General features: G+C 60.1%; 54 protein-coding genes (1 of these 54 only partly in view). 19 read left to right on the forward strand and 35 right to left on the reverse strand.

Annotated elements, in window-relative coordinates; genetic code table 11:
- The first annotated feature begins 283 nt into the window (after positions 1-283).
- Both DK871_RS16780 and DK871_RS16785 read left to right on the forward strand, forming a co-directional pair.
- The gene (locus tag DK871_RS16780; protein ID WP_161905857.1) at positions 284-1660 is read left to right on the forward strand and encodes a cystathionine beta-synthase; all 1377 of its coding nucleotides are present in this window, start codon (positions 284-286) and stop codon (positions 1658-1660) included.
- Entirely contained in the window at positions 1657-2823 is a 1167-nt protein-coding gene (locus tag DK871_RS16785) for a cystathionine gamma-synthase (protein WP_161905859.1), read from the forward strand. The genes DK871_RS16780 and DK871_RS16785 overlap by 4 nt, the downstream gene beginning before the upstream one ends.
- A gap of 137 nt (positions 2824-2960) precedes the next feature.
- Here DK871_RS16785 and DK871_RS16790 read toward each other — a convergent pair whose 3' ends face one another.
- Entirely contained in the window at positions 2961-5159 is a 2199-nt protein-coding gene (locus tag DK871_RS16790; RefSeq protein ID WP_161905860.1) for an OsmC domain/YcaO domain-containing protein, read from the reverse strand.
- 163 nt (positions 5160-5322) lie between these two features.
- Here DK871_RS16790 and DK871_RS16795 point away from each other — a divergent pair, with 163 nt between their 5' ends.
- Positions 5323-5883 carry a cysteine hydrolase family protein gene (locus DK871_RS16795; protein ID WP_161905862.1) on the forward strand — a complete coding sequence of 187 codons (561 nt, stop codon included), beginning with the start codon at positions 5323-5325 and terminating at the stop codon, positions 5881-5883.
- A gap of 14 nt (positions 5884-5897) precedes the next feature.
- Positions 5898-6941 (forward strand): FAD-binding oxidoreductase, encoded by a 1044-nt coding sequence (locus tag DK871_RS16800; RefSeq protein WP_161905864.1) that lies wholly within the window; start codon positions 5898-5900, stop codon positions 6939-6941.
- Positions 6942-6947: 6 nt separating this feature from the next.
- On the opposite strand, the gene DK871_RS16805 is transcribed toward DK871_RS16800, so the two are convergent.
- Genes DK871_RS16805 through DK871_RS16815 form a run of 3 tightly spaced genes read right to left on the reverse strand, consistent with a single transcriptional unit; the run spans position 6948 to position 8417 of the window.
- Entirely contained in the window at positions 6948-7397 is a 450-nt protein-coding gene (locus tag DK871_RS16805) for an NUDIX hydrolase (RefSeq protein ID WP_161905866.1), read from the reverse strand.
- Complete coding sequence (locus DK871_RS16810) at positions 7390-8187, reverse strand: nucleotidyltransferase domain-containing protein (RefSeq protein WP_161905867.1); 798 nt, start codon at positions 8185-8187, stop codon at positions 7390-7392. The genes DK871_RS16805 and DK871_RS16810 overlap by 8 nt, the downstream gene beginning before the upstream one ends.
- Positions 8184-8417, reverse strand: a complete 234-nt coding sequence (locus tag DK871_RS16815; RefSeq protein WP_161905868.1) for an AAA family ATPase — start codon at positions 8415-8417, stop codon at positions 8184-8186. Before DK871_RS16815 ends, DK871_RS16810 begins: the two co-directional genes overlap by 4 nt.
- 713 nt (positions 8418-9130) lie before the next feature.
- Here DK871_RS16815 and DK871_RS16820 point away from each other — a divergent pair.
- Complete coding sequence (locus tag DK871_RS16820; RefSeq protein WP_161905870.1) at positions 9131-9556, forward strand: DUF2231 domain-containing protein; 426 nt, start codon at positions 9131-9133, stop codon at positions 9554-9556.
- Positions 9553-10845 carry a sorbosone dehydrogenase family protein gene (locus tag DK871_RS16825; RefSeq protein WP_161905872.1) on the forward strand — a complete coding sequence of 431 codons (1293 nt, stop codon included), beginning with the start codon at positions 9553-9555 and terminating at the stop codon, positions 10843-10845. Before DK871_RS16820 ends, DK871_RS16825 begins: the two co-directional genes overlap by 4 nt.
- Positions 10846-11108: 263 nt before the next feature.
- Here the strand turns inward: DK871_RS16825 and DK871_RS16830 are convergent, their stop codons facing one another.
- The 4 genes from DK871_RS16830 to DK871_RS16845 form a co-directional block, all read right to left on the reverse strand.
- Positions 11109-12563 (reverse strand): efflux transporter outer membrane subunit, encoded by a 1455-nt coding sequence (locus tag DK871_RS16830; protein WP_161905873.1) that lies wholly within the window; start codon positions 12561-12563, stop codon positions 11109-11111.
- A complete protein-coding gene (locus DK871_RS16835) occupies positions 12560-15736 on the reverse strand; it encodes an efflux RND transporter permease subunit (RefSeq protein ID WP_161905875.1) in 3177 nt (1058 codons plus the stop codon). The genes DK871_RS16830 and DK871_RS16835 overlap by 4 nt, the downstream gene beginning before the upstream one ends.
- Complete coding sequence (locus tag DK871_RS16840; protein ID WP_161905877.1) at positions 15733-16899, reverse strand: efflux RND transporter periplasmic adaptor subunit; 1167 nt, start codon at positions 16897-16899, stop codon at positions 15733-15735. Before DK871_RS16840 ends, DK871_RS16835 begins: the two co-directional genes overlap by 4 nt.
- A gap of 309 nt (positions 16900-17208) precedes the next feature.
- Positions 17209-17646, reverse strand: coding sequence for a DUF3995 domain-containing protein (locus DK871_RS16845; protein ID WP_014718756.1), 438 nt, complete (start codon positions 17644-17646; stop codon positions 17209-17211).
- Between the two features lie 93 nt (positions 17647-17739).
- On the opposite strand from DK871_RS16845, the gene DK871_RS16850 reads away from it, so the two are divergent.
- A complete protein-coding gene (locus DK871_RS16850) occupies positions 17740-18129 on the forward strand; it encodes a DUF2946 domain-containing protein (RefSeq protein ID WP_044274076.1) in 390 nt (129 codons plus the stop codon).
- A gap of 91 nt (positions 18130-18220) precedes the next feature.
- Positions 18221-20347 (forward strand): TonB-dependent siderophore receptor, encoded by a 2127-nt coding sequence (locus DK871_RS16855; RefSeq protein WP_161905879.1) that lies wholly within the window; start codon positions 18221-18223, stop codon positions 20345-20347.
- A gap of 138 nt (positions 20348-20485) precedes the next feature.
- Here DK871_RS16855 and DK871_RS16860 read toward each other — a convergent pair whose 3' ends face one another.
- A complete protein-coding gene (locus DK871_RS16860; RefSeq protein WP_161905881.1) occupies positions 20486-21493 on the reverse strand; it encodes an ABC transporter substrate-binding protein in 1008 nt (335 codons plus the stop codon).
- Positions 21494-21624: 131 nt separating this feature from the next.
- Complete coding sequence (locus DK871_RS16865; RefSeq protein WP_044274081.1) at positions 21625-22074, reverse strand: hypothetical protein; 450 nt, start codon at positions 22072-22074, stop codon at positions 21625-21627.
- Positions 22075-22471: 397 nt separating this feature from the next.
- On the opposite strand from DK871_RS16865, the gene DK871_RS28645 reads away from it, so the two are divergent.
- From DK871_RS28645 to DK871_RS16875, 3 genes are all read left to right on the forward strand, one after another.
- On the forward strand, positions 22472-22747 hold the full coding sequence (locus tag DK871_RS28645) for a hypothetical protein (RefSeq protein ID WP_178116060.1): 276 nt from the start codon (positions 22472-22474) through the stop codon (positions 22745-22747).
- A gap of 110 nt (positions 22748-22857) precedes the next feature.
- Entirely contained in the window at positions 22858-23088 is a 231-nt protein-coding gene (locus DK871_RS16870; RefSeq protein ID WP_161905883.1) for a hypothetical protein, read from the forward strand.
- Positions 23089-23156: 68 nt separating this feature from the next.
- Positions 23157-23399, forward strand: a complete 243-nt coding sequence (locus DK871_RS16875; RefSeq protein ID WP_161905884.1) for a DUF2789 domain-containing protein — start codon at positions 23157-23159, stop codon at positions 23397-23399.
- Here DK871_RS16875 and DK871_RS16880 read toward each other — a convergent pair whose 3' ends face one another.
- The 13 genes from DK871_RS16880 to iolC all read right to left on the reverse strand — a co-directional run bounded on the left by DK871_RS16880 (position 23400) and on the right by iolC (position 37374).
- Positions 23400-23603: a hypothetical protein gene (locus tag DK871_RS16880; protein WP_032897012.1), complete on the reverse strand. Its 204-nt coding sequence runs from the start codon at positions 23601-23603 to the stop codon at positions 23400-23402.
- Positions 23604-23761: 158 nt separating this feature from the next.
- Positions 23762-24166 (reverse strand): TraR/DksA C4-type zinc finger protein, encoded by a 405-nt coding sequence (locus DK871_RS16885; protein ID WP_003191666.1) that lies wholly within the window; start codon positions 24164-24166, stop codon positions 23762-23764.
- 409 nt (positions 24167-24575) lie between these two features.
- The gene (locus DK871_RS16890; protein WP_003191668.1) at positions 24576-25598 is read right to left on the reverse strand and encodes an ABC transporter permease; all 1023 of its coding nucleotides are present in this window, start codon (positions 25596-25598) and stop codon (positions 24576-24578) included.
- Between the two features lie 26 nt (positions 25599-25624).
- Positions 25625-27178: a sugar ABC transporter ATP-binding protein gene (locus tag DK871_RS16895; protein WP_161905886.1), complete on the reverse strand. Its 1554-nt coding sequence runs from the start codon at positions 27176-27178 to the stop codon at positions 25625-25627.
- Positions 27179-27242: 64 nt separating this feature from the next.
- The gene (locus tag DK871_RS16900; protein WP_161905888.1) at positions 27243-28178 is read right to left on the reverse strand and encodes a sugar ABC transporter substrate-binding protein; all 936 of its coding nucleotides are present in this window, start codon (positions 28176-28178) and stop codon (positions 27243-27245) included.
- Positions 28179-28227: 49 nt separating this feature from the next.
- Entirely contained in the window at positions 28228-28404 is a 177-nt protein-coding gene (locus DK871_RS28650) for a hypothetical protein (RefSeq protein WP_003191673.1), read from the reverse strand.
- A 126-nt stretch (positions 28405-28530) separates the two neighbouring features.
- Positions 28531-29559 (reverse strand): Gfo/Idh/MocA family oxidoreductase, encoded by a 1029-nt coding sequence (locus tag DK871_RS16905; RefSeq protein ID WP_161905890.1) that lies wholly within the window; start codon positions 29557-29559, stop codon positions 28531-28533.
- Between the two features lie 150 nt (positions 29560-29709).
- The gene (locus DK871_RS16910; RefSeq protein WP_161905892.1) at positions 29710-30720 is read right to left on the reverse strand and encodes a Gfo/Idh/MocA family protein; all 1011 of its coding nucleotides are present in this window, start codon (positions 30718-30720) and stop codon (positions 29710-29712) included.
- Positions 30721-30739: 19 nt separating this feature from the next.
- Complete coding sequence (iolD, locus tag DK871_RS16915; RefSeq protein ID WP_161905893.1) at positions 30740-32671, reverse strand: 3D-(3,5/4)-trihydroxycyclohexane-1,2-dione acylhydrolase (decyclizing); 1932 nt, start codon at positions 32669-32671, stop codon at positions 30740-30742.
- An 88-nt stretch (positions 32672-32759) separates the two neighbouring features.
- A complete protein-coding gene (locus DK871_RS16920) occupies positions 32760-33581 on the reverse strand; it encodes a TIM barrel protein (RefSeq protein ID WP_161905895.1) in 822 nt (273 codons plus the stop codon).
- 26 nt (positions 33582-33607) lie between these two features.
- Positions 33608-34396: a 5-deoxy-glucuronate isomerase gene (gene iolB / locus DK871_RS16925; RefSeq protein WP_161905897.1), complete on the reverse strand. Its 789-nt coding sequence runs from the start codon at positions 34394-34396 to the stop codon at positions 33608-33610.
- 3 nt (positions 34397-34399) lie between these two features.
- Positions 34400-35287, reverse strand: coding sequence for a myo-inosose-2 dehydratase (iolE, locus tag DK871_RS16930; RefSeq protein ID WP_161905899.1), 888 nt, complete (start codon positions 35285-35287; stop codon positions 34400-34402).
- Between the two features lie 149 nt (positions 35288-35436).
- Positions 35437-37374 (reverse strand): 5-dehydro-2-deoxygluconokinase, encoded by a 1938-nt coding sequence (gene iolC / locus DK871_RS16935; RefSeq protein WP_161905901.1) that lies wholly within the window; start codon positions 37372-37374, stop codon positions 35437-35439.
- Between the two features lie 284 nt (positions 37375-37658).
- Between iolC and DK871_RS16940 the strand changes: the two genes are divergently transcribed.
- Complete coding sequence (locus DK871_RS16940; protein ID WP_161905903.1) at positions 37659-38567, forward strand: MurR/RpiR family transcriptional regulator; 909 nt, start codon at positions 37659-37661, stop codon at positions 38565-38567.
- A 199-nt stretch (positions 38568-38766) separates the two neighbouring features.
- Here DK871_RS16940 and DK871_RS16945 read toward each other — a convergent pair whose 3' ends face one another.
- Positions 38767-39672 (reverse strand): hypothetical protein, encoded by a 906-nt coding sequence (locus tag DK871_RS16945; RefSeq protein ID WP_161905905.1) that lies wholly within the window; start codon positions 39670-39672, stop codon positions 38767-38769.
- A 375-nt stretch (positions 39673-40047) separates the two neighbouring features.
- On the opposite strand from DK871_RS16945, the gene DK871_RS16950 reads away from it, so the two are divergent.
- Complete coding sequence (locus tag DK871_RS16950) at positions 40048-40731, forward strand: response regulator transcription factor (RefSeq protein WP_003191687.1); 684 nt, start codon at positions 40048-40050, stop codon at positions 40729-40731.
- Positions 40709-42100 (forward strand): HAMP domain-containing sensor histidine kinase, encoded by a 1392-nt coding sequence (locus DK871_RS16955; RefSeq protein WP_161905907.1) that lies wholly within the window; start codon positions 40709-40711, stop codon positions 42098-42100. Before DK871_RS16950 ends, DK871_RS16955 begins: the two co-directional genes overlap by 23 nt.
- Before the next feature lie 134 nt (positions 42101-42234).
- Here the strand turns inward: DK871_RS16955 and DK871_RS16960 are convergent, their stop codons facing one another.
- Positions 42235-43836: a murein L,D-transpeptidase gene (locus tag DK871_RS16960; protein ID WP_161905909.1), complete on the reverse strand. Its 1602-nt coding sequence runs from the start codon at positions 43834-43836 to the stop codon at positions 42235-42237.
- A 39-nt stretch (positions 43837-43875) separates the two neighbouring features.
- Between DK871_RS16960 and DK871_RS16965 the strand changes: the two genes are divergently transcribed.
- The gene (locus DK871_RS16965; protein WP_161905911.1) at positions 43876-44604 is read left to right on the forward strand and encodes a murein L,D-transpeptidase catalytic domain family protein; all 729 of its coding nucleotides are present in this window, start codon (positions 43876-43878) and stop codon (positions 44602-44604) included.
- A gap of 30 nt (positions 44605-44634) precedes the next feature.
- The gene (locus tag DK871_RS16970; protein WP_044274105.1) at positions 44635-45381 is read left to right on the forward strand and encodes a creatininase family protein; all 747 of its coding nucleotides are present in this window, start codon (positions 44635-44637) and stop codon (positions 45379-45381) included.
- Between the two features lie 156 nt (positions 45382-45537).
- Here DK871_RS16970 and DK871_RS16975 read toward each other — a convergent pair whose 3' ends face one another.
- Together DK871_RS16975 and DK871_RS16980 are read right to left on the reverse strand one after the other, a co-directional pair.
- On the reverse strand, positions 45538-45879 hold the full coding sequence (locus DK871_RS16975) for a hypothetical protein (protein WP_161905913.1): 342 nt from the start codon (positions 45877-45879) through the stop codon (positions 45538-45540).
- Between the two features lie 45 nt (positions 45880-45924).
- Entirely contained in the window at positions 45925-46569 is a 645-nt protein-coding gene (locus tag DK871_RS16980) for an ATPase (protein ID WP_161905915.1), read from the reverse strand.
- A 138-nt stretch (positions 46570-46707) separates the two neighbouring features.
- Between DK871_RS16980 and DK871_RS16985 the strand changes: the two genes are divergently transcribed.
- Positions 46708-46995, forward strand: coding sequence for a hypothetical protein (locus DK871_RS16985; protein WP_161905917.1), 288 nt, complete (start codon positions 46708-46710; stop codon positions 46993-46995).
- Here the strand turns inward: DK871_RS16985 and yfcF are convergent.
- Positions 46954-47586, reverse strand: coding sequence for a glutathione transferase (gene yfcF, locus DK871_RS16990; RefSeq protein WP_161905919.1), 633 nt, complete (start codon positions 47584-47586; stop codon positions 46954-46956). The two genes, DK871_RS16985 and yfcF, sit on opposite strands and share 42 nt — an antisense overlap.
- Before the next feature lie 146 nt (positions 47587-47732).
- Here yfcF and DK871_RS16995 point away from each other — a divergent pair, with 146 nt between their 5' ends.
- Positions 47733-49172, forward strand: coding sequence for a lipase family protein (locus DK871_RS16995; RefSeq protein WP_161905920.1), 1440 nt, complete (start codon positions 47733-47735; stop codon positions 49170-49172).
- A 23-nt stretch (positions 49173-49195) separates the two neighbouring features.
- Here the strand turns inward: DK871_RS16995 and DK871_RS17000 are convergent, their stop codons facing one another.
- The 6 genes from DK871_RS17000 to DK871_RS17025 form a co-directional block, all read right to left on the reverse strand.
- Positions 49196-50119: an ornithine cyclodeaminase family protein gene (locus tag DK871_RS17000; protein ID WP_161905921.1), complete on the reverse strand. Its 924-nt coding sequence runs from the start codon at positions 50117-50119 to the stop codon at positions 49196-49198.
- 23 nt (positions 50120-50142) lie between these two features.
- Entirely contained in the window at positions 50143-50658 is a 516-nt protein-coding gene (locus DK871_RS17005; RefSeq protein WP_161905923.1) for a MaoC family dehydratase, read from the reverse strand.
- Positions 50655-51521, reverse strand: coding sequence for a CoA ester lyase (locus DK871_RS17010; protein WP_161905925.1), 867 nt, complete (start codon positions 51519-51521; stop codon positions 50655-50657). The genes DK871_RS17005 and DK871_RS17010 overlap by 4 nt, the downstream gene beginning before the upstream one ends.
- A gap of 1 nt (position 51522) precedes the next feature.
- On the reverse strand, positions 51523-52641 hold the full coding sequence (locus tag DK871_RS17015; RefSeq protein WP_161905927.1) for an MFS transporter: 1119 nt from the start codon (positions 52639-52641) through the stop codon (positions 51523-51525).
- Positions 52642-52723: 82 nt separating this feature from the next.
- Positions 52724-53908, reverse strand: coding sequence for an aminotransferase class I/II-fold pyridoxal phosphate-dependent enzyme (locus DK871_RS17020; RefSeq protein WP_161905929.1), 1185 nt, complete (start codon positions 53906-53908; stop codon positions 52724-52726).
- Between the two features lie 236 nt (positions 53909-54144).
- Entirely contained in the window at positions 54145-54687 is a 543-nt protein-coding gene (locus tag DK871_RS17025; protein WP_161905931.1) for a DUF924 family protein, read from the reverse strand.
- Between the two features lie 62 nt (positions 54688-54749).
- Here DK871_RS17025 and DK871_RS17030 point away from each other — a divergent pair, with 62 nt between their 5' ends.
- Positions 54750-55904 (forward strand): DUF1624 domain-containing protein, encoded by a 1155-nt coding sequence (locus tag DK871_RS17030; RefSeq protein WP_161905933.1) that lies wholly within the window; start codon positions 54750-54752, stop codon positions 55902-55904.
- Positions 55905-56032: 128 nt separating this feature from the next.
- On the opposite strand, the gene metE is transcribed toward DK871_RS17030, so the two are convergent.
- On the reverse strand, positions 56033-56823 hold the 3' end of the coding sequence (gene metE, locus DK871_RS17035) for a 5-methyltetrahydropteroyltriglutamate--homocysteine S-methyltransferase (protein ID WP_161905935.1). It continues 1498 nt past the right edge of the window; only the last 791 of its 2289 coding nucleotides appear in the window; its start codon lies off the right edge, out of view; it ends in the stop codon at positions 56033-56035.

Below are 56823 nucleotides of genomic sequence, written 5' to 3' on the forward strand. Positions count from 1 at the left end.
TATGTACACAATCCAACTGTGTTGACTGCCAGGCCGCCTTCGCAGGCAAGCCAGCTCCCACATTTGGATCGCGGGGCGTCAGCTAGATAAGCGTTGGCTTTCAGGCCGCTTTCGCGAGCAAACCCGCTCCCGCAGTTTGATTGCGCGCCTTCCCCCCATGCGGCAAAAAAAGTCATCCAACGGACGCCCGGTTGCGGCACCGTCAATACCGGCCTATGTTCCAAGCCATACTGCGCTTTTTGCTGTCCCCCGCCCTACGCCCATCCCGTAACCAGGAGACGACATGCCCACGCCTTCACGCCCTGCCGTACTTGAGCTGATCGGCAACACTCCGCTGGTCAAGGTCAGCCGCTTCGATACCGGCCCCTGCACGCTGTTTCTCAAGCTTGAATCGCAAAACCCCGGCGGTTCCATCAAGGATCGCATCGGCCTGGCGATGATCGACGCCGCTGAGCGCGACGGTCGTTTGCGCCCTGGCGGTACCATCATTGAAGCCACCGCCGGCAATACCGGCCTGGGCCTGGCGCTGGTGGGCCGGGCCAAGGGTTACCGGGTGGTGTTGGTGGTGCCCGACAAGATGTCCACGGAAAAGGTGCTGCACCTCAAGGCCATGGGCGCCGAGGTGCATATCACCCGTTCCGATGTGGGCAAGGGCCACCCCGAGTATTACCAGGACGTGGCAGCACGTTTGGCCAAGGATATTCCAGGCTCGTTCTTCGCCGACCAGTTCAATAACCCGGCCAACCCCTTGGCCCACGAGACCAGCACCGCGCCGGAGATCTGGGCGCAGACCCAGCACGATGTGGACGCGATTGTGGTGGGCGTTGGCTCGGCCGGCACCCTCACCGGTTTGACGCGTTTCTTCAAGCGCGTGCAACCCGAACTGGCCATGGTGCTGGCCGACCCGGTCGGTTCGGTGATGGCCGAATACAGCCGCAGCGGCAAGTTGGAAACCCCTGGTTCCTGGGCGGTGGAAGGCATTGGCGAGGACTTCATCCCCTCGATCGCCGACCTGTCCAGCGTGCGCCACGCCTACTCCATCAGCGATGCAGACAGCTTCGATCACGCCCGCCAATTGCTCAAGGCCGAAGGCATCCTCGGCGGCTCATCCACCGGCACCCTGCTCGCCGCTGCCCTGCGCTACTGCCGCGAGCAAACCGAGCCCAAGCGCGTGGTGACCTTTGTCTGCGACACCGGTACGCGCTATCTGTCCAAGGTTTACAACGACCAGTGGATGAACGACGCCGGCCTGCTGCAGTACAAGCACTACGGCGACCTGCGCGACCTGATCGCACGCCGCTTCGAAGACGGCCGGGTGATCAGCGTGAGCCCCGACGACACCCTGCTCACCGCCTTCCAGCGCATGCGCCTGGCGGACGTGTCGCAACTGCCGGTGCTGGTCGATGGCCAGACCCTGGTGGGCGTGATCGACGAGTCCGACATCCTGCTGGGCCTGCACCACGACGCCGCGGATTTTTCCATGACCGTCGCCAGCGCCATGACCAACACCCTGCACACCCTGGCCCCCAGCGCCAGCCTGGCCGAACTGCAGGCCGAGCTGGATCGCGGCTTGGTCGCCATCATTGCCGACGCCTCAGGCTTTCACGGCCTGATCACCCGCGTCGACCTGCTTAACCACCTACGGAGATCCCTTGCATGAGCCAGCCCGATAAAAGCGCGTTTGCCACCCGTGTGATCCACGCCGGGCAGTCACCCGACCCGACCACGGGCGCGCTGATGCCGCCGATCTACGCCAACTCCACCTACCTGCAAGACAGCCCCGGCGTGCACAAGGGCTTTGACTATGGTCGCTCCCACAACCCCACTCGCTTTGCCCTGGAGCGCTGCGTGGCCGACCTTGAAGGCGGCAGCCAGGCGTTTGCGTTTGCCTCGGGGCTGGCGGCGATCTCCACTGTGTTGGAGCTGCTGGATGCCGGCGCGCATATCGTCTCGGGCAATGACCTGTACGGCGGCACCTTCCGGCTGTTCGACAAGGTGCGCCAGCGCAGTGCCGGGCACCGCTTCAGCTATGTCGACCTCAGCGACTTGTCGGCCTTTGAAGCGTCATTGCAGGACGACACGCGCATGGTCTGGGTCGAAACCCCAAGCAACCCGCTGCTGAGCCTGACCGACCTGCGCGCCGTGGCCCGCATCTGCCGTGCTCGCGGGATTATCTGCGTGGCCGACAACACCTTTGCCAGCCCCTGGATCCAGCGCCCGCTGGAGCTGGGCTTCGACATCGTGGTGCATTCCACCACCAAATACCTCAACGGGCATTCTGATGTGATCGGTGGTATCGCTGTGGTTGGCGACAACGCTGAATTGGCCGAACGCCTGGGCTTCCTGCAAAACTCCATTGGCGCCATCGCCGGGCCGTTCGATGCCTTCCTGACCCTGCGCGGGGTAAAAACCCTGGCGCTGCGCATGGAGCGCCATTGCAGCAATGCCCTGGACCTGGCCACTTGGCTGGAACAACAGCCGCAAGTGTCACGGGTTCACTACCCGGGCTTGGAGTCCCACCCACAGCACGACCTGGCGAAACAGCAGATGCGCGGGTTTGGCGGGATGATTTCAGTGGACTTGAACAGCGACCTCGCCGGCGCGACACGCTTTCTGGAAAACGTGAAGATCTTCGCCCTGGCCGAAAGCCTGGGAGGCGTGGAAAGCCTGATCGAACACCCGGCAATCATGACCCATGCCAGCATCCCGGCGGCGACGCGCGCGCAATTGGGGATTGGCGACGGGCTGGTGCGGCTGTCGGTGGGGGTTGAAGATGTGGAGGATTTGCGCGCCGACCTGGCGCAGGCCTTGGGCCACATCTAACTCAACTTTTCAGGATGGCCTTATGTGGGAGCTGGCTTGCCTGCGATGCAGACACCTCGGTGTGTCTGTTACACCGCAGTGATGCTATCGCAGGCAAGCCAGCTCCCACACAAGCCCGGTCCCACAACGAATTTGTATCAGCCTTGGGTGATGTTGGCCCGCGCTGCATGCAGCTTCTTGTAGCTATCGATCAAGCGCAAATGCCGGTCCAGGCCTTCCAGCTTCATGCTGGTCGGCGTCAGCCCGTAAAAGCGCACGCTGCCCTCGACCGAACCAATCACCGCGTCCATGCGCTCATTACCGAACATACGACGGAAGTTGGCCTCGTAGTCAGCCAGTTCCAAGTCGTCATCCAACTCCATCTCCAGCACCGCGTTCATCGCCTGGTAGAACAACCCACGCTCAACCGTGTTGTCGTTGTACTGCAGGAACATCTCCACGCACTCCTTGGCCTCTTCATACTGCTGCAAGGCCAGGAAGATCAGCAGCTTGAGCTCCAGGATGGTCAGTTGGCCCCACGCCGTGTTGTCATCGAACTCAATGCCAATCAACGTGGTGATATCGGTGTAGTCGTCCAGCTCGCTTTCTATCAGGCGCTCGACCAACGCCTGCAACTCTTCCTCGTTGAGGCGGTGCAGGTTGAGGATGTCTTCGCGGAAAAACAGCGCCTTGTTGGTGTTGTCCCAGATCAGGTCGTCCACCGGGTAGATTTCCGAGTAATCCGGCACCAGGATCCGGCAGGCGGTAGCGCCCAGGTGCTCATACACCGCCATGTACGACTCTTTGCCCATGCCTTCGAGGATGCCGAACAGCGTGGCGGCTTCCTGGGCGTTGGAGTCTTCGCCCTGGCCGGAGAAGTCCCACTCGACGAATTCATAATCGGACTGAGCACTGAAGAAGCGCCACGACACTACGCCGCTGGAATCGATAAAGTGCTCGACGAAGTTGTTCGGCTCGGTGACCGCCTGACCTTCGAAGGTCGGCTGCGGCAGGTCGTTCAAGCCTTCGAAGCTGCGGCCTTGCAGCAGCTCGGTGAGGCTGCGTTCCAGCGCCACTTCCAGGCTGGGGTGCGCGCCGAACGAAGCGAACACGCCGCCGGTACGCGGGTTCATCAAGGTCACGCACATCACCGGGAATTCACCGCCCAGGGACGCATCCTTGACCAGCACCGGAAAGCCCTGGGCTTCCAGGCCTTCGATGCCCGCCAGGATGCCCGGGTACTTGGCCAGCACGTCGGCGGGTACGTCCGGCAGGGCAAATTCGCCTTCGATGATTTCGCGCTTCACCGCCCGCTCGAAAATCTCCGACAGGCACTGCACCTGGGCTTCGGCCAAGGTGTTGCCCGCGCTCATGCCGTTGCTCAGGTAGAGGTTTTCGATCAGGTTGGACGGGAAATACACCACCTCACCATCGGACTGACGCACGAACGGTAGCGAGACAATGCCCCGGGCCTCGTTGCCGGAGTTGGTGTCGAACAGGTGCGAACCGCGCAGCTCGCCCTCGCGGTTGTAGACTTTCAGGCAATAGGCATCGAGGATTTCACTCGGCAGCTCATCGTTGGGGCCCGGCTGGAACCAACGCTCGTCCGGGTAATGCACGAACGGCGCGTTGGCCAGGTCCTCGCCCCAGAACTGGTCGTTGTAGAAGAAGTTGCAGTTCAGACGTTCGATGAACTCGCCCAGCGCCGACGCCAGCGCGCCCTCTTTTGTCGCGCCCTTGCCGTTGGTAAAGCACATCGGCGAATGCGCATCGCGGATATGCAGCGACCACACGTTGGGCACGATATTGCGCCACGACGCGATCTCGATCTTCATGCCCAGGCCGGCGAGAATCGCCGACATGTTGGCGATGGTCTGCTCCAGTGGCAGGTCCTTGCCGGCAATGTACGTGCCCGCTGCGGACGTGGCGTTGGGCATCAACAGCGCCTGGGCATCGGCGTCGAGGTTGTCGACTTCCTCAATCACGAATTCCGGCCCGGCCTGCACCACTTTCTTCACGGTGCAACGGTCGATGGAACGCAGAATGCCCTGGCGGTCCTTGTCGGAAATGTCTGCGGGCAATTCGACCTGGATCTTGAAAATCTGGTTGTAGCGGTTTTCCGGGTCGACGATGTTGTTCTGCGACAGGCGAATATTCTCGGTGGGAATATTGCGCGTCTGGCAGTACAACTTCACAAAATACGCCGCACACAACGCCGACGAAGCCAGGAAGTAGTCGAATGGCCCCGGTGCCGAACCATCGCCCTTGTAGCGGATGGGCTGGTCGGCAATGACCGTGAAGTCATCGAACTTGGCTTCAAGCCGAAGGTTGTCGAGAAAGTTGACCTTAATTTCCATGCGGGCACACCAGAATAACGAGCTAAACAAATTGGCCGCCATTATGAAGCGTTTCGCCGGGAAGTCTCAGGGTTTTGCGTATCGGCTGCCGATCGGTGCTAACGTCCAACCTGTGGGCCGCGTTGCGCCAGTTAGATAATGTTCACCTCTGCCAGGACAGGCCATGAAACCGATAGCGACGAACGCCGCACTGTTGATCATCGATATGCAAAAAGGCATGGCCGATCCCACCCTTGGGCGACGCAACAACCCAGACGCCGAGCTGCGCATACAGCAATTGCTCAACGCCTGGCGCCAGGCGCAACGGCCCATCATCCATGTGCGGCATATTTCCCGCTCTGGCGCTTCGGTGTTCCGGCCAGGCCAGCCCGGCTGTGAGTTCCAGGATGCGCTGCACCCCCTGGCCCACGAGCATGTGGTGGAAAAAAACGTACCGGATGCATTCAGCGCCACGGGCCTGGAGCGCTGGCTGCACCTGCGCTCGATCCAACAGTTGGTGATCGTCGGCGTCATCACCAACAATTCAGTGGAATCCACCGCACGCTCGGGAGGCAACCTGGGGTTCGACGTGATCGTGGCGGCGGATGCGTGTTTTACCTTCGATCAAACCGACTTGTCGGGGCGGCTGTGGGCTGCTGAAGATGTACACGCGCTGTCGCTCAGTAATTTGGCGATGGACTATGCCAGGGTGTTTAACACCGGGGAAATCCTGGGCAATCACTGACAAGGAAGACAGATATGACTCAGGGCAAACGTATTGTGGTCATTGGCGCCGGTATCGTGGGAGCTTCACTGGCCTACCACCTGGCCAGCAAGGGCGCGAATGTGACGGTGGTCGATGCTGGCGACGTTGCGTCCGGGGTCACGGCCACGTCATTCGCCTGGCTCAACACCACCCACGACGCGCCTGACCCCATTGCCTCTTTGCGCGGTGCAACTATCCACGAATATCATCGCTTGGAACAGGAACTGCCCAGCGTGAACGTTCGTTGGACAGGCGCCCTGTGTTACGGCACGAACACCCAACCGGCGATGGCTTTACGGGTCACCCGCGAGCGTATTCGCGAACTTGAACCGCAGTTGAAAAACCCGCCCGAGCACGCGCAGTTCAAAGCCGAAGAAGGCGCGTTGGATGCGGTACACACCACCCAGGCGTTAATAACGGGGGCCCAGGCCCACGGCGCCAAGCTGCTGACGCATACGCCGGTGCTGGGTTTCAAGACTCAGGGCTCACAGGTCACCGGCGTTGAAACCCGCCTAGGCGTCATCAATGCTGACGTAGTGGTGCTCGCAGCCGGAACGGGCACCCCAGCGCTAACGAAGCTGCTGGGTTTTCCTTTGCCGATTGACGCCTCCCCCGCGATCTTTATCCGCTACAGCGCCCCGTCCGGCATTGTTCGCACGCTTATTTCCAATGCGGCAATGGAGGTGCGCGAAAGTGCCGAAGGCACCTGGCTGGCGGCGGAAGACTACCTGAGCGATGCCCCGCACAACCAACCGGCCGCCATTGCCCAGCGCACCGCCCGCGCCATTGCCGATGAGCTCGAAGGGGTCACGTCTATCGAGCCACAATTGGCCTGCGTCGGGCTCAGGCCCATACCGGCAGATGGCATTCCCATCATTGGCGAGTTGCCAGGCCTGAGCAGTGTGTATGTCTGCGCGATGCATCCTGGGGTAACGCTGGCGGCCATCGTCGGGCGGCTGGCCAGTGAGGAGATCATGGATGACAGGGCCTGCCCCGCCCTGGCCGCTTGCAGGCCCCAGCGATTCTTTCCCCGCTAGGAGCGCCTAAAACACCCCGGCATCCTCCAGCATTTGCGGCAACGCCTGCGGCCATACCGTATCGCTCGTTGCGCGCAGCGCCTGTGCCGACCACCAGCGATGGTCCGCCATCACCTGCGCCTCCTGCTCCGTCCACTCGGCCCTGGATAACGCCTCGCTGGGCGCATGCACCACGAAATACCGCTCAACCGCCAGCACCGTTTCGCCGCAGGGTAGCATCAAGGTCACGTTGCGCTCTGCTACACATTCCCCGACGCTGCTCACCGTGATCCCGGTCTCTTCGCGCAACTCACGAATCGCGGCGCTGTGAAAGGTCTCCCCGGCCTCAACGCCACCGCCCGGCGTGGCCCAGTAATCCTGGCCGGCCAAGGCGCCTTCTTTGTGCACGAAGCGAAACAGCAACACTTGCTGTGCAGGGTTTATGACCAGTAATCGTGCGGCTTTGCGTTCACGCATCAGATTGATTCCTTTCTATGACTGCCGAATTCATCCAGCTCAAAAACGCCCGCAGGCGTGTCGTAAATGCCTCGCCCTCGGCGCTCGGGTTGCGTGCCTCAAACAGGAAGTAGGCGATTTGCACGCGCATGGTCGGGTAATACTGAACGAACAGCCCGACGTAGTCTTCCAGGGTTTGCGGCCAGTTTTGCGCATCTTCCGCTCGCAGGGTGTGGGTAGCGCGGATCAAGGCCCGCGATGCTTCCCGCTGCAGGCGATAGCGTGTGCGTTCAGTGCTGGCTTGTTCGATGCGCACCAGATACGCCGTAAGCACCTGTTCAAAATCGCCGTTGACCGCCAGGGCGATGGCGCGGGACGGGCGAAACGGTTCGAAGTGCAGTGACAGGTCTTCACCCCAGATACAGCGACAATGATGTTTGAGCCAAAAGCCCCAACCGTTTCGGTTTTCGGGCGCCAACACTTGGGCGCAGTGGCCGATGTCGAAGTCGATCTTGGTGACTTGGGGATGCCGTTGCTCCAAGGCGAGCCGGGCCGACTCCAATTGTTCAAGCACGGGCGCATCCGGTGGTTCGACCAGTATCAGGGAAAGGTCAAGATCAGAAACGCCGATCTCACCTTCACCCCGTGCGATGCTGCCATACAGGTAAATCCCGTGCAGCCCCAGCGCAGGCTGGGACAGGGTGGCGCAGATGTCCGCCAGCAGGGGCTGGAACTCGGGTTGTATAGGCCCATCGGAGACGTTGAGGATATAGCCGTCGGCATCAATGCCTGCAGGTTTTTGGGTGTTCACGGGCGGTGCACCTCAATCACCAGACCTTCCTCTTCACTCGGCACACTGAAATGGCGAGTGATCAGGTCGAACTCGGCATCGGTGGCGGCAAAATCGTGGTCACCCCGGGCGTTGCGCGCGTGCAGGCGGTCTTCGCTGAGCACAATGGCCCCATGCTCGGCAGCCAGGGTTTTGGCGAGTGTGGACTTACCGGATGCGATCTTGCCGCAGAGCAGATGCAGAGTGGGCATAACGCGATTCCTCATGTCGGGCCAGGAAGGATGAGTCATCTAGCCGCTGTGGTAAACAGATGCAGGCATAGGTATCTACATAACTTTGTGGGCTGTAGCAGCAGACGCTAACCACGATGCGAAGCGAGCCGCTCTTGATCTGCTTTTGATCTTAGGCGCCCCGTCAAACCACGCTGGCCGGAATTCGACAGGGATTTGGGGGGTATGCCGGTTTAGCCGCCCCGCGCCATGGATGGCGCGTGGCGGCGGCCCCCCAAATCACTGGCGGATTACGGGCACACCGAGCCTAAGCGAGGTGCCGAGTGGTGGGGCAAGAGCGCTTTGCTTACTTTCGCCTGGGCCGGCATTCCGGCTTTTCGAAAGTGAGCCGCCGTCAGGGCGGAACCCTAAGTGGCCGTTACCGAAGGAATGGATATGTACACAGTCCAACTGTGTTGACTGTCAGGCCGCCTTCGCAGGCAAGCCAGCTCCCACATTGGGATCGTGGGGGGTCAGGTAGATAGCCGTCGGCTGTCAGGCCGTCACGGGAGCAAGCTCCCTCGCCACAGGTCAACATTGTGTAGATACCCATGCATATGCAGGAGAACGCCGGATCGAAACACACCTCGACACGCCCTCCCAGTGAACTTTCTTACAAGTGCCATGCTCCTTTCCTATGCGAAGTCAGCGCACCCTGAGTCCAGGGTGCAGAACGATAAGGAGCCGCCACCACCATGACTACCCTCCCCACTTACCCCGTCGTCAGGCCCGGGCCGTTGCACGGAACTTTGCTTGCCGGCACCGTGCCGTTGTTTCTCGGAGCCTTGCTCAGTGATATCGCCTACGGCCAGACCTACCAGATTCAATGGGCCAATTTCGCCTCCTGGCTGATCGCAGGAGCCTTGGTGTTCTGTGGTTTTGCCCTGCTGTTTGCGCTGGTCAACCTGGTACGCGCCGAACACAAGGGCGGGCGCCCGGTGGCGTACTTCCTGTTGTTGCTGGGCACTTGGGTGCTTGGACTGGTGAACGCCTTCCAGCATGCCAAGGATGCCTACGCCATGATGCCCACCGGCTTGGTGCTGTCGGCGATCGTCACCGTGCTGGCGATTGTTGCCACCTGGATCGGCTTGACCAACTTGCGCTCAGGAGCTGCCCGATGAAACCACTCAACACACTGACCCTGCTCAGCGCCGCCCTGTTGCTGAGTGCCTGTGGCGGCGAAGGTGACAAGATCCAGGCGCGCGGCCCTGACCCCAAACTGCCCGAGCAACAAAGCAGCCTGTTGCCGAGCATGAAGATTGCCGAGCCTACGCCGTGGGGCGATCAAAAGCCCAAGGTGCCCGAAGGCTACAGCGTGACCGCCATTGCCACTGACCTGGCGATCCCGCGCCAGACCCTGGTACTGCCCAACGGCGATATCCTGGTGGCCGAAGGCCGTGGCGGCAGCGCGGCCAAGCTCAAGCCCAAGGACGTGATCGCCAGTGTGATCAAGGCCCAGGGCAACACCCAGGTCAAAGGCGGCAACCGCCTTACGCTGCTGCGTGACGCTGACGGTGACGGCACCTATGAACTCAAGACGGTATTCGCCGATAACCTCAACGCCCCTTACGGCCTGGCATTCGCCGACGGCAAGCTGTATGTGGCCAACCAGGATGCACTGGTGCGTTTTGACTACGCCGACGGCCAGACCAAGGCCAGCGCGCCGCCCGTCAAAGTCACCGACCTGCCGGCGCAGATCAACCATCACTGGACCAAGTCGTTGGCCGTGAGTGAGGACGGGCGTCAGCTGTATGTGGGCATCGGTTCCAACAGCAACATCACCGAACGCGGCATGGAAGTGGAGATCGACCGCGCAATGGTCTGGCAGATCGATGCCGCCACCGGCGCGCATAAGCCCTACGCTACGGGCCTGCGCAATCCGACGGCGCTGACCATCCAACCGGGCTCCGGGCAACTGTGGACGGTGGTCAACGAGCGCGATGAACTGGGCCCCGACCTGGTGCCGGACTACCTGACCTCGGTGCGCGAAGGTGCCTTCTACGGCTGGCCCTACAGCTACTGGGGCCAGAACGTCGACCCGCGCGCACAACCGCAGAACCCGGCCAAGGTGGCTGCGGCGATCAAGCCCGATTACAGCCTGGGCTCCCACGTGGCCGCGCTGGGCGTGGATTTCTCCATCCCCGCCCTGGGTGAAAAATTCGCTGACGGCGTGTTTGTCGGCGAGCACGGCAGTTGGAACCGTGACAACCCAGTGGGCTACAAAGTCATCTTCGTACCGTTCAGCAACGGCAAACCGGCGGGCGAGCCCATCGACTTTGCCACCGGCTTTCGCGGCGACGACGGCAAAACCCGTGGCCGCCCGGTTGGGGTGACCGTGGACCCCAAAGGCGCGCTGATCATTGCTGACGACTTGGCCAATACTGTGTGGCGAGTCACACGTAACCAATAATCGAGGAACTACGCAACGGGGTAGTGAGACTGATGTATAGGCGGCCTGATCCAACATGCTGTTCGGCGGTCAGGCTGACATTGGGCGCACACAAGGTCTGTGCCAGGCGCAGATTTTGTGGGCGATGCATGGCCAATGTGGGAGCTGGCTTGCCTGCGAAAGCGGTGGTTCAGTTAAAGATTCTGTCACTGACATACCGCCTTCGCGAGCAAGCCCCCTCACACAGGCCCACCGTCGTATGATCGCTGTGTGATACCTAGCCGTTACCGCAACACAGCAGCAGCCCCGCTACACGCCTGCCCCGCCCGCTCGCAGATCTCCCAGCCGCCCCCCAGCGCCTTATAGATCCCCACCACCGCCAAGCGCTGTTCCGTGCGCGCCGCGGTCAACGCGCGGCGGCTGGTAAAGTCGGCACGTTCGGCCTCAAGCACATCCAGGTACACGCCCTCGCCTTGCGCAAACCGCTCACGCGCAAAGTTGGCGGCCTCACGATTGGCCGCCGCCTCCAGCAGCCGCAAGCCCAGGGTGTTGCCGGCCGTGCGGTTGGCCTGGAACGCATCATCGGTTTCCTGCAGGGCCCGCAACACGGTCTGGTCATAAGCAATCAAGGCCGCCTGGGTGCGCGCCTCGCTGGCGGCAATCCGCGCGCGCATGCGGCCGGTGTCCAGCAGCGACCAGCGAATCACCGGCGCGATAAAGTTCGACTGCATGCCCGCATCGCCCAGGGCGCTGAGGCTTCCGGCCAGCAAACCGATGGAGCCCTGCACCTGAATGTCCGGATACAAGCCAGCGGTTTCCACGCCGATCTGCGCGGTCGCGGCCGCCAGCGTGCGTTCGGCCGCGGCAATATCGGCGCGGCGCGCCAGCAAGCCGGCCGGGTCTCCCACCTGCAGCGTGCGCAGGTTCAAGGTTTCACGCCCAGGCCGGGCCTGCGGTGGCTTGAACCCTTGAGGCGCTTGCCCCAGCAGCACCGCCAGCGCATTGGTTGCCCTGGCGCGACGTCGCTCCAGGTCAGGCGCTACCGCTTCCACATTGCGCAACAAGGCCTCGGCGCGCAGCCGGTCGAATTCGGTGGCGGCGCCGACGCTGACCATCTGCCCCACCAGGCCCAGGCTGTCGCGCTGGCTCTGGCTGATATCCGCAACCACGGCCTGTTCGGCTTCGATGCCTTGCAGGTCAAACCAAGTCGCCGCGACAGTCGCCGCGACGCTCGCTTGCACGTTGCGCAATAACGCCTGACGCGACCCCGCCTGGGCCTGGGCCGCCTCCACCGAGCGACGCACGCGGCCAAACAAGTCGATTTCCCAGGCCGCATCCACCGCCGCGCGGGTGGTTTCAATGGAGCGCTGCTCGCCGAACGGGGTCTCTACCTCGCTGCGCTTGCGGTGCTCGTAGCCCAGGGCGGCGCCGCCGCTGGGCAGAAAGCCTTGGCGGCTTTCACGCAGCAGCGCCTTGGCTTCGTCCAGGCGTGCGGCGGCGATGCCGATGTCGTGGTTGGCCGCCAGTGCCTGCTGGATCAATTGGCTCAGTGCGGGCTCATCGAACACCTGCCACCACTGCACCTCCACCTCGCCCGGACCAAGCCCGGCGATGGGCGCGCCAAAGCTCGTCGCCCGTTGCGCAGCGGGCAGCACCGGCGCGGAATAGTCCGGCCCTACCGAACCGCAACCGGCCAGCAGGGTCAACGACAACAGAAAAGCTGGATACGCCTGTTTCATGATGCGCTCTCCTTTAGCTGCACCTTCGGGCTCGCCCCCTGGCGCTGCACGCGCAGCGCCAGGCTGCGCATCACCACATAGAACACCGGCGTGAGGAACAGACCGAACAGCGTCACGCCCAACATCCCGGCAAACACCGCAACCCCCATGGCATGGCGCATCTCGGCGCCTGCCCCACTGGCAAACACCAGCGGCACCACGCCGGCAATAAACGCCAGGGACGTCATCAGGATCGGACGCAGGCGCAATTGACACGCATGGATCACCGCTTCCAAGGGGCTGGCGCCTTCAGCTTCGAGGCTGCGGGCAAACTCGACGATCAGGATGGCGTTCTTCGCCGCCAGGCCCACCAACACCACCAACCCGATCTGCACGAACACGTTGTTGTCGCCATCCACCAGCCACACGCCGAGGATTGCGCTGAGCAGGCACATGGGCACGATCAGCAACACCGCCAACGGCAGCAGCCAACTGTTGTACTGCGCGGCGAGGATCAAATACGCCAGCAACACACACAGCGGGAAAATAAACAGCGCCGATGACCCGGCAAGTTTTTGCTGGTAGGTCAGGTCTGTCCATTCATAGGTCACGCCCTCGGGCAGTACCTCCTGGGCCAAGCGTTCCATAAGCGCAACCGCCTGCCCCGAGCTGACCCCTGGCATTGCGCCGCCAGAGATATCCGCCGACGGATAGCCGTTGTAGTGAATCACCCGGTCAGGCCCGGAGCTCGGCGTGACCGTGACGAACGCTGACAACGGCAGCATGTCCCCAGCGGCGTTGCGCACCTGCAGACGGCCGATGGCTTCGGCCTGCATGCGGTGGTCTGCATCGGCCTGTGCCGTGACTTTGTAGGTGCGGCCAAACCGGTTGAAGTCGTTGACATACAGCGACCCCAGGTAGACCTGCAGCGACTCGAACACATCCGCCAGGCGCACGCCCTGGCTCTTGACCTGGGTGCGGTCGATGTCGACATTCAGTTGCGGCGCGTTGACGTCCAGGCTGGTCATCAACCCGGCCACCTGGCCTGACTCGGTGGCTTTGGTCATCAGCACCTGGGTCTGCTGCACCAACGCCTCAAGGCCGACGCCGCCACGGTCCTCCACCTGCAGTTTGAAGCCCCCAGTCACCCCGAGCCCCGGTACCGGCGGCGGTGGGAACACGCCGAGGAAGCCGTCGGGGATGCTCGCAAACTTGGCTTGCAGGCGCCCGGCGATAGCGACCGCTGCCATATCTGGCGAGGTGCGTTCTTTGAACGGATCAAGCATCACGAACATCACCGCCGCATTCGGGACGTTGACGAAACCGTTGACCGACAGCCCCGGGAACGCCACCACACTCTCGACCCCCGGTTCATCCAGGGCGATTTTCGACATTTGCCGCACCACCGCATCGGTACGCTCCAACGAGGCCGCGTTGGGCAGTTGGGCGATGCCGACCAGGTAGTACTTGTCTTGCATCGGCACGAAGCCGGCCGGTACCGCGTTGAAGCCAAACCAGGTCAACGCAAGCAAGCCGCCGTAGGCCAACAGCGCCACGCCGCGACGGCCAACGACCTTGCGCACGGTATTGCCATAGGCTTGCGGCGCACGCTGGAACGGCCGGCCCAGCACCTCAAGCAGCCGCGTGGCGCGCCCCCTCAGGCTGCGCGGGTCGGGCGCCACGGCGGTATGCCGGGGCCGCAGCAACAGACCGGCCAGCGCTGGGCTGAGGGTCAACGAGTTGACCGCCGAGAGGATCGTGGAAATCGCGATGGTCAGCGCAAATTGCCGATAGAACTCGCCTTGCAGGCCACTGAGAAACGCAGTGGGAATGAACACGGCCGCCAACACTGAGGTGATTGCAATGATAGGGCCGGTGACCTCGCCCATGGCCCTTCGCGCAGCCTGCATCGGCTCCTCGCCGTTCTCGATATGCCGCTCGACGTTCTCGACCACCACGATGGCATCGTCGACCACGATGCCAATCGACAGCACCAGGCCGAACAGCGACAAGGTGTTGAGGGAGAAGCCCATCAGGTGCATGACCGCGAAGGTGCCGATGATCGACACCGGCACGGCCATCAAGGGGATCAGCGACGCGCGCCAGTTGCGCAGGAACACCACCACCACGATCACCACCAGCAGGATCGCTTCCATCAGCGTGATGGCCACCGACTCCAGCGAAGCGCGCACAAACACGGTGGGGTCATAAGCAATCCGCGACACCAGCCCCTCGGGGAACTTGGTTTGCAGGCGCTGCATGGTATCGCGCACTGACTGCGCCACATCCAGCGCGTTCGCCCCCGGGCTCTGGATAATTTGCAAGGCCACCGCAGGCTCGCCGTCCAACAGGCTGCGCAGCGCGTAGGCATCGGCGCCCATCTCGATACGGGCCACATCGCGCAAGCGCGTGACCTGGCCGTTATCGCCGGTGCGAATGATGATGTCGCCAAACTGCTCTTCATCCGTCAAGCGCCCCAGGGTATTGACCGTGACCTGAAAGGCCGCACTCGAATCCGGCGACTGGCCGACCGAGCCCGCCGCCACTTGCACGTTCTGCTCGCGCACGGCGCCAATCACATCGCCGGCGGTCAAGCCACGGGCGGCGATCAGGTCTGGGTCGAGCCACAGGCGCATGCTGTATTCACCCGCGCCCCACACCAGCACATCGTTGATCCCCGGCAGGCGCGACAGTTCGTCGCGCACCTGCAGGTAGGCGTAGTTGGAGATGTAGAGCGGGTCGTAACGCTGGTCGGGGGACAGCAGGTGGACCACCATGAGGATGTCCGGCGAGGTCTTTTGCGTGACCACGCCCAGGCGCTGCACCTCTTCGGGCAAGCGCGGCAAAGCCCGCGACACACGGTTCTGCACCTGGATCTGGGCCATGTCCGCGTTGGTGCCCTGGGCGAAGGTCGCGGTCAGGATCATGCGGCCATCGGTGGCCGACTGCGAGGTCATGTAAAGCATGCCCTCGACCCCGGTGATCACCTGCTCCAGCGGCGCTGCCACTGTCTCGGCAATCACCTGCGGGTTGGCCCCCGGATACGACGCAGTCACTTGCACCGTGGGCGGCGTGACGGCCGGGTATTCGCTCAACGGCAAATGGAAGAAGGCCACGATGCCGCCGATCATCATCAACACCGATAGGACGATGGCGAAGATCGGCCGGTCAATGAAAAAGCGTGGGAAGCTCATTGCACGCCCCCCACCGCCAGCGGCGCCTCAAGCGGCTTGCCCTCGATGCTGGCGGCCAGTGGTGTCACCTGCATGCCGGGGCGCACCAGGCCTTTGACGACAATGCGCTCGCCCGGTTGCAGGCCCTGTTCGATGACCCGCAGGCCGTCGACCACCGGGCCCAGTTCGACCGGGCGGTATTCGGTCTTGTCACCTTCACCGACGACCAGTACATAACGGCGGCCCTGGTCGGTGCCGATGGAATGGTCGGCAATCAACACCCGGGGTTGCGCAGCGCCGGTGTCCAGCTTGACCTTGGCAAACAGCCCCGGCGTCAAGCGGCCATCCGGGTTCTCCACCACCGCACGCACGCGCACTGTGCCGGTCTTGCGGTCGGCCGAGTTGGCCAGAAAGTCCACGCGCCCGGCCCGTGCATAGGTCGTATCGTTGAGCATCGCCACCATGACCTTGGCGGCTTGTTCGCCCTTGGACCCCGCGTGCTGCCGCGTCGCTGCCAGCGAATGCAGGTAGGTGCGTTCATCCACATCAAAGTACACATGCAAGGGGTCGATGGAGACAATTGTGGTCAGGGGTGTTTCCCCACGGGTGACATAGTTGCCTTCAGTCACCAATGCGCGGTCGATGCGCCCGCTGATAGGCGCGGTGACGCGGGTGTAACTCAGGTCCAGTTGGGCCGTATCCAGTGCCGCCTTGGCAGCTTCCACCTGCGCCCTGCCGGCGTTCAACGAGGCAATGGCAGTGTCGAGGCGATCACGTGCTACCACTTTTTTGGCGTACAACTGCTCGGCGCGGCCATGCTCGGCCTGGGCCAGTGATGCATTGGCCTGCGCCTCGCGCAAACGCGCCGTGGCGGCGTTAACTGCCGCCTGAAACATGCGCGGATCGATCAAAAACAACGGGCTGCCCTTGGCCACGAACTGGCCTTCGGGCACGCTGACACTTTGCAGATAGCCACTGACTCGCGGGCGCAATTGAACCTGGTCGATGGCGGTCAACGAACCGGTGTATTCCACAAACGGCGTTACCGCACGCGCCACCACCTGGGCCACCGGCACGCCAGGTGGTTGGGCGGCTGCGGCTGGCGGCGCCTTGTCCGAGCATCCGCCCAGCGTTAACGCTACGGCCAACGCCCCGGCAATCAGGCTTACTGGTTTGGTGTACATCGTTCACCCTCCTTGGAATTTTCAAGACAAATCGACACTTGGGTTTTTATCCGGCTTGCCATACTGGGAAGGTCAAGCGCTATAAAACCGGTGGGTGTGTTTTGTCTGGGAAATACTTGGAGGTGAATCAAATGGCGGCAAGCGAGGCTTGGTGGCGCTCGGGGTTACCCGTCGAACGCGGCTGAAGGTGGGAGCTGGCTTGCCTGCGAAGGGATCACCCTGGTTTGGCTGATAGACCGAGGTGCATGCATCGCAGGCAAGCCAGCTCCCACATTTGGATTGCGCGGTGTCAGCCAGGTATGGGTGGGCTCAGGTCCAGGCGACTACCAACAAGCCGGCGCCCAACACCAGGCACAACGGCGAATAGAAATACGTATCCAGGCGAGCAAACCTCGACCCGCCGACCTTCTTGAAAAACCCCACCAGCTCCGAATCCCCGATCGCCCGGGCAAACATCAGCACGGCAATCGCACTGATGCCCCACTGCAACGCCCCATGGGACACCGGCGAGAAATACAGCCCGGCGCGCAGGCACACCAGCAGGGCAATCGCCACCAGCCCCATCGCCACCAGGAAAGTACCCAGCGCCGACGGTTTGAACGCCGGCCTGGGCCCGCTGGCAAACTCTCCGGGCAGTTGCGGGATAGCGGCCAGGCTGCCGAGCTTGCCACCCGCAGCCCAATACAAATGCACCATGCTGATGAAGGTAAATACCCCGACGATCCACCGCGCAATGACAAAGCTCATGGTCGGCGCTCCACAAAAATGTGCGAATGAGGATAGTCGCCCTGAGATTTTTTGCAGGCATTTCGTCGGTCGCTGATGATAAAGTGCCGCCCCATGAAACTCGCCCGTGCCGACCGTTCACTCATTGCCTGGATGCTCTATTGCTGCGTCCTGTTCAATGTGTTCGCCTGCAGCATTGGTCACGGGCAGATGGTGGGGATGCAGCTCAACGGCATCAGCGGCCAGTTCTGCACGGTCGACCCACGCACCCAGGCGCCGCTGCCCAGCAACTCGACGGACGAGAACCTGCCCACGCTGTCGAAGGCGTTTGGTTGCCCGCTGTGTTCTACCGGCGGCATGGGCCCGGCGCTCAATTCCCACCTGAACGTGGCGGTGCTGCCACAACCCCATGCGCCGCCTGCTGCGGTGGTGCTTGCTGCTGACATTCCTGCCCGCTTCACCTGGCCTGCGGCTAATCCGCGCGCGCCACCTGCTTTCGCCTGATCCCTGCGCTTTCTGATCTGCATTGCCCCGTTGCCGTAAGGACTACGGGTAGCTGTGCGTTGTTTTCGAGCCAAGTTTTCAGGATTCAACCATGAAACATTTACCCCTGTTGGCGGGCCTGTTCGGCTGCCTGCCTCTCTGCGCCTCAGCCCTTGAGCTGGCGCCGACCACCATTGATGGCGAGCAAAGTGCCGAGCCAGGCCTGGCCCTGGACCAATCCAGCGGCATGGCCTCGCGCCTGGGCCTGAGCGTGCGGGAAACCCCGGCGTCGGTGGCCATCGCCAACCGCAACGATATCGAGCGCCACGGCGCCAAGACCTTCCGTGATGCGGCCAATACCCTGCCCGGCGTCAACGCCAGCGCGCCGCCCGGGTTTGGCGGCTTTGTCTCGTACCGAGGGTTTACCAGCAGCCAGATCACCCAGATGTTCAACGGCATCAATGTCGCCACCGGCCTGGCACGGCCGGTGGATGCGTGGATCTACGACCGCGTCGAACTGGTGGGCGGCCCCTCCTCCTTGATCAACGGCGCAGGCTCAGTGGGTGGCTCGCTGAACTACGTGACCAAGCTGGCGACCCGCGAGGAACAGGCCGTCGAAGGCCAACTGAGCTATGGCAGCTACGACACTGCCGGTATGGCGTTCGGCCTCAACCATGCGCTGACCGAACCCGGCGCCGAGGTGCAGCATTACGCCCGCCTGGATGTGAGCCGCAACACCAATCACAGCTACATCGACCGCGACCAGCGCGATGCCTGGAGCGTGGCGTTTTCCCTGCTCAGCGACCTCACCCCGAATCTGTCACACACCCTGGCGCTGGAGTATCAGGACGAACATGAAGACAGCCCGTATTGGGGCACGCCGGTGCTCAATCCCAAGGCCGGTGAGCTGAAGATCGACAAGCACAACCGCTTCAATAACTACAACGTCGCGGACGGCCGTTATGAGCAACGCACTATCTGGGCACGCTCGATCATCGACTACCGGATCAACGACAGCACCACGCTGAAAAATACCCTCTACCACCTCGACAGCCAGCGCGACTACCGCAACCTGGAGACCTACCAGTACAACGCCGACAACAGCGCGGTGAACCGCTCGACGGCCTATCAGGTGCGGCATCAGGGCGAGCAGAACGGCAACCAATTCGAACTGCGCCATGACACCAGCGTGTTTGGCCTTGCCACCACCTGGTCGGGCGGTTTTGAGTACAAGGTCAATAGCACCACCGGCCACCCGCTTAGGGTAGCGGGTGACAGTACGGTTGACCCAAACAACTACAACCCGGGGCACTTCTATGATATTCCCGACACCAAGCCGGGTTTTGTCAAGGACACGACCAACCAGGTAACCACCAAGGCACTGTTCGTGGAAAACCGCCTGGGACTGACCGATAAGCTCTCGCTGCTGACCGGCCTGCGTTACGACGCCATCGACCTGGACGTGACCAACCACCGCACCATCACCGCCACCAAGCCTCGGCACTTCAAGCGCAGTTGGGAACCAGTGACGGGGCGTGTAGGCCTGACCTATCAATTCACCCCCTCAGCCAATGTCTACGTGCAATACAGCACCGCCGTCGAACAACCCAATACCACTACCCAAGTGTTCGACGTGTCCACCGGCAAGCAATGGGAAATCGGCAGCAAGTTCGATTATCTGGAAGGCCGCGGTTCCGCCACGGTCGCCGCCTACAAGATCGAACGCAAGGACTTTGCCGTCACCGACCCGTTGGACCCGACCAACAGCATCCCCGTGGGCGCGCAGTCGTCCAAGGGTATTGAACTGGCCAGCTCGTTGCGTATCACACCGAAGCTATTGGCCGAAGGCAACTTTGCCTGGGTGGACGCGCAGTATGATGAGTTCAACGAAAAAACCGCCAGCGGCGCCGTGGTGTCGCGCAAGGGCAACACGCCGACCAACGTGCCCAAGCGCGTGGGCAACCTATGGCTGACCTATGACTTTGCCGAGGATTGGCAAGGTGGCGTGGATGCGCGCTACGTCGCCCAGGTGTATGCAGACAATGCCAACACCCAGACCGTGCCAGCGTACACGCTGTTCGGCACGTTCCTGCGCTATAAGCTGGATGCGAACACCTCGGTCACCGGGCGGGTGCGTAACCTGACCAACAAGGTGTATGCCGAGTTTGCCCATGTGTCGCCGGCGTATTATCTGGGGTCACCGAGGACCTTTGAGCTGGCTGTACAGACCAAGTTTTAAAGCTCAAACACAATCAAATGTGGGAGCTGGCTTGCCTGCGATAGCGGTGGGTCAGCATAAAAACAGGTTGTCTGACACTCAGTCATCGCAGGCAAGCCAGCTCCCACATTTTGATCTTCACTGGATAAAGGCTGGCGCTTAGTTGAGGCTCGCCTCGACCTTCTGCGCCACCTCTTGCGTCAACCAGGCCTTCCACACCTGTGGATGTTCCTTGAGAAACGCCTGGGCCACTTCCCTAGGAGGCGTGTGACGCTCGCTCATCGCCGCCAAGGCTTTGTTAAGCGGCTCGATGGGAAACTCGACCTTCTCGAAAAACTGGGCAATCTGAGGGTGTTCCTGCTGGAACGGCGTCGATACGCCAATGCTCAACTTGGACGCCAACGAGCGCGTCGGCTTCGGGTTCGGGTTGTCCGCGTCAGTCAGGGTCTTCCACGCGTCTGCGTCAAATGGCGGTTCTTCCAACTGGATCAATTTGTAGCGCCCCATCAACGGCGTCGGCGACCAGTAGTAGAACAGCACGGGCTTGCCCCGGCGAATCGACGAGGCAATCTCCGCATCCAGCGCTGCGCCCGACCCGCTGCGGAAGTTCACGTAGCTGTCGTCCAGGCCATAAGCCTTGAGCTTCTGTTTGTTGACCACTTCGGAGGTCCAGCCGATGGGGCTGTTGAGAAAGCGCCCCTTGCCTGGGGATTCAGGGTCTTTGAACACGTCCTTGTAACGCGCCAGGTCCTGTACGCTTTTGAGGTCCGGTGCCAGGGGTTTGAGCCCTTTTGACGGGTCACCCTTGACCACGTATTCCGGCACCCACCACCCTTCGGTGGCGCCTTTGACGATATCGCCCAGGCCCGCCACCTTGCCTTCGGCTTGCGCCTTGACCCACACCGGGCTGCGGCCGGCCCACTCCTCGCCGATCACCTGGATATCATTCTTGGCCAGGGCGGTTTCCAGGGTGATGGTGGTGCCCGGCAAGGTGTCGGTGGGCAGGTCATAACCCTTCTCGACGATAAAACGCAGGACTTCTGTGATCAGGCTGCCGCTTTCCCAGTTCAGGTCGGCAAAATGCACCGGTGCCTGGGCAGCCGATACCGGCAATGACAGACTCAGGGTCGTCAGGCCCGCTGCCAGCAGTGACTTCAATCCTTTCATGCCTTTGCACCTCGCGTTTTCGCAGTCATGGCGAACGGCTTTGCTGCGAATGCGCGAAGCCTCTGAATAGTTAAGTCAACTCAACTGTAGTAGAGGTTCCAAAAGACAAAGAGGCACAACGCGTTCAGCGCCTACTCGCTGGCCTTGAAGGTCACCAGCTCACCCTTGCGCCATTTGGCGGCTTTGCCCGTCACGGCCTTCAGGGTTTTGGTCAACCCTTCTTGCAATTGCTCATGGGCGGCGAATACCAGCATCACGCTGTGGCCTTCCTTGAACACAATACCCTGGCCTTCGTTCGATGACACAAAGGCATAGTCGCCGAGGCCGTACACGGTCAACTTGATGTCGCGAAACCTCAATTCGAACTTGCCACCCTCGCGGCTGGGCAACACCGAGGCGCGAAAATGGTCGCCCACTTTGAGTTCCAGACGTGGCTTGTCATCCACGACCAGCGCCGTTTCGGTATCGATCTCGGCGATATAAATACCTTCCGGCGTCTGTTCAGTGATGTAGACAAACCGAGATTGAAACTGCTTGACCAACTTAGCGCGCAAATCACCCAGCACGAATAACGCGTGCATATCCAGATTACTGACTGCCAAGGAAACGCCCCCACATCAAAAAAGCGCTGGCCGCCGAAGCGAGCAGCACAAAAAAATCGCCGTTACGACACGATCACAGCGTCATGAAAAAACTGAAGAGAACTCATAAGGCTAGTACAGACATCTGCGGCGGACCTTATGCAAGGTCATCCGGTGGTACAGCAAATCACAGGTTCAACGACCCGAGAATACAGGTCGACCAACTTCAGAGAATAACCCGATTAAAAATGCAGTTTTCCGACACTCAACACAAAAAAATACGCAAGGCATGGAACCAGTCGCGAACTGCCGACGACAATACTAAAACAGCAACCGGGGTCAAAACCACCGCAAATGCTAACCACCGGCCAATAAGATCGATCGACAGGAGCTGAGCATGCAACGACGTCAACACGACGCTACGTCTTTCCACACTCGTTCATCATGTCCAGACGAACGCCAATACTACTGCTTGCTTAACCTTGACGGGTACTCCAATTCAGTGCTGTACCAAGTTGTACCGGCAGGAAAGAACTTTTTTCATATTCTTGAAGTGCCCAGCGGCAGGATCAAGGGTTTTCGCAGCGATCACAACAAGGCCTGTGAACTGGCCAAGGCTCTGGAAGCAAAACTGCACGCTCGTTGCGGTCGGGTCGTTTCGTCACCTGGCTGACTTTACTGCGCCACCGCCCCTCAACAACTGCCATACTGGCCCGTCCATTGAAGTTTGCCCCCTGCGGGTCAGGTTTCATCAACGCAGTTACCTTGAAGGGAAAGCTATACGTGACGGAATTTGATATTGGCGAATTTATTATCCACGGTGATGCGATGGAAGTAGACGGCGAGTTTCAAGCGGTCATCATCATGCGAGCCAAACCGCCGCTGAACAAGGTCACCGCGCATCAGGTAGAAAAAGACCGCTGGTTCAAAACAGCCGACGCAGCTGCCGTAGCAGGCAGAGAAGCGGCCCAGGCGCTGAAAGCCGCCGTGGATTGCGGCGCGCTCAATTCCTGACAATCCGATAGAACTCTGGCGTCCTCTACCCCTCACATGCATGACGATAAGCCCGCATGGAGAACGTTATGGACACCACCACCCCAACCCTTGAAACCCTGTTCGAACAACTGGGCCTGGATTCCAGCCAGGAAGCTATCGAGCGCTTCACCGCTGAACATCGCCTGCCCGATGATGTAAAACTCATCGACGCGCCGTTCTGGAGCGAACAGCAGGCGAACTTTCTCAGGGAGCAATTGCACATCGACGCAGAGTGGGCGCCCGCAGTGGATGACCTCAATGCACTGCTGCACCAGCCTCCCCGCGTGTGATCAATGCAGGCTGTCTGACGCTTCACTGCGCAACAGCGCTTGCCAGGCAGCCTGGCATTCCTGCGCCTCATCCCGGCTGGCGAATGCCGTACCGCGCTGCTCACCGTTGAGCAACACCACCCAGCAAGCTCGCTGGCCCATGGCACGCAGAGTTTCGGGTACGCCACTGCCGATCATCACGGCCACATCGACTTTGTTTTGCATGGAGCTTCTCCGCAGCATTAGTTAGCTGGCTAACAATGTTGGCCATGCTACGGTTTTATTCCAGTTGGAAAAAGCTATCTTCGGAATAGCTTCATTGCATAAACAGCAACAATGTAGAGACCGGGGCGGCCAGCTTAAGAGCCGCCCCCTTCACCGCATCAGGCTTGACGCTGGTGCTTGTCGATCTGCTCGTGACGCTCTTGCGCTTCGATGCAGTACTTGGTGGTAGGGCTGATCAGCAGGCGCTTGAGGCCGATAGGCTCGCCGCTGTCGTCACACCAGCCAAAGGAATCTTCCTTGATGCGTTCCAGGGCGCGCTCAAGTTGCGGCAGCATGCGCTGGTCGCGGTCAATGGCATTCACCAACCAGGTGCGCTCTTCTTCCACGGAAGCCGCGTCAGCCGGGTCGGCCGGGGTGTCCAGGCTTTCAATGGCGATACGGTTCTGCTCAATGCGCTCGTGGTGTTCCACTTTCATGTCTTGCAGCAACTTCTCGAAAAAAGCGTGCTGTTCGGCATTCATGTAGTCATCCGCCGGCATGGCCAGCAACTTTTCCTTTGTCATTGATTTCTCTATAAAAAATACGTGCATTAAGGCGAATAAGGGAGCGTTCCGCAAGGCCTGTGCAGGTCTCGGAAGGGCGCCGTCCATTTCAAGCGCCACCCGGCACTCAATTTACGAGGGGCGGCAGTCTAAGGCCGACTTGAGGACGCAGCAACTGAAAAGACAGGCATTTTTTCCCGATTAACCCCCAAAAGCACCAGGACGGGCTTGGCGAATGGTCATCGGAGTGCGTTTATAGCAAGAAATTCAGTGTTGTGGAGCTATATAGAAGACAAACGGTTGAAAGGGCCTGATCCCCTGTAGGAGCGAGCTTGCTCGCGAAGCACTCAAGGACACCGCGTTCAATCAGGTAGCCCGCGTTATCTTTGCAGCTTTCGCGAGCAAGCTCGCTCCTACAGGGGGCAGGTATTCAGCGCTTGAGCTTGCGCTTGTTGCGGTATTGGTCGATCACCACCGCTACCACAATGATCAGGCCCTTGATGATGTCCTGGATATACGCGTCCACCCCGACAAAGGTAAACCCGCTGGCCATCACCCCGAGGATCAGCGCGCCGATCACCGTGCCGGTGATGCGCCCTACGCCGCCGGCCAGGCTGGTACCGCCGATCACTGCGGCGGCAATCGCGTCCAGCTCGTAGGACATGCCCATGCCGGCCTGCCCCGTCGCTGCACGTGCCGAGGCCACCACGCCGGCCAGGCCCGCCAGAAGACCCGCGATGCTGTAGACAATGATCAAGTGGCGCTTGACGTTGATCCCCGAGGTACGCGCCGCCTGCATATTGCCGCCGATGGCATAGGTGTACTTGCCATACTTGGTGTAACGCAGGGCAATGTGGAAGATCACCGCCACCACCAGGAAGATAATCACCGGCATGGCGCCATGGCCGATTGCTGTATAGGAGTCCGAGAGCATGCTCACCGGCTGGCCTTCGGTGTAGTAGCGCGCCAGGCCACGGGCCGAGACCATCATGCCCAGGGTCGCGATAAACGGCGGGATGCCGGTGACCGCGATAATGCTGCCGTTGATCGCCCCCGCTAAAAGCCCCACGCCCAAGCCCATCGCCACCGGGATCCACACCGGCAGATCGGTAAGGGACGGAAACACCGCCCGGGAAAAGTCGGAGGTTTGCGCCAGGCTGGCAGCAATCATCGCCGACAACGCCAGCACCGAGCCGGACGACAGGTCGATGCCCGTGGTGATGATCACCTGGGTCACACCGATGGCCAGAAGGCCAATGATCGACACCTGCAGGATCATCAGCACCAGGCGCTGGGAGTTCATCAGAAAGCTCTGGTCGCGCACGATCCAGCCGAACAATTCAAACACCAGGCCGATACCGATCAGCACCAGGAAGATACTCAGCTCGGTGGGCATGCGTCGACGGTTCTTGACCGGTGCGGTTGCCGGCTTGTTGTCTGTTATTGCGTTCATAACCCATCACCTTCTTATTCTGTAGATCAGTGGACTGCGGTCATCCCGGAAGCCAACTGCATGACTTTTTCCTGGGTCGCCTCGGCGCGATCCAAGGTGCCCATCAGTTCGCCTTCGTGCATCACCATCACCCGGTCGCTCATGCCGAGCACCTCGGGCAGTTCGGAGGAAATCATGATCACCGCCATGCCTTCGCTGGCGAGGAAGGCGATCAAGCGATAGATCTCGGCCTTGGCGCCCACGTCGATGCCGCGTGTCGGTTCATCCAGGATCAGCAAGCGGGGGTTGGTCATCAGCCAGCGCGCCAGCAAGGCCTTTTGCTGGTTGCCACCGGACAAGGTGTCGATGCATTGTTCCAGGGACGGAGTTTTCACCCGCAGCTTCTTGCACATGTCTTCACACAGGGCACGCAAGGCTTTCTGCTGGATGAAGCCGTTGCCCGAATAGTGCGGCAACACCGCCATCTCCATGTTCTCCAGCACCGACAGGCACGGGAACAGGCCGCTGAGCTTGCGGTCCTCGGTCAACAGCGCAAAGCCTTTCTCGATGGCCATATGCGGGTCGGTAATGCGCACCGCCTTGCCGTCCAGGGTGATTTGCCCGCTGGAGCTTGGGGTGATGCCAAAAATGGCTTCCGCCACGTTGGTGCGCCCGGAGCCCATCAGCCCGGCGATACCGAGGATCTCCCCGGCGTGCAGGTCGAACGATACGTCCTTGAAGACGCCGTCCAGGCTCAGGTCGCGCACCGACAGCAGCAGGTCACCAATCGGCGTCTCGCGCACCGGGAACAACTGGCTCAGCTCACGCCCGACCATCATCGAGATGAGGCTGTCGCTGTTCATGCTGTCGGCCCGTTGCAAGCCGATGTATTGGCCGTCACGGAACACCGCCACTTCATCGGCGATGGCGAACACTTCGTTCATCTTGTGGGTGATATAGACGATGCCTTTGCCCTGGGACTTGAGGTCGGCAATGATCGAAAACAGGTGGGCCACTTCCTTGTCGGTAATGGCCGAGGTGGGTTCATCCATGATCAGGATGTCGGAGTCGTAGGACACCGCCTTGGCAATCTCGACCATCTGCCGCTCGGCAATGCTCAGGTTGCCGACCTGTTCTTCCGGGTCGAGGTTGATGCGCAGGCGCGCCAGCAACTCGGCCGTGCAGCGGTGCATTTCGCGGTGGTTGACCATGTGCAGGCTGTTGAGCTGTTCGCGGCCGATCCAGATGTTCTCGGCGATGCTCATATGGGGCATCAGGTTGAGTTCCTGGTGGATCATCGCGATCCCGGCCTTTTGCGCGGCCAGCGGCGTTTCAAAGGTGATCGGCTTGCCACGCAGGCGAATCTCGCCGGCGTCGGGCTGGTAGATGCCGGCGATGATCTTCATCAGCGTCGATTTGCCCGCACCGTTCTCGCCCATCAACGCCAGCACCGTGCCGGGGCGCACCCGCAGTTGCACATCGTCCAGGGCCACGACACCGGGAAAGCCTTTGCTGATGTTGAGGATTTCCAGCAGGTAGGGTTCGTCCAGCGCCAGCGCCGGGTGGGCGGCGGGCTGAGACGTGGCGGCTTGAGCAAGCATAGGGAGGTACTCCATCTGCAGGGCGGCCGTGACCGCCCTGCCAGCTTTTGTTGTTATGTCGGGGCTACTTGAAGTCTTTGACGTTGTCCGGGGTGATCAACTGGAACGGGATCACCACGTTTTGCTCGACCGGCTCGTTCTTGGCCATCTTGCGCGCCGCTTCCACCGAACCCACTGCCTGGCCCTTGGCGTCCTGGAAGGCTGACACGGTCATGTCGCCCTTGGTGATCGCGTTCAAGCCATCGGGCGTGCCGTCGACACCGGCAATCAACACGCTGCCTTTTTCCTTGCCGGCCGATCTCAGGGCCATGGACGCACCAATCGCCATCTCATCATTGTTGGCCAGCACCGCATTGAACTCGCGGCCCTGGGTCAGCCAGTCGTTGACCAGGGTCATGCCCCTGTCACGCAACCAAATGCCGGTTTGTTCCTGCTCGATCTTGATGTCCGGGTACTTGGCCAGTACTTCCTTCACGCCCTTGGTGCGGTTGGTAGTGGAGTTGTTCGCCAGGTCGCCCAACAGGATCACGACCTTGCCCTTGCCGCCGAGCTTTTCGGCGATGTACTGCATTTGCAGGCGGCCGGCCTCGACGTCATCGGAGGTCACGGCCACCACGTCCTTGGGCAGGTCTTTCTGGTCTGGGCGGCGGTTGACGAACACCAGCGGAATGCCCGCCTTGGTGGCGGCACTGATGATGTTCTTGGTCGACGCGGTATCGACCGGGTTGACGATAATCGCGTCGACCTTCTGGCTGATGAAGTTCTCGACCTGGCTCAACTGCTTGACCACATCGGCGCGGGCATCTTCGAACTGCAGTTGCACGCCATCGCCTTTGGGATAGGACTTGGCTTGCTTGTCCATGTCCTCGCGCAGGTAGGTGAGGAAGGTGTCATCGAACGCGGACATCGTCACGCCCACCTTGAGGTCGGCCGCGCCGGCAATGCCACTGGCCAGCAGCATGGACAGGGCCAGGGCGGTAAAACGGATCGGGGTCTTCATGAACGGTCTGTCTCCACTTTCTTGTTGGTTTTTTTCGACGTTGCGTTGATCAGGACTCGGCGGTCAGTCGCACCACCGGCGCGCCAGGAATGCAGCACACCAGCGCGCCCTGGTTTTCGACGCACAGCACATTCAGGAAGGAGAAGTAGAACGGCCGGGCGCGGGGCAGTCCGCGTGGCGCTTGGAGGGGGCGTAAAACTCGCAGTACAGCGTTGAAGATTTTCATCTGACGGTACCTGGTTGTTTTTGATCTTGTTTTTGTTGAGTCGTCCGTAGGTTCCTGGACGTACTTTATGCAACCTGGAAAAGACTGTATTAGAAAATAATTTCCACATCAACCTGTTTTAGAATTTTATTCTATTTTTGTCGAAACCACCTGTTGACGCTCAGCACTCAGGCGCGCGGCGTCCAATATACGGGTGGTTTCCAGGGCGTCATAGGCGTTGACCGGCAGCGGCCCCTGCCCTACCACGGCCGCTTGCAACTGCCGATAGAAGTGGGGCCAGCAGCCCTTCTCCGACGGCACCCGCTCACGCTCCGGCCCTTGTTCAAACCAGCCCCAGCGTCGATGCTCCTCAGCGCCCCAGTGTTCACCTTCGGTTTTCGGCGACTTGCCGGCCAGCAGCGCTTCTTCCTGGCCGTCCAGGCCGTCGACGGTGTAGCAACCCAAGCTGCCACTGACGCGAAATCTCGGCGCCTGGCTGTTCTGCAACGCGTTGCCCCACAGGTGCGAAATCACGCCGTTGGCGTGGGTGAGGGAGAGAAAGAAGCCGTGGTCCACGGTGGGATGCTCAGGGGTGTAGTGCAATTGGGCGAACACCCGATCCACCGGGCCGAACAGTTGCAGCGCCTGGTCGACCAGGTGGCTGCCCAGGTCACGCAGCCAGCCGCCACCGCTGGCATTGCCCACGGCCTGCGGACTGTAGCGCTCCACACGGGATTCAAAGCGGGTGATGGTGCCCAGGGCGCCAGCGTCGATCAGTTTGCGCAGGGTCAGGTAATCCGAATCCCAGCGCCGGTTCTGGTAGACGCTGAGCAACGACCCCTGGCGCTCGGCCGCGGTAATCAGGGCCTGGGCTTGTTCGGCGTTGGCGGCAAAGGGTTTGTCGCTGACTACCGCCACCCCGTGCTCGATGGCTTCCAGCACCAAGGCCGGGCGACCTTTGAGCGTGGTGGAAATCACCAGGGCATCGACGCCGGCTTCGACGATCTGGCCGATGGAGTCGAAGGCTTTGATACCAGGAAGATCTGTACTCAATTGCTGGCGACGTTCGGGTGCACGCGTCACCACGCCGACAAAGGTAGCGCCAGGCAGGGTGGCGATCAGCGGCGCATGAAAAAAGCGCCCACCGTGGCCGTAGCCCACTAGTCCGATTCGCATGCTCAACTCCACAATTGATTTGGAAACCCAATCAACTGTGGGAGCTGGCTTGCCTGCGATAGCAGTGAGTCAGGCAATCAATCTGTCACTGATAGACCGCTATCGCAGGCAAGCCAGCTCCCACAGTGTCAACCACATTTCTGCAGTGAGTTAACCGTAGAAGCGCGGGCGATCCGGCAGGCTGACTTTCACAATCTGCCCACTGCCCTGTGCTTCAATACACGCATCCGCCGCCACCGCCGCCGCAAACCCATCCCAGGCCGACGGCCCGCCGACTTGCCCTGCCAGCACGCTGTCGATAAATGCCTGCAGTTCCACGTCATAGGCACCGATAAACCGATCCTTCCAATCCATCAGGATCGCATTGGACAGCTTCGCCTCGCTGCGCAGTTGCACTTGGGATGGCTCCGGCAACTTGGCGATACCGCTCTCCCCCACCACTTCACACTGGATGTCGTAGCCGTATTGGCAGTTCACAAACACTTCCACGTCGATACGCGTGCCTTTGGCGGTTTCCAGCAGCACGATCTGCGGGTCACGCAGGTGCGCCAGCGCCTTGCTGGTCTTGCGCGGGAACACCACCTGCACGGACACGTAGTCGTCATTAAGCAGCCAACGCAGCACGTCCAACTCATGGATCAGGGTGTCGGTGATCGCCATGCCGGTGTTGTAGTTTTCGCCCACCGTGGGGTTACGGTGCGCGCAGTGCAGCATCAACGGCTCGCCAATCTGGCCGCTGTCGATCACCGCCTTGAGGGCGCGGTAGCCCTGGTCGTACGGGCGCATGAAACCCACCTGGACCAGGCGCTTGCCGTGGGCCACTTCGGCCTCGACAATGTTGCGGCAGCCCTCGGCCGTCACCGCCAGGGGTTTCTCGCAGAACACCGGTTTGCCGGCGGTGATCGCGGCCAGCACAAATTCTTCATGGCTCGGCCCCCAGGACGTCACCAGTACCGCTTCGACCTCTGGCGAGTTGATCAGCGCATGGCCGTCCGGGTACACCTCGGCGTCCAGCTTCAAATCCGCCACCACCTGGGCTGCCTGCTCAAGGTTGATGTCGGTGACGGCCACCACCTGGCTGTTGAGCAAGGCCTGGCTGCAACGACGAATATGGTCCCGGCCAATGGCGCCCGTACCAATCACTCCAAGCTTCAAAGACATGCAAACACTCCTCTTGTTGTTAGTACTGCCGGGCCTTGGCCAGGTGTTCATTGAGTTTTTTTGCCGCTGCATTCGTGCGTTCACTGGTGGACACTTGCGCCACCCCCACCCGCCACCACGACAGGTAGCCGTGGACCATGGTCTTGGGCAGCACCTTGATATCGATCAGCGTGGAGACGGTTTGCGTGCGGGCATCGGCCAACGCCGCTTCCAGCTGTTCCAAGGTGCTGACCTTGTAGGTCTTGCAGCCGTAAGCCGCCGCACTCATGGCGAAATCCACCGGCACCAAGCCACCGTCGAGCTTGCCGCTCTCGGGGTTGCGGTAGCGGAACTCGGTGCCGAAGCTGTCCATGCCATTGCCGATCTGCAGATTGTTGATGCAACCGAACGCCATGTTGTCCAACAGCACCACGTTGATCTTGCGCCGCTCCTGAATCGAGGTGGCCAGCTCCGAGTGCAGCATCATGTAGGAGCCATCACCAACCAGGGCGTACACCTCCTTGCTCGGCTCGGCCAGCTTCACGCCCAGGGCGGCGTTGATCTCGTAGCCCATGCATGAATAGCCATACTCGACGTGGTAGGTGTTGACGCCCTTGCTGCGCCAGGCACGCTGCAAATCACCGGGCAGGCTGCCGGCGGCGGCCACAATGATCGCGTCATCGGCCAGGCGTGCATTGAGCACGCCAAGCACAGCACTTTGGGTCAGGCACGAACCGGTCAGCTCGATGAATTCGCGCAGGACGGCACGGTCCAGGTGGTCGTCGACTTCGGGGACGAACTCATCGCCCAGGTATTGCACCTGATGCACGCGGTCCACTTCGGCGTCGAGTTGCGCCTTGGCGTCAGCGATCTGCTCGCCCCAGCCCGAACGGTAATCACCCAGGGCAGTGGCCAGTGCTTCAAGGGCCACTTTTGCATCGGCCAGCACTTGCACGCCGTCCAGTTTCAAGGCGTCGGCTGGGCTGATATTGAGGTTGAGAAACTTCACCTCGGGGTGCTTGAACAGCGATTTTGACGAGGTGGTAAAGTCGGTATAACGGGTGCCGATGCCAATGATCAGGTCGGCCTCGGGCGCCAGCAGGTTGGCCGCCAGGCAGCCGGTTTCGCCGATGCCGCCGACGTTCAGCGGATGGCTGGACACCACCGCGCTCTTGCCCGCCTGGGTTTCGGCGAAGGGAATATCGAAGCGCTCGGCAAAAGCTTGCAACGCTGCGTTGGCGCCAGAGTATTTGACCCCGCCGCCGCAAATGATCAGCGGCTTGCGCTTGCCGCGAAACGCCGCGAGCGCGTCATCGAGCATGGCGCGGGTGGCCGGGCGTCGGTCGATGCGGTGCACGCGTTTTTGCAGGAAATAGTCGGGGTAGTCCCAGGCTTCGGCTTGTACATCCTGGGGCAAGGCCAGTGTTACCGCGCCGGTTTCGGCCGGGTCGGTCAGCACACGCATGGCGTGGATCGCCGCGGTCATCAGTTGCTCGGGGCGGTTGATGCGGTCCCAGTACTTGCTCACGGAACGGAAGGCGTCGTTGGTGCTGATGCTCAGGTCGTGGAACTGTTCGATCTGCTGTAACACCGGGTCGGGCTGGCGGCTGGCATAGACATCGCCGGGCAACAACAGCAACGGGATACGGTTGGCGGTGGCAGTCGCCGCGGCGGTGAGCATATTGGCCGCGCCCGGCCCGACCGAGGCCGTGCACGCATAGATCTTGCGGCGCAGATGCTGCTTGGCAAACCCGATGGCGGCATGGGCCATGCCTTGCTCATTGCGGCCCTGATGCACCACCAGGTCGCCGCTGTCCTGCTCCAGGGCCTGGCCGAGGCCCAACACATTGCCATGCCCGAAAATAGTGAATACCCCGGCGACAAACTTGCTCTGTACGCCGTCGACTTCGATGTACTGGTTATCCAGGAACTTCACCAGGGCCTGGGCCATGGTCAATCTTGTTGTGGTCATGTTCGCACCTTGTATGAATGCAAATCTGTCGATCAGCGACTATCCAGTGTGGGAGCGAGCAAGCCCGCTCCCACAGGTTGTGCCGGTGTCAGGTTAGGGGCTTTTGCAAATACGCCATGCTGCTGCCCAACGCCTGCCGGATATCCGCCAACCCGTGCACGCTTTCGGCAAACGGCTCGAACGACAAATAGCCGCTGTAACCGGTGCTCAGCAACGTGTCGATCTGCGCCGCATTACCGAGGATATCGTCCTCGCCCACCAGCACGCGGTGGCCGTCGCGGATCGAGTCCAACGGCGCCTCGCGCTCTTCCACGCCCGAGATATGCACCAGCCCGGTGAGTTCCGGGAAGAACTCATGCTCGCCGGCCAGGTGATGGTGAAAGGTATCGTGCACCACCCGAAACACATCCAGGCCACCGATGGCCTTGATCGCGTCCACTGCCACGCGCTTGCGGCGCAGAGCGGATACCGTGAAGCCCAGGGGCTCGATGAAGCCGAGAATCCCGTACTCGCGCAGGATCAACGCCAGCTCGCTCAACGCCGTGCGCAAACCGGCGGCGCGCTGCGCGTCGTTGCGCGTATCGCCAGGCTGATTGAACGGGCACATCACCAAACCTTCGGCACCGCACTCACGGGCGTAGGTGGCCAGTTCGATTGCCTGGGCACGACGCTCGTCGTTCCACACATCAAAGGGGTACAGCGCGTTGATCGACAGCACCTTGATGCCCTGCGCTGCGCACAACTCGCGCACGTGGCTGGCGGGTGTGCCGTATTCGATTTCACGGTTTTTGAGGTCGTTGCGGATCTCAATGGCCTCGCAATTGAGCGCCGCCGCCAACTGGATGAAATCCGGCAAGGACAGGTTGGGGGCGACCATGCGGTTAAGGGCAAAACGTAGCGGCGACTTCATTATTTTTGTTCTCCGTCCAACACCGTTTACAGGTCCAGCAGCCAGCTGTGCTGCGGGTCGTTATGGAAATGCCAGGCACGCTTGGGGCCGGCCATCACGTTCAGGTAATAAGACTCGTAGCCGTACGGCACGCTGACCGGGTGATAGCCCTTGGGCACCACCACCAGGTCGCTGTTTTCCACGGCCATGGCCTGGTCGATGCTGCGATCGTCGGTGTACACGCGCTGGAATACAAAGCCCTGGGGCGGGTTGATCTGGTGGTAGTAGGTCTCTTCCAGGAAGCTCTGGTGCGGCAGGTCGTCGGTGTCGTGCTTGTGCGGCGGGTAGCTGGAGGAATGCCCCGACGGCGTGCGCACTTCCACCACCAGCAGCGAATGGGCCGGCTCGCTGTCGGGCAGGATGTCGCACACGTAGCGGGTGTTGGCGCCTTTGCCGCGCACACTGCGCTTGCACTGCTCGGGGCGGATCAAGCGCGGGGCGAAACCCGTAGCACCCGGCGCTGCGCAGACGGCAATCTGCACATCGCTCAGGGCCGTGACTCGGGCGTCAGTGCCCGGCGGCAAATAGGCGGCGAACGGTGACTTGTCTTCGAACACCGACTGGCGATCCCCCAGGTTCTGCCAATGGAAGCCTTCGCCTTCAATATTCACCCGACCGCTGAGCAGCACCAGGCACAATTCCTGATCGCCCGCACTGACCGGCAGGGTTTCGCCCAGACTCAGGCGGTACGCGGCAAAGCCTACGTACTCCAGGCGCCCCGCTTCCAGCGCCACCATGGTTTGCCCGCGTTTGCTGCTTTTGACCAACAAGCTCATCACTCAAGTCCTCTGGTTGAGAAGCGCACGCAGGGTGTCGTAACCCTTCTTCGCGTAGATATAGCTGGGCGCCACGGCCGGGTCCTGCTCGGCTTCCACCACCAGCCAGCCCTTGTATCTGGCCGCGAGCAACACATCCAGCAACGGTGCGAAGTCGATATCCCCATCGCCGGGCACGGTAAAGGTGCCGTTGACGATGCAGTCCGGGAAGCTCCACATCTGGTTGCGCGCCAGTTGCACTACCGGTTTGCGTACGTCCTTGAAATGCACATGGCAGACGCGGTCGATATGCTTGCGCAGTACGTCGATGGGTTCGCCGCCGCCCATATAGCAGTGGCCCGAATCGAACAGCAGGCCGACTTCCGGCCCCGTGCGTTTCATCAACTGGTCGATGTCGTCGGGGGATTCGACGTAGGCGCCCATATGGTGGTGGTAGGCCAGACGCACGCCCTGGGACAAGGTGAAGCGCGCAAGTTCAGTGAGTTTGTCGGCGTAAGCCTGCCAGGCCTGTTCACTGTGAAAACGCGGGCGCTCGATCAAACGGATGCGCGAGCCCTGGATCGAGTCGGCCACTTCGCCGTATACCAGCACCGAGGCGCCGTTGTGTTTGAGCAGTTCGACATGGGCGGCAATGGCGTCGATTTCTTCAGCCACCGAACGGCGGGCCAGGCGGCTGGAGTACCAACCGGACACCAGCGCCAGGTCATAGGGACGCAGCACGTCAGCGACGCCCTGGGCATCCTTGGGGAACTTGCCGTTGAGTTCAAAACCTTCGTAGCCGATGTCCCTGCCTTCGCTCAGGGCCGTGCTCAGCGGGGTCTCACCGCCGAGGGCCGGGAGGTCGTCGTTGCTCCAGGAGATCGGGTTGATGCCAATTCGGATTGCGGGCATGGCTGCACCTTTATTATTCAAGTCGCTTCTCAACTGTAGGAGCGAGCTTGCTCGCGAAAAACGCAAGGGCAGCGCGTTTCGCCAGAATGCCCGTGTAATCCTTAACGATCTTCGCGAGCAAGCTCGCTCCTACAGATATCGGTCATGCATCAGGTTCGGGCGCTGAGCCAGGCATTGATGAGCTGTTCGAAGGTCGCCTGCACCTGCTGGATCAGCGTTTCATCATCAATCTCCCCCGCCATCCACGCCCGGCTCGGCTCGTGGAAGATCGTGCGGCCCACGGCAAACCCACGGCAGGTGCTGCTCTGGCTGGCTTGTTTAAAACCATCGGCTAGAAATTCGAGGGAAGCATTCAGGCCCAGCAACACCACACCACGGCAGTACGGGTCGCGTTCCTGGATCAGTTCGTCGAGCTTTTTCCAGTCTGCGGCCGACTGGGTTTCGATCTTCCACCAGGCCGGGTAGATGCCCAGGTTGTAGAGGCGCTTGAGGCTGCGGTAGAGCACGTCCGGGTAAGTGGACGGGTGATCCTTGGGCGGGATGACTTCCAGCAGCAGTTCGTGGCCACTGACCAGCGACGCCTCGTACACCGCCTTGAGTTGCGCTTCCTGTTCCAGGCGCAGCATCGGCTCGTCATCGGGGTGAAATTGCACCAGGCACTTGATGATGTGTTCCTGGGGCCAGGCAATCAGGTTGCTGCCAATTGAACGCCCGTGCTCGAACGCCAGGGGCCGCGAGTTCTGCACTTCCACCGGGCGCGCGATCCACCAGCCGCGACCCGTGGCCGCGTTGAGTGCATCCTGGCCAAAGCGTTGGTCGGCGAGCAGGCCCACATCGGCCTCGACGCCCTGCTCGCTGAGTTTGCGCTCCACGCGTTCGATGGCCTGGATAAACAACTGCTTGATGTCGCTGATACGCTCAGGGGCCTGGCCGCCTTTTTGCGCCAGCTCCACCAATTGCCAGCGGTGGTCGAAAGCAAACACGAACAGTTGCTTCCAGGCTTTGCGCGGCACTGTGACACGGTGCAGGCGTTGCAGGGTCACGTCCTGGTCTGGCCGGGTGATGGGCACGGGGCTGTTGAACAGGTAATCGAGTTCGGCAGGTGTCGGCATCGCTGGCGCGCAGGCGTGGCGTGACACCACCAGGCCGCCACAGGCATTGGCCAACTGGCTGCAACGCTCATCGCTGGCATCATTGATCCAGCCGCTGAGGAAGCCCGACATAAAGGCATCACCGGCGCCCAGCACGTTGAGCACTTCAACCCGTACACCGGGGTAGATCGCCCCGTCTTCCAGGCGCGCGGGAATCGCGCCGTGGATCACCGTGCAGCCCTGGGGGCCGAGCTTGACCACCAGGGTGGCCGGGGTCAGTTCACGCACGGTGCGCAGGGCCGTGAGCAGGTCTTCACTGCCTCCGGCAATGAGGAATTCCTCTTCGGTGCCAACGATCAGGTCGAAACGCGGCAGGATCTTCTGCACATGCTGGCTGACATTCTGGTCGGCAACAAAACGGGTTTCGCCATCGGCCTTGCCCGCCAAGCCCCACAATACGGGGCGATAGTCGATATCCAGCACGCGCTTGACGTTGTGCTTGGCCGCGTAGTCCAGAGCCTGGAGGCTGGCCTTGTACACGCCGTCGGTGGAGAAATGCGTACCGGTGATCAACAGCGCCTTGCTGGAGGCAATAAAGGTTTCGCTGATGTCTTCGGCGCGCAGGGCCATGTCGGCGCAGTTTTCGCGGTAGAACACCAGGGGGAAGGTTTCACGGTCTTTGAGGCCCAGCAGGACCAAGGCGGTGAGGCGCTCCGGGTCGACCTTGATGCCGCTGACATCGCAGCCTTCGCGGGCCAGGGATTCCACCAGGAAACGGCCCATGTGGTCATCGCCTACCCGGCTCAGCATTGCCGACTTGAGCCCAAGCCGAGCGGTGCCGAAAGCGATATTGGCGGAAGAACCGCCCAGGTACTTGGCGAAGCTGGACACATCCTCAAGCCGCGCACCGACTTGCTGCGCATAGAGATCGACGCCCAGGCGCCCGAGGCAAATCAGATCCAATTGACGCCCACTGGCAAAACGAGTCTGGCCCATGCTGGCTCCTGTTATTTTTATCAGCCTGCGTTGTACCGCCGTGGCGACGGCAAACGCTCTTGGTGGGAGCAGACTAGAACGTCCGAAGGCAGAAATCAATATTTATTCCATATTTATTTTTAGTGGAATATTTTTTCCAATACATCAGGATAGTGGCACGCCAGCGCCCATGCATCGTTTCAGCAGGCCACGCGGGCCGTGATGCCGGGGTATTTTTTTGCGCCTACCCTGTAGACTTGCGCCACCTATCAGCGCATCAGACGAACACGCCAGAAGGATTGCCCATGTCCCGCACCGATCCCGAGACCACCCTGGAAGAAACAGTCACCAGCCCTCCGGTCAATGCCGAACGCCTGTTGCAGCTGATCACCGACGAATACGAGAGCCTGCCGCGCCAGCTCAAGCGCATCGCCAGCTACATGAGCCAGCAGAGCGACCGGATCATGGTCGACCGCATCAGCGACATCGCGCGGGAATGCGAAGTGCACCCCTCGGCCATCGTGCGGTTTTCCCAGCGTTTCGGCTTCAGTGGGTTCAGTGAGATGCAGGCGCTGTTTCGCGAGGCGTATACCCACAAGACCACGCCGGTGCAGAACTACCAACAGCGCATCCGCAGCATGATCGCCAACAAGTCACAGAAGGCCAGCGGCGGCGACCTGGCGCGTGAGTGCGTCAACGCTACCCTGTCGGGCATCGAACGCCTGGGGTTGGAGTTGGACGACGCTGCCTTCGAGAAAGCCGTGGACCTGGTGGTCAATGCCGACAACATCTACGTGGTCGGCGTGCGCCGCTCTTTTGCAGTGGCCGATTACCTGGTCTACAACCTGCAGCACACCAACAAGCGCATCCACTTGATCTCGGGCCTAGGCGGCAGTTATCGCGAGCAGATGCGCAGCGTGCGCGCCAATGACTTGGTGATTGCGATCAGTTTTACGCCCTACGGCAAAGAGACCCAGCACTGCCTGCGCATCGCGCAGCATCACCAGGCCAAGACCCTGATCATCACCGACAGCAACCTGTCGCCCCTGGCCAAGCGGGCGAACGCGGTGTTGTTGGTCAATGAAGGCTCTTCGTTTGCTTTCCGCTCGTTGAGCGCCACCCTGTGCCTGTGCCAGGCGTTGTTCATTGCGGTGGCGTATCGGTTGGAATTGAAGGTCGATGAAATCCATGAACAGGTCGGGTTCGACGACTGACCCGCCACCTGTAGGAGCGAGCTTGCTCGCGAAAAACGCAAGAACGCCGCGGTCATTATGAATGAACGCGGCGCCCAGAAGTTTTTCGCGAGCAAGCTCGCTCCCACAATTAGTGCATGAAGATCGCGATCAGAATGATCACCGGAATCGGCACGCCGAGGAACCACAGCAGTAATGAGCGCATCATGTTCTCCTTGAATTAACGAACGTAGTTTTCGGTTTCGACGTACACCACGGCATCCCGGCGGCGACCGCCGAAGGTGGCGGCGAAGCTGGCGAAGAACGCACCGATGAGCAGCGCTACAAAGGTCCACAGCGAGGTGTACGCCGCCACTTTCGCCGCGGTCTCAGCAGCCTGCTTGGCTTTGAGCTTGGCGTCTTCAACAGTTTTGCGCGCATCGCCATACACCTTGTCGATACGGGCTTCGGCATCGGCCTGGCTCAGGTTGGTGCGCTGGCTGATCAGTTGGGCCAGGTAGGCACGGTCTTCCGCTGCCAGTTGGCCGTCGTTGCTCAATGTACGCGTCAGGATGCGACCGACCACGGCATGCGCCGTATCATCGCTGACCGCCGCGGGGCGATCATCGCGGAACAGGCTGTCGACGTAATAACCGAAGTCACCACTGTCGGCGCCCTTGGCCGCACTGCCCGCCGCCTGGGTGAGGCCGCTGGCCGCGCCCGAGGCCACGCTGGCGCCGGCTTTCACGCCGCCGCTGACCACACTGCTGACCGAACCGACCACCAGCATCGCCGTGATCAATGTGGCCACTGCCCACGCCAGGAAGCCATGGGCGGTATCGCGAAAATACACCTCGTCCCCGTGCATATTGGCCCACTTCACCCGCAAACGACCGGCGATGTAACCGCCCAGGCCCGACGCAACGATCTGGGTGAACGCCAGCCAGACAATTGTGGAAATGCCAAGGCCCTTGGCGCTGATACCGCTGTCCGCCCACGGCGACACCGCCGAAAAGCCCAGGCCGAAACCCAGCAACACCAGGATCAGTGACAAGGCAGCCGCCGCAGCGGCCCCGGCGAAAATCGCCCCCCAGGAAACCCCGGAGAGCGTGCTTGACTCTTGCAGCGTGGATGAGGATGTGATCATTGTTGTTTTGCTCCAGGCACGAAAAATGATGTTACAAGTCTCAAAACGGACAGTGCAGGCAGCGTGCCAGCCGCCATAAAAAATAAATGTGTTTAATTTCAATAACTTATTTAAATTGAACTTAATCACATCATGCAGGTTGCAATAAACGGCGATATCAGGCGGGCGTAATGCACTCCCCTGTGGGAGCTGGCTTGCCTGCGATAGCGGCATGACAGCCAATGAATATGTCAGCAGGTAAGCCGCCATCGCAGGCAAGCCAGCTCCCACACTGCGGAGTCAGTTTCAGGAAGATGAAGTTTTATTTAGGAAACATTCAGCAACTTCTTGGCAAAATGTCGCCACTTCTAGTGTGAACGCTCACCAGGTAATCCTATGACCCGCATTTTGACCATCGAGGATGACGCCGTAACGGCCCGCGAGATTGTCGCCGAGCTGAGTAGCCATGGACTGGACGTAGATTGGGTGGACAACGGCCGCGAGGGGCTGGTCCGCGCGGTGAGTGGTGATTACGACCTGATCACCCTCGACCGCATGCTGCCCGAACTGGATGGCCTGGCCATCGTCACCACGTTGCGCACCATTGGGGTGTCTACGCCGATCCTGATGATCAGCGCCCTCTCCGATGTCGACGAGCGCGTGCGCGGCCTGCGTGCCGGCGGCGATGACTACCTGACCAAGCCGTTCGCCTCGGATGAAATGGCCGCCCGTGTGGAAGTGCTGCTGCGGCGTAAAAGCACGGTCCAGGAGTTCGAAACCGCCCTGCGCGTGGCCGACCTGGAGTTGAACCTGATCAGCCGCGAAGCCAGCCGCGCCGACCAGCCGCTGACCCTGCTGCCCACCGAATACAAACTGCTTGAATTCCTGATGCGCAACACCGGGCAGATTCTGTCGCGGATGATGATTTTCGAGGAAGTCTGGGGCTATCACTTCGACCCCGGCACCAACCTGATCGACGTGCACATTGGCCGTCTGCGCAAGAAAATCGACCCACCGGGCCTCACGCCGCTGATCCGCACGGTACGAGGCTCGGGTTATGTCATTGCTGAACCCCTCTAAAGGCTGGCGCTCTTCCAGCAGCCGCTTGCTGGCGCTGTACAGTTCGTTGTTCGTGGCCTGGAGCTGCATCCTCATGGGGGTGCTGTACTACGAGGTGTCGGGCTACCTCAGCGACTTGTCGCGCCATTCCCTGCTGCAACGCCAGCACCTGTTCCAGCGTTTCGACGGCGAAGAGCTGGTGGAGGCGCTCACCACCAGCATGACCTTCGACATGAAGGGCGTGGACGCCTATGGCCTGTTCGATGAGCAATTTCGTCCCTTGAGCGGGCCGATCCGCGCCGTACCACCCGATTTGCCGCTGGACGGCAAAATCCACGCCCTGACCAATTGCGTGCAATCCGATGACCCCAAACTGCCCAAGGACAGTTGCGACGCGGTGGCCACCCACACCGAAGACGGCCGCTGGCTGGTGTTGGTGCGTGCCAACGGCTCGCTGTTCGGGGTAACGCGGATTATCTGGCACGCCCTGCTGTGGGCACTCTCTTTGACCATCATCCCCGGCGCCGCTGGCTGGCACCTGCTGCGCCGTCGCCCGTTGCGGCGCATTCGCGGGATCCAGGCCAGCGCCGAGGCCATCGTCGCCGGCGACCTCACGCACCGGTTGCCGCTGTCCAACCGGCGCGACGAGCTGGACATGCTCGCCGCCATCGTCAATGCCATGCTCGACCGTATCGAAAAACTGATGAACGAGGTCAAGGGCGTATGCGACAACATCGCCCACGACCTGCGCACCCCGCTCACCCGCTTGCGCGCCCAGCTCTACCGCATCAAACAACAAGCCGAGGAAGACTCGGCCCACGCGGTAAAACTCGATGACGCCATCGCCGAAACCGACACCCTGATGGCGCGTTTTCGCGGGCTGCTGCGCATCTCGGAACTGGAAGACCACCAGCGTCGCTCGGGCTTCCTGGTGCTGGACCCGCTGCCATTGCTGCGCGAACTGCATGACTTCTATCTGCCCCTGGCCGAAGAAGGCGAACTGGAGCTGGTGTTACAGGCGCCTGACTCACTGCCGTGGATTAGCGGTGACCGTGCGCTGTTGTTTGAAGCCCTGGCCAACCTGCTGAGTAACTCGATCAAGTTCACTCCGCCCAAGGGCAAGGTGATCCTGCGGGCAGTCAACGACCTGGGCAGTACGCGCATCGAAGTGCTCGACTCCGGGCCGGGCATTCCAGCCGCCGAGCGCGCGTCGGTGTTCCAGCGATTCTATCGAGTCGATGAGAGTGATCAACAAGGTGGTTTCGGCCTGGGCCTGTCGATTGTGGCAGCGATCATCAATCTGCACGGTTTCAAGCTGGAGGTGGGCACCAGTGAGTTGGGCGGCGCCCGCTTGGTGCTCGAATGCCGCCAGCAACTGATGCCGGAATAGAACCCTAATCCAATGTAGGAGCGAGCTTGCTCGCGAAAAACTCACGAGCGCCGCGTTTATTCAGGAAGCGCGCGTTATCGTTGGCGTTTTTCGCGAGCAAGCTCGCTCCTACATGCGTATCAAGACCATGGGCGCTATAACACGCTGCCCATGGCCTTGATCAACACCGGGTCACGCGCATAAATATCCGGCGCGTACACCAACTCGCCCTGGCGATCCACTTCTACCGTCCAATACCCCAACAGCACCGGTACCGGCGTGGCCAGCCTGAATTCATGGGTTTCGCCGGTCGCCAGCAGCTCATCGGTGCGAGTGCGTTCGGCCGGCGTTACCAGCAGGTCGCGCAATAACAACGGTTGCTCGACCCGTACGCATCCTGAACTGAACGCCCGCGGGCCCTTGGTAAACAAGGGTTGGCTGGGGGTGTCGTGCAGGTACACCGAATACGGGTTGGGAAAGCGCATCACAATCTTGCCCAACGGGTTACGCGGGCCGGCCTGTTGGCGCAGCAGGATATTGCCCGGGCGTGCCCAGTCGACCTGGTCGGGGGTCAACGGGTGACCTTCGGCGTCGAGCACTTGCAGGTTTTGCTGGCGCAAGTATTCAGGGTTGAGGCGGATGGCGGGCAGTTTGTCCTCGCGCATGATGGTCGGCGGGATGGTCCAGGTGGGGTTGAGGGTCAGCCGGGTGATGCGCGACTTGAGCAACGGCGTCTGGCGTTCGGCACGGCCCACTTGCAGGCGGGTTTGCCACACCGGGATGCCGCTCTGGTACACGCTCAGTTGCGCGGCGGCCACATTGACCACGACGCCTTCAGGCTCCAGGTCCTGGGCCAGCCAGCGGAAACGCTCCAGGTTGATGCGCAGTTGTTCACGACGCATCGCCGGGCTGATATTGAGTTCGGCCACGGTGCCGGCGCCGATCACGCCGTCGGCCTGCAACGAGTGGCTGAGCTGGAAGGCCTTCACCGCCTTGACCAGTTCGCCCTGGTACTGCTTGCCGTTGCCGCTGGGCAACTGGGCCAGGTAGCCACCGCTGTGCAGGCGCCGCGCCAATTCCGGCACGCGAGGGTCATTCATCCCCGGGCGCAACAACGTGCCCTCGGCGACCGGGTCCCAATGGGGCAGCGGTTGCTGACGCACGCCGGCATAGGCATTGCGCAGGCTGCGGTACAAATCGGCGCTGGGCCGGGCCTTGTCGAAGGCTTGGGCCATGTCGTGCAGGCCGGTGGCGGCGAACGCCAGTACCTCGGTATTCGGGTCGCCACTGGGTGGCTGGGAGTGCCAGAGGGGCTCAAAACGCGATTGCTGCAGGCGCCCGTAGTGCAAATCCTGCAGAGCTTGCAGGTACTGCTGGCTGTTGGCGATATCGCTGCACAGTACGTTGGCCGTTGCATCCGCCGCAGGCAAGCTATAGTGGGTGGGGTCCAGGCCATCGTCGGCAAGCATCAGCAACTGGTTGTGCAAGGCTTGCCGGCGTTCGTCAGCCGACCATAGCGGGGCATCGCCCTGCTGCTGGTAAAAGGCTTGCAGGCGCACCAACGCGGCGGCATCGATACGCGGCGCAAGGTGCGGGCACACACTTTGCAACTGCGCCAAGGCCTGTTGCAGCGGCGCCAGCGCCACCGGCGCCGGAGTGGTGACGGGCAATGGTTCAACCGGCAGCGTTTCGGCTGTAGCGACCAATGGTGCAACGAGCAGGCAAATGCTCAAGTAACATGCGTGTTTTTTGAACAATTGACTTAGCTCCACTCCACAGCGGGGACTCGACTGTAGATGCTGACTTTTATACGCAAGCGCAGGCTAACCAGCCTGGGCTTGATCACCGGGTGCCTGGCCTTATTGAGCAATGTTGCGCTCGCCGCCAATGGCACCACTCCTTCCCTGTATAGCAGCCTGGCGCGCTCGGCTCCAGAACTCAATCCCACCGTGCTCAAAAGCGCCCTGAGCGCCGTACAGTGCGCGGTCAATAACGGCGAGGAACGTTCTGATCGCCTAGCGGTTATTGACTACTCCCAGCCCTCGACCGCCCGTCGCCTGTGGATCTTCGACCTGCGCAAAAAGACCCTGGTATTGCGCGACCTGGTGGCCCACGGCGCCAAGTCCGGGGAAAACTTCGCCACCCAGTTCTCCAACCTTGAAGGCAGCCATCAGTCGAGCCTGGGGCTGTTCCGCACCCAGGAAAGCTACCTGGGCGCCCATGGTTACTCGCTGCGCATGGACGGTCTGGAACCCGGCTTCAATGACCAGGCCCGCGACCGCGCCATCGTGATTCATGCCGCCGACTACGTCAGCCCCTTATGGAGCAAGCGCGAAGGCCGCATCGGCCGCAGCCAGGGTTGCCCGGCCGTGCGTCCGCAAGTCGCGCGCCAAGTGGTGGACAAGCTCAAGGACGGGCAGTTCATGTTTTCGTGGTATCCCGACCAGCGCTGGCTGAAGTCATCGACCTACCTCAATTGCAAACCCCAACAGGTGGCGAGTAGTCGTACAATCCGTGGCGGATAGCCTGTCCCCATAGATAAAAGAGAGCGTCGCATGCTTCTACACACCTCCACCTGGATCGAAATCGGGCAGTTCCTGGAACGCAGCCGCACGGTGGTGATTCCCATCGGCTCCAACGAACAACATGGCCCCACCGGCCTGTTGGGCACTGACTGGATGTGCCCGGAGATCATCGCCCACCACGCCCAGAAGCACGCCGACATCCTCGTCGGCCCGACCTTCAATATCGGCATGGCCCAACACCACCTGGGCTTTCCCGGCACCATCTCCCTGCGCCCTTCCACCTTTATCGCCGCGATTGGCGACTGGGTGCGCTCGCTGGCCGGGCATGGTTTCGAAAAGATCCTGTTCCTCAACGGCCACGGCGGCAATATCGCCACTATTGAAGCGGCGTTCTCCGAGCTGTACGCCGAAGCCAGCTTCGCCCGCCGCCCGGCCGGGTTCGCGCTGAAACTGGTGAACTGGTGGGACCTGGAAGGCGTCACTGACCTGGCCCAGCGTCAATTCCCGGTCGGGCATGGCAGCCACGCCACGCCGTCGGAAATTGCCGTGACGCAGTGGGCGTATCCTGACTCGATCAAGTCTGCCGAGTATTCACCGCAAATCGCCAACACCGGGCCGATCCGCGAAGCGCTGGACTTCCGTGCGCGCTTCCCTGACGGCCGCATGGGCTCTGACCCGGCGTTGGCCACGGTGGAGAAAGGCGGTGAGTTGGTGGCGTTGGCGGCGCAAGGGCTGGTCAAGACTGTCGACAGCTTCAGCAACGAAGCCAAACCCTGATCCAAATGGAGCCAATACCCTGTAGGAGCGAGCTTGCTCGCGAAAGACGTCAACGATAACGCGTGTGTCCTGAATAAACGCGGCGCCTGTGCGTTTTTCGCGAGCAAGCTCGCTCCTACTGGGTGTCAGGGGTTGCCCACGCCCACATGCCTGGGTTTATTTGCAATCCTGGGCGGCCTGCTCAAGCCGTGACGGCTTGATCGCCGAAGCCAACGGCTTGCGCTCATACAGGAACACCTTGGTGCCGTCCTGGGACTTGTAGGCTTCCAGCACATCATCGGCGGCAATCTTGCTGGTCAACAGCACCTTGGCGTGACGCGAGTTCTGGGTGACGGTCGAGGTGATGCCGTGCTTTTCCAGCTTGGGCAATACGCATTGCACATAGCCGTCCGGGGTCTTGCTGGTTTGCAGGGTCAGCGATGGCGCATTGGGCGCCGTGATACAGCCGGTCAGCAACAACGAAGCACAAGCCAGGGCCGGGGCGAAGAAAGAGCGCATAAACATTCCTGAAAATAACCAATAGGGTTCACAACCATTCGCGGGTCAACCTGCGCGAACCAGGGCCTTGAGCGACGCATCGAACTGCTTCAGGGCATCTTGCTGTACATCGCGTTGTTGCTCGATCAGTGCAGCAATTTCCGGCGCCGCTTTATCGTGCACCCACACGGACGGCACGTGCTTGTCTACCGAGCCTTCGGCCTTGGCGATGAACTGCAAGTTCGCGTCATAGAAGCGTGCGACAAAGCGCGCCTCAACCCGGTCATTACGCTGGGTGAGCAATTGGTTATGGGTATCGAGCACCACCACCACATCCGGGTGCGCCTGTACCAGGGCATCCAGGCTGCTATAGACCGTCACCGAGACAAAAGTGCCGTGCAGCGAGTTCATCAACCAGTCGATCGCCAGTTCCGGGTCGGAACTGTTGACGAACGCCTCGCGAATGCGCCCATCCAAGGCACCCTTGGCGCCGTTCAACGCCATGGCGTGGTAGCGTTCAAGGTAGCTGAGGTTGTCGCGGGTGTTTTCGCTGAACAACACCCCCACCGACTGGCCACGCTGCAGGGAGTCTACGCTACCCACCAGTGGCAGCAAATGGCCTGTACGCACTTCATCGGCCATCGCCGGGGTGGTCATGACCGCGGTGCCCAGCATCAGGGCCATCAAAGCCAACTGGATAATCGTCCTCATCGCGCATTTTCCTTGGGCTGCGTCTCGATGTGCAGATTCTGCGCGTTTGGCGAAAAAACAGAACTTGTGATCCTTGATGGTGACTATCATTTGAACCGATAGTGTCAGGCCGCCCATAAAATCTATAAGGACCCCGCCATGAAGCCCTACCAGAAAATCTTCGATCGTATCCGCGAGGCGGTACTGCCAGAGTTTCGCGAGCGAGTCGCCGACTACCTGGTCGAGTACGAAATCGTGTTGCTGGACTCAGACGCCGACGCCGCGCAACGCAGCGCCAGCGCCCAGCAACTGCGCGGCTACTTGCGCGGTTTGAACACCATGCGCGTGCTGGGCATGGCCGATTGGGAAGACCTCGACCGGCGGGTTGCCCAGCCTCAGCCACAGCTAGAGCGCGGGCCGACGCAGCTCGACCCACTCGCGCACTGACGGCCGCTGCCACTGGCGTTGCGCGTAGGCCACCAACTGCGTGGGCACGGCGTCACCGTTGAGGATCAGGCGATTGAGCATCACCGCCAGGTCCACATCGGCAATCGACCACTGGCCGCACAGGTACTCGCGGTTATCCGCCAGCAACGCTTGCGCCGCGCTGATCAACTTGGTCGCGGCAGCTTGAGCCTCTGCTGACAATGGCGGCTTCTTCTGCCCGCAGAACACCACCAGCGTCGAGCGCTCCTGGCGAATCGGCAGCAGGTCGCTGCGCAGCCACGCCTGGACCTGTCGCGCCCTCGCCCGCTGCTGCACATCCGCCGGGTACACGCTGGTCTCGGGGTAGGCCTGGTCCAGGTACTCGGTGATGGCCGAAGACTCCGACAGCGCAAAATCACCGTCTACCAGGGTCGGCACTCGCTGGGTCAGGGAGCGTTGGGCGAAATCCGCCGCTTGGTTCTGCCGGGCATCGAGGTCCAGGATGAGGGTCTCGAACGCCAGGCCTTTTTCGCGCAAGGCGACAAACACCGACATGGCATAAGGGCTGGTGAACAGCGAATCAACGTAGAGGTGCAGCGGGCCTTGGCTCATGGGCAATCTCCTGGGGTGAGGCATCACGCTACGAGATCCGGGCCGATAAAGACAATGCAGGGTTTTTATGGGGGCATTCCTGGCAGGAATAGCGCGGCTAGTGGCAATATTATGGCTCCCGCTGATTTTCAAGGAAGGAACAGCACATGAAACAAGCAGTTGTGGTTATCCACGGCATCGGCGAACAGCGCCCAATGGACACCTTGCGCGGCTTTGTCGAAGCGATGATCCCCACGGACACCCCCGATGGCAAACCTCTGTACTGGAGCAAGCCCGATCGGCTGTCGCGCAACTTCGACCTGCGCGTACTGAAGTCCTCGGGCCGCACCTCGACGGATTTCTATGAGTACTACTGGGCCCACAAGATGCAGGGCACCAAGCTCGGCCATCTGCTGGGCTGGCTGTGGGACATCTTCAAGCGCCCGCGGCGCGACATTCCCGACGCCATCGTGCCGATCTGGCGCAGCACGCGCTGGACGGTGTTGGCGTTACTGCTATTGATTGCCAGCGGCGCACTGGCTACGGCCTGGGGTCAGTTGCCCGTCAACAACAACCCCTTCGCGCTGATCCCCCTGCTGCTCGCGGCGATGGGGCTGGGGTTGCGCTATTCGGCGCTGGCCTACCTGGGAGATGCCGCACGCTACTTAAGCCCCAACCCGCAGAACGTGATGGTGCGCGAGCAGATCCGTGCCGATGGTGTCGACTTGCTGCGCGCCCTGCACAATCAGGGCGACTACGAGCGCATCATCGTCGTGGGCCACAGCTTGGGCAGCGTGATTGCCTACGACATCGTCGGCTACCTCTGGCATGAATACCACGACCAACTGACCCAACTGAATCCCAGCAACCGTGAGCTGGCGACCCGTTATGCCAACCGCGAACCGCTGCAACCGGTGGTCAAGGAGGCCCTGCCCGCAGCCGGCGCCTTGCTGGACGGCAGCCTGGGCAGCCTGTTGAATTTTCGTCAGCAACAGGCCGAGGCGTTCGTCGAACAGCGCGGCCTGGGCAACCCCTGGCGCATCACCGACCTGGTCACCGTCGGCAGCCCGATGGCCCACGCCAGCCTGTTACTGGGCCGTAGCGTCAGTGACTTCCAGCAGCGCATGGAACGCCGCGAAGCCCCGGCCTGCCCGCCTACCCAAGACACCCAAGGCTACGGCTACAACGCCCGCCAACCGCTGATGCTCGGCCAAAAACCCTTCACCCCGCACTACCTGCACCATGCCGCGGCGTTTGCCGTCACGCGCTGGACCAACCTCTACTTCCCTGCGCCCTTCGGCGTATTCGGCGACATCGTCGGCGGCCCGGTCAAGCCCGTGATGGGCGGCGGCGTGCTGGACTTGCCGGTGACCGTGGGCAACGGTAAAGGCTGGCTGGCCAGATCCTGGCTCAGCCACACTCACTATTGGAGCGAACGCGGCGGTACACAGGGTTACCTCAGTGCACTGGGCAAGGATGAACAGGCGATCAACCACGGCCCGCGGCCTTCGGCCACTGAAGCGTTGCGGTGGGCAATTGACCTCAAGGGGGTGCGGCGGTTTCGCCCTGCTGCTGCCAGGGAAGCGTTGGCTCAGGCGCAAGCCTGAACGGGGATACAGCAGGGTACGATCTACGATTCAATCAGCTTTAGTTTTTTCAATAAGGCAATACATATACAGGCATCTTGAAAAGCGGTACCCACTGAAGAAAAAATTGTCGTTTTACTTTGACACTCTTGATAGGGCCCCTGCAGTATCTCCGAAATTGAAATTGATTGACTGTGATAATTCCCTGCTTCTCTGATTGCCGACTCTCGGTCCTCAACGACCAGTATCGCTTGGGGCACAAGCTCCAGTGGAAACTCACGTGAAACCAGCGTGTGTTTTCCAAGCGCATTCACATGAACGCCCTCCACTACATCGCAGGCAGAAAACAGAGGTTCGGCGCATGTTGTCGCAGTGCACACTATGTCGGCCTCTTCAATTGCTGATCGGACCTCCTCGCATCCGAGAAATGCTACGCCGCTCGGGAACTGATCAGTCGCACGTACAATGAATCGCTCAACATTTTCCTTGTTTCGAGAATACACGGACACGCAATCAATATCTCTCACACATAAGACAGCACTCAATGCGGCCATCGCCTGGTCACCTGTACCAATGATCGCAAGTTTTTTTGAGTGCTTACGCGCTAGCAAATCCGTCGCCAGCCCCGCAGTGGCTCCGGTCCTCAAAGCGGTGATGGTAGAGGCATCCAATTGAGCCAGCACCTGACCCGTACAACCGTCCTGAACGACAATCACGCCGTTGATAGACTTGCGTCCCTGACTTACATTTTGAGCGTGGTGAGAAATAATCTTTGCGAGGAACAAGTTTTCACGCTTGGAGTAGTAAGGCATCACCCCAAACGTTGCTTTTTTTTCATAGATTCTGATCAAGGTCCGCGCCGGACAATGATCCGGCTCGTCATGGCGAGCATAACCGTGGCGCAATGCTTCAATAGCATCTCTCATGCTTATCGCATCATGTACGAGCGAATCAATCAAAATTTCCATATTGACCTCTTGGCAACAGCGGCCTAACCGAGACTGATCAAGAAGCTGCGCTCACAGGTTAAAAATACTTCACCGCAAGCTTTCATCCCCTTTGTCCTCACCGTAACAATACCCTGTCCAGAACGGCTTTCAGAACGGCGCTTGGCAACCACCTCGCTTTCGGCGTACAGGGTGTCCCCCACAAATACCGGCGCTAAAAGGCGCACCTTATCCCAACCAAGGTTGGCAATTCCCTTCGCGCTGGTACTCGCCAGGCTCATCCCCCCTACGATAGAAAAAGTCACGAGGCTCGACACCAAGACGGCGCCAAACTCCGTATTCTTTGCAAAATCCGAATTGATATGTAATGGGTGATTGTTCATACAGACTAAAGACATCCATATGTTGTCTGCCTCCGTCACCGTCCGGCCAGGGCGGTGCTCATAAATATCCCCCACTTCAAAATCATCAAAACCGAGCCCATGATCCTCACGATAACGCCCTGGCGAGCGCTCAACCAACTTACTTAACGTTTTATAACGAACGTCTCGAATGCTCATAGCGCCCTCTTATTATTCTTACTGACGACCAACTCTTGCAGGGCAAGCATTTTTCTAGCATGCACTTCAAAAGGTGGCCCAATCATTTCCCCGTCTATCGATGCTATGGCCATAGGCAAGTCGGGCGAACCTAAAGATGCAATAATAGCCCTGGCCTTCTCCAACTCTGTTTCCGAGGGAGAAAACAGCCTGTTAATCATGCTTATTTGTGAAGGATGAACGGCAATCTTTCCGGAATACCCGAGCGCTTTAGCCGCTTCGACTTCCTCCCTTAGCAGCTTGTCACCTATCAAATTAAAACACGGAGTATCTATCACCTTTAGCCCCACACTCAACGCAGCGAGTGCTACCTCACATTTAATTTGCATCAATGCCGATGTTGACAGACGAAAGCTGATCTCAGAGGACAGATCGGCGCTGCCCAAAATCAAACCGCACAGGTTTACAGAGTCGTTGATAACAGCATCAATGCCACGCAGCCCCTTTAGCGTTTCAACAATACCAAAGATCTTCGTGCGCGCCCCTGTAACAGACTGCAACTCACTCAGTATACGCAATTCACCGGCCGACTCCACTTTTGGAATAACCAAGTACTTTGGAACAATATTATTATCCATCAGAAACACCAGATCCCTGACGCCTTCCGGCCTGGAGAGCGCGTTCACCCTGACGGCCAAATCATAATCACTCCAGATAGAGTGGTTCAATGCCAGCAGTTTCTCACGTGCCACCTGTTTACTGTTCAGGGGTATAGAGTCTTCCAGATCCAGCAGTACTATATCTGCCGTGGATTGGATAACTTTTTCTTCAAGCCCTTCCTTCAGAGCTGGAATACACAACCAACTTCTAACTAGCATATCCATATCAATTCCTTTTCAAGGACAATAGAACCACCACCACAGCCCCCATGCCGCCTAACCCTAGGGTGAGCAAAGCCACCGCATGCATGCCTCCAGGCATGACCAGTGACGCCAGCGTTCCGAAAAACAGCGCTACCAACTGTTGAAGAAAACTAAACAGCATCATGGACTCTATACCTGGGTATTTTTTTACGGCCATAGAGGCGACACAAGGATATATCAGTGCCTGAGCGTACCAAACCGCAACGTAGGCTACGACAACAAAGTACCGTTCCAGATAATGCAATGTCGACAGTAAGAAAGCCGTAACCGCCGCTAAAAGCACCATCACGCCTATCACTGAAAGTGCATTAATACTTATCGACTTCAACGCGATTCTTACAGACAGTGCGCCAAAAAAATAGGCAATTCCCAGCCATATCCCCAAGACCCCATATTCCGAACTCCCCCACCCCCAAAGCAAGTCGAATACATAAACACCTACGCCCTGGCATACAACAAACACACCATAACCGCAACCAGCTAACAGCACAGGGAGGTAAAAGGCGCGCTGCCTTACTATGAACACATAATCTGTACCGCTGGTTCGCTGGCGACTACTCGAATCAAGAGCGGACAAGGCTCCTCGCATGGTCAGCACAAGAAAAATAGTTATGACCGAGACCAAAGCCATTACCAAAGAAAGGACTTCCCAGCGACCAAACAAGACTAAATAGCCTCCTGCAACTTGACCAACAATCAACGCAAAGACAAATGCGTAAGACAATAACGATAAGTGCTTCGCCAAGCGCGCCCCTGAGAAAATCTCGGACAATAGCGCCCGCCCTATCAAGGCTGCACCACCGCCACCAACACCTTGCAGGGTTCTAGATACATAAAAGCCCGTGTCGCAGCATGTCCATACGGACAAAATACTTGCGCTCAGGAAGGTACAGCAGAATGTTAGCAAGACTGCCGAGCGGCCAAAAATACGAATCACACGAGCAGCAAAAACGAGTGGAACGGCTGCACCGCCTAAATACATCAGCAAAGAGTTGTAGCCTGCTGTCTCACTGATATTCAGCACCTCAACAATGACGGGCATCGCCGGCAGATAGAGTGTTACGCCCAACTGCGCCATCATTGTTGTACTGCATGCTAACGTCAGCATCCTTGCGTTTGACTGCACTTTAGGTTCTCCAGGAAGGTTTGATGGGGGTGAATATCTAGAGTACGGATCTCACCGCAGCACAAAACCTCACCAGATCAGCGTCATGAAGATTGGCTCTTAACATGATTCTCAAGCCAGGCGTGTTTTTTGGAACAACCGGATAAAACAATGGAGAGGTATAGAAGCCTTGACGCATCAGTTCCGCTGCGACTGAGATTGCGTGAACTTCGTCAACCATAGGAATCAGGCGTATTGGAAGACCGTCCCCCACTGCTGCGCTGGGAACAAGCTCATCAAATCGGTTTATATTGTCAGCCAGTCTTGCCTGCAGGATATTTATTTCATTAGATGCATGGATCTGAATGGAGGCCAATATTGCACCTAAACCGGCTGTATTTATCCGCTGAGACCATGAAAGAGGACCGCCAAACCGCAACAGGCTTGAGCGTTTAATCGAATCATCAAAGAAAATTGCGCCGCCCGAGCCACCGAAGCCTTTATTCAACGACACAATCAGCATCGTATTGGCATTCAGCCCGTCCATCTCCTCAAGGACTACACCACGCCCATTCTTTCCTTTGATCGACAACCCATGGGCTTCATCATATAAAACGAACAAGCCATATTTTTCTTGCAACACCATCAGCTCTTTTATTCTTGCCACCCCGCCAGTGCTATAGACGCCATCGGCAACATAGGCCACGCGTGCGTTTTTCCTGCAGCAGTCTTCCAGAAACTCCAGATCATTATGTGCAGACGTCAGAACCTGCGTTTCGTCTGCACAGATCGGTTTCATCAAGCTCAAGCAAAAGTGCGCGGAACGATCAAACACCATTAAAGGGGGGGTGTTTTCAGTCAGCATACCTGCCGCTAACAAAGGGAGCACTGCGCAGGCGGCCGAGGCACATGAAGAGGTGGTGAGTGCATTAAGGGAATACAGTTCGGACAGTGACGTTTCTACTTCGTCCAACAAGGGTAGTTTGATCCTAACTCTTGAAGTTGATGAGTTCAGCGTTCCAGTCTCTCTCAGCGCCGCTATACTCCCTTCTAATATCTTCGGGTTCGAATCCAGACCTAAATAGGAGTAAGAGCACATATTGATGAACGCCTTGCCGGCTAGCTCCATTAACCCACCCCCCCTGTTTTTTGCAACCACCCCACTCATACCCGCGGCTTGAGTGCGCTCCCAAAAAGGATCGCCTATCGCAGACAGCTTACGAATATTTGAATAACTGTTCATGCATCTACCTATCCATGTTGAGGATGACAAGTCGGCAGCAATACTTGAACATGCAGAAAAACTTTACAAGATGGCAAGATATAGGACTCAGCCCAATACTTTGTAGGCCATTTCCTCAAATAGCACTGACAGCTCCAATAAGATGCTAAAGACGCATCTCAGACACGCAAACCGATAGATCGTCATGGACAAATAGATCAACTCAGGGCGCTTGAATAAGCGCCCGATTACAACACCTACCCCGCAAACCCACCCTCATCCAAAAAAACCTGTTCCGCAGCGGTGGTCTTCCTCCCCAACACCCCATTGCGATGCGGAAACCGCCCGAACCGCTCAATGATATCGGCATGCTCCTTGGCCCAGTGATAGGTGCTGTCATCCAGCTGCTGGTTCAGGGCCAGCGAGCGCTGCTGGTCCTGCGGGTCTTCCGAATGTTCAAAAGGTAAATAGCAGAACGCACGCAATTGAGGTTCGACCTGCTGATCCAATCCCGCGTCCACCATCTTTCGCGCATACAACCGCGCCAGCGGGTCGGTGGCGAACATATGCGCCGTGCCGCGAAAGGCGTTGCGCGGGTACTGGTCCAGCAGGATCAGTAACGCCAGCGCGCCATCCGCCGTGGTCAACCAGTGTTCGAGTTCACGCCGCGCCGCCTGCATATGGGTGGCGTGGAAGCGCTCACGAAAGGCTGTATCGAACGCCTCGTCCTTGGCGAACCAACGTTTGGGCCCCGCCTGTTTCCAGAACGCGATTACGGCTACGGCCGATTGTGGAGTCATGCTTACCTCGCTTAATGTTATAAAATAACGTCAACATTGTGCCTGCGTGTGATCCTTAACTTATGACTGACGCTATGACTTTACGCAAACGCCTGCTCTCCATCGACGCCCTGCGCGGCCTGGTGATCCTGTTCATGTTGCTGGACCACGTGCGTGAAACCTTCTTGCTGCACCGCCAGGTCAGCGACCCGATGAGCATCGACAGCACCGAGCCTGCGTTGTTTTTCAGCCGCACCCTCGCCCACCTGTGTGCGCCGGTATTTGTGCTGCTCACCGGATTGTCGGCGTGGCTGTATGGCCAGAAATATCAGGGCCGTCGTGATGTATCGGCATTTTTGTTCAAGCGCGGGCTGTTCCTGGTGGTGCTGGAATTCACCCTGGTCAACTTCGCGTGGACCTTCCAACTGCCGCCCAGCGTGATCTATATGCAGGTGATCTGGGCCATCGGCATCAGCATGATCGCCCTTGCCGCGTTGGTCTGGCTGCCGCGTGCCTGGCTGATCGGCTTGGCGCTGGTGATTATTGCCGGGCACAACCTGCTGGATGGGCTGCACTTTGCACCGGGTTCGATGTTGCATGTGCCGTGGACGATCTTGCATGAGCGCAACTGGATTGAAGTGTCTGACAACCTGCGCCTGCGCACCACCTACCCGGTGCTGCCATGGATCGGTGTGATTGCCCTGGGTTACGGCCTCGGGCCATGGTTTGCCAATGCCACGCTGCCGGCTGTGCGTCAGCGTTATTTGCTGATTGCGGGCGTGGGCGCGTTGGTGGGTTTTGGGCTGTTGCGCGCGCTTAATGGTTACGGCGAGCAGCCCTGGCAGGTGTATGACAGCGGCGTGCTGACGCTGATGAGCTTTTTCAACATCACCAAGTACCCACCTTCGCTGTTGTTCCTGGCGTTGACCCTGGGGATTGGCTTGCTGTTGCTGCTGGCATTTGAACGCGCCGGGCATAAGCGCTGGATCGGCGTGCTGGCAGTGTTCGGCGCGGCGCCGATGTTCTTTTATCTGTTGCACCTCTACGTATTGAAAATCCTCTATGTGGCCTGCGTTGCGCTGGTTGGCCTCAACCATGGCAATTACTTTGGCTTCGACGGTATCGGTGCGGTGTGGTTGGCAGCGCTGCTGTTGCCGGTTGCCCTGTACTTGCCGGTACGTTGGTTCGCCGGCCTGAAAGCCCGGCGGCGCGACCTGGCGTGGCTCAAATACCTCTGACCTGATGCAGGGGGCGAAATTGCCCCCTCCCCTTGTAGGAGCGAGCTTACTCGCGAAAAGCTCACAGGCGCCGCGTTCATTCAGAAGCTACGCGTAATCGTTGACGTTTTTCGCGAGCAAGCTCGCTCCTACGCCAGTTCAGCCCGCAGTTGGCGAGCGGCGGTGACCATATGAATGAGCGCCGCCTCGGTCTCCGGCCAGCCCCGCGTCTTCAAGCCGCAATCGGGGTTCACCCACAGGCGCTCTGCCGGAATCCGCTTGGCGGCCTTGCGCAGCAAGTTGGCCATTTCCGAGGCATCCGGCACCCGTGGCGAGTGGATGTCGTAGACCCCCGGGCCGATCTCATTCGGGTAGGCGAAGGCTTCGAACGCCTCGAGCAGCTCCATGTCCGAGCGTGAGGTTTCGATGGTGATCACGTCGGCATCCATGGCGGCGATGGACTCGATCACATCGTTGAATTCGCTGTAGCACATGTGGGTGTGGATCTGGGTTTCATCGCCCACGCCACTGGCACACAGGCGGAACACTTCGGTGGCCCAGTCGAGGTAGTGCTGCCAGTGCGCCTGGCGCAACGGCAAGCCCTCACGAAAGGCCGCTTCGTCGATCTGCACGATCTTGATACCGGCCGCTTCCAGGTCCACTACTTCGTCACGAATCGCCAACGCCAGTTGCCGGGCTTGTACTTCGCGGCTCAGGTCTTCCCGTGGGAACGACCACATCAGCATGGTCACCGGGCCTGTGAGCATGCCCTTCATCACCTTGTCGGTGAGGCCTTGGGCATAGCGAATCCACTCCACGGTCATGGCGTTCAGGCGGCTCAGGTCACCGACAATCACAGCGGGTTTCACACAGCGCGAACCATAGCTCTGCACCCAGCCAAAGCGGGTGAACGCGTAGCCATCGAGTTGTTCGGCGAAGT

The organism is Pseudomonas sp. L13, assembly GCF_009935965.1.
In the GTDB taxonomy this organism is placed as follows: domain Bacteria; phylum Pseudomonadota; class Gammaproteobacteria; order Pseudomonadales; family Pseudomonadaceae; genus Aquipseudomonas; species Aquipseudomonas lactis.

Bases quoted from the DNA above. Each gene is read 5' to 3' on its own strand.
- DK871_RS16780 (WP_161905857.1), top strand. From the start codon at position 284: ATGCCCACGCCTTCACGCCCTGCCGTACTTGAGCTGATCGGCAACACT.
- DK871_RS16785 (WP_161905859.1), top strand. From the start codon at position 1,657: ATGAGCCAGCCCGATAAAAGCGCGTTTGCCACCCGTGTGATCCACGCC.
- DK871_RS16790 (WP_161905860.1), bottom strand. From the start codon at position 5,159: ATGGAAATTAAGGTCAACTTTCTCGACAACCTTCGGCTTGAAGCCAAG.
- DK871_RS16795 (WP_161905862.1), top strand. From the start codon at position 5,323: ATGAAACCGATAGCGACGAACGCCGCACTGTTGATCATCGATATGCAA.
- DK871_RS16800 (WP_161905864.1), top strand. From the start codon at position 5,898: ATGACTCAGGGCAAACGTATTGTGGTCATTGGCGCCGGTATCGTGGGA.
- DK871_RS16805 (WP_161905866.1), bottom strand. From the start codon at position 7,397: ATGCGTGAACGCAAAGCCGCACGATTACTGGTCATAAACCCTGCACAG.
- DK871_RS16815 (WP_161905868.1), bottom strand. From the start codon at position 8,417: ATGCCCACTCTGCATCTGCTCTGCGGCAAGATCGCATCCGGTAAGTCC.
- DK871_RS16820 (WP_161905870.1), top strand. From the start codon at position 9,131: ATGACTACCCTCCCCACTTACCCCGTCGTCAGGCCCGGGCCGTTGCAC.
- DK871_RS16825 (WP_161905872.1), top strand. From the start codon at position 9,553: ATGAAACCACTCAACACACTGACCCTGCTCAGCGCCGCCCTGTTGCTG.
- DK871_RS16830 (WP_161905873.1), bottom strand. From the start codon at position 12,563: ATGAAACAGGCGTATCCAGCTTTTCTGTTGTCGTTGACCCTGCTGGCC.
- DK871_RS16835 (WP_161905875.1), bottom strand. From the start codon at position 15,736: ATGAGCTTCCCACGCTTTTTCATTGACCGGCCGATCTTCGCCATCGTC.
- DK871_RS16840 (WP_161905877.1), bottom strand. From the start codon at position 16,899: ATGTACACCAAACCAGTAAGCCTGATTGCCGGGGCGTTGGCCGTAGCG.
- DK871_RS16845 (WP_014718756.1), bottom strand. From the start codon at position 17,646: ATGAGCTTTGTCATTGCGCGGTGGATCGTCGGGGTATTTACCTTCATC.
- DK871_RS16850 (WP_044274076.1), top strand. From the start codon at position 17,740: ATGAAACTCGCCCGTGCCGACCGTTCACTCATTGCCTGGATGCTCTAT.
- DK871_RS16855 (WP_161905879.1), top strand. From the start codon at position 18,221: ATGAAACATTTACCCCTGTTGGCGGGCCTGTTCGGCTGCCTGCCTCTC.
- DK871_RS16860 (WP_161905881.1), bottom strand. From the start codon at position 21,493: ATGAAAGGATTGAAGTCACTGCTGGCAGCGGGCCTGACGACCCTGAGT.
- DK871_RS16865 (WP_044274081.1), bottom strand. From the start codon at position 22,074: ATGCACGCGTTATTCGTGCTGGGTGATTTGCGCGCTAAGTTGGTCAAG.
- DK871_RS28645 (WP_178116060.1), top strand. From the start codon at position 22,472: ATGCAACGACGTCAACACGACGCTACGTCTTTCCACACTCGTTCATCA.
- DK871_RS16875 (WP_161905884.1), top strand. From the start codon at position 23,157: ATGGACACCACCACCCCAACCCTTGAAACCCTGTTCGAACAACTGGGC.
- DK871_RS16880 (WP_032897012.1), bottom strand. From the start codon at position 23,603: ATGCAAAACAAAGTCGATGTGGCCGTGATGATCGGCAGTGGCGTACCC.
- DK871_RS16885 (WP_003191666.1), bottom strand. From the start codon at position 24,166: ATGACAAAGGAAAAGTTGCTGGCCATGCCGGCGGATGACTACATGAAT.
- DK871_RS16890 (WP_003191668.1), bottom strand. From the start codon at position 25,598: ATGAACGCAATAACAGACAACAAGCCGGCAACCGCACCGGTCAAGAAC.
- DK871_RS16895 (WP_161905886.1), bottom strand. From the start codon at position 27,178: ATGCTTGCTCAAGCCGCCACGTCTCAGCCCGCCGCCCACCCGGCGCTG.
- DK871_RS16900 (WP_161905888.1), bottom strand. From the start codon at position 28,178: ATGAAGACCCCGATCCGTTTTACCGCCCTGGCCCTGTCCATGCTGCTG.
- DK871_RS28650 (WP_003191673.1), bottom strand. From the start codon at position 28,404: ATGAAAATCTTCAACGCTGTACTGCGAGTTTTACGCCCCCTCCAAGCG.
- DK871_RS16905 (WP_161905890.1), bottom strand. From the start codon at position 29,559: ATGCGAATCGGACTAGTGGGCTACGGCCACGGTGGGCGCTTTTTTCAT.
- DK871_RS16910 (WP_161905892.1), bottom strand. From the start codon at position 30,720: ATGTCTTTGAAGCTTGGAGTGATTGGTACGGGCGCCATTGGCCGGGAC.
- iolD (WP_161905893.1), bottom strand. From the start codon at position 32,671: ATGACCACAACAAGATTGACCATGGCCCAGGCCCTGGTGAAGTTCCTG.
- DK871_RS16920 (WP_161905895.1), bottom strand. From the start codon at position 33,581: ATGAAGTCGCCGCTACGTTTTGCCCTTAACCGCATGGTCGCCCCCAAC.
- iolB (WP_161905897.1), bottom strand. From the start codon at position 34,396: ATGAGCTTGTTGGTCAAAAGCAGCAAACGCGGGCAAACCATGGTGGCG.
- iolE (WP_161905899.1), bottom strand. From the start codon at position 35,287: ATGCCCGCAATCCGAATTGGCATCAACCCGATCTCCTGGAGCAACGAC.
- iolC (WP_161905901.1), bottom strand. From the start codon at position 37,374: ATGGGCCAGACTCGTTTTGCCAGTGGGCGTCAATTGGATCTGATTTGC.
- DK871_RS16940 (WP_161905903.1), top strand. From the start codon at position 37,659: ATGTCCCGCACCGATCCCGAGACCACCCTGGAAGAAACAGTCACCAGC.
- DK871_RS16945 (WP_161905905.1), bottom strand. From the start codon at position 39,672: ATGATCACATCCTCATCCACGCTGCAAGAGTCAAGCACGCTCTCCGGG.
- DK871_RS16950 (WP_003191687.1), top strand. From the start codon at position 40,048: ATGACCCGCATTTTGACCATCGAGGATGACGCCGTAACGGCCCGCGAG.
- DK871_RS16955 (WP_161905907.1), top strand. From the start codon at position 40,709: ATGTCATTGCTGAACCCCTCTAAAGGCTGGCGCTCTTCCAGCAGCCGC.
- DK871_RS16965 (WP_161905911.1), top strand. From the start codon at position 43,876: ATGCTGACTTTTATACGCAAGCGCAGGCTAACCAGCCTGGGCTTGATC.
- DK871_RS16970 (WP_044274105.1), top strand. From the start codon at position 44,635: ATGCTTCTACACACCTCCACCTGGATCGAAATCGGGCAGTTCCTGGAA.
- DK871_RS16975 (WP_161905913.1), bottom strand. From the start codon at position 45,879: ATGCGCTCTTTCTTCGCCCCGGCCCTGGCTTGTGCTTCGTTGTTGCTG.
- DK871_RS16980 (WP_161905915.1), bottom strand. From the start codon at position 46,569: ATGAGGACGATTATCCAGTTGGCTTTGATGGCCCTGATGCTGGGCACC.
- DK871_RS16985 (WP_161905917.1), top strand. From the start codon at position 46,708: ATGAAGCCCTACCAGAAAATCTTCGATCGTATCCGCGAGGCGGTACTG.
- yfcF (WP_161905919.1), bottom strand. From the start codon at position 47,586: ATGAGCCAAGGCCCGCTGCACCTCTACGTTGATTCGCTGTTCACCAGC.
- DK871_RS16995 (WP_161905920.1), top strand. From the start codon at position 47,733: ATGAAACAAGCAGTTGTGGTTATCCACGGCATCGGCGAACAGCGCCCA.
- DK871_RS17000 (WP_161905921.1), bottom strand. From the start codon at position 50,119: ATGGAAATTTTGATTGATTCGCTCGTACATGATGCGATAAGCATGAGA.
- DK871_RS17005 (WP_161905923.1), bottom strand. From the start codon at position 50,658: ATGAGCATTCGAGACGTTCGTTATAAAACGTTAAGTAAGTTGGTTGAG.
- DK871_RS17010 (WP_161905925.1), bottom strand. From the start codon at position 51,521: ATGGATATGCTAGTTAGAAGTTGGTTGTGTATTCCAGCTCTGAAGGAA.
- DK871_RS17015 (WP_161905927.1), bottom strand. From the start codon at position 52,641: ATGATGGCGCAGTTGGGCGTAACACTCTATCTGCCGGCGATGCCCGTC.
- DK871_RS17020 (WP_161905929.1), bottom strand. From the start codon at position 53,908: ATGAACAGTTATTCAAATATTCGTAAGCTGTCTGCGATAGGCGATCCT.
- DK871_RS17025 (WP_161905931.1), bottom strand. From the start codon at position 54,687: ATGACTCCACAATCGGCCGTAGCCGTAATCGCGTTCTGGAAACAGGCG.
- DK871_RS17030 (WP_161905933.1), top strand. From the start codon at position 54,750: ATGACTGACGCTATGACTTTACGCAAACGCCTGCTCTCCATCGACGCC.